The sequence below is a fragment of the Methylosinus sp. RM1 genome, from assembly GCF_011378635.1.
Lineage (GTDB): Bacteria > Pseudomonadota > Alphaproteobacteria > Rhizobiales > Beijerinckiaceae > Methylosinus > Methylosinus sporium.
On sequence record NZ_WOVC01000021.1, the window covers coordinates 1 to 57671 of the forward strand.

Below are 57671 nucleotides of genomic sequence, written 5' to 3' on the forward strand. Positions count from 1 at the left end.
TCGTGGCGAGGGCTGCAACATTTCGTCGACGTCTTCTCCGCAGTCCGCAATCTCTTCGTTCCATCCCGACCTTCGGGACGGTCCGCCATCGCCATCCGCCTGCATCGCCTCGGGGCGATGGCTGAGTGGAAGTCTGTGACGACAGCCGCTTGAAATCGACCCGCGTGGCGTCAACGCGCCAGAATCGGGTTTATGTGACATCGCCCTCTGAACGGACTGCTCGTCCTGGCCACAATCGACTCGCAAGTGGTGGGCGACGCGCCTCGTGATGAGAGGATGCGTGTCGGAGCCGATGAGTTGAGCCAGCGCTCTAACCCTGGCGCGCGCCAATTGCTCTCTCGGCAGGAGCGGCGGCTCGGGCTTCTTCGCATCGATATATTCGATGATGGCGAGCGACTGGGTGAGGACGGCGCCGTTGTCCTCGAGCGCAGGCAGCAGGCCCTGGGGGTTGACGGAGAGATAGCGCGCGTCGCGTTGTTCGTCCCGCGTCAGGTCATACGACACCGTCTCGTAGCTCAAGCCTTTCAGGTTGAGCGCAATTCGGACACGGAACGACGCCGAGGAACGGCCGTAGGCGTGAAGCTTCATCGCGTTTCCCGATCGATTTGCGTCGCGCATCCACGCAGCCGAAATCTGGCGCGCGCCCCGGGGCGCACTATCGGCTCGCCTCGAGGCGCGCCTTCAGTTGCTGTGGTTGTCGACGGAAGGGCTCGTCTCGATAGGCGTTCCGCGGCAGCTGGCCGCGCGGCCTCGTCCGAATGTCACCGCGCTGAAAGCGGCGAAAATCCAGATGCCGAGACCGCCATAGAGCATGACGAGGCCGAAGCCGTGTTCGAGCGCCCCACGGAGAGCGTCCGCCGGCGCCGCTGTCTCGGCGAGAGCGACGCCGCCAGCGGCGAGCTTCGACGCGAGCGCGCGCAATGTTTGTGGATCGCTGTCGGGAAGCAGATCGCGCAAATGCGACAGAATGCCGTCCTGCAAGACGAGACCCATCACGGCGATATTGATCGCGAGCGTGATCAGCCTGGCGCTCATGTCGATGCCGGAGGCCATGCCCGCACGGGCGCTCGGAACCGAGCCCGTGGTGGTGTTGGTTACCGGCGTGTTGGTCAGTCCCAGCCCGACTCCCGCCATTAGGCTGCCGGGCAGCATGGTCAGCCAGCTGGCCTCCACGGCGCCGCTGCCGAGCTTCATCAGGATGAAGCCGGAACCGATGACGAACAGTCCGGCCGGAATGACGATGCGGGGTTGGTAGCGAAGCGAAAGGCGCTCGCCAACAGGAGGGAGGAGAAGCGTCGGAAGCGTATAGGCGAGAAGCGCGAGGCCCGCCGCGACGGCGTCATAGCCGAGCACATTCTGAAAATATATGGGCAGGTAGATCATGAACGGCCAGAAGCTGAAGTTCATGCCGACGGAGCCGAACAAAGCGCCCGAGAAGGTCCGGATCCGGAACACGGAGAAATCGAACATCGGATGCGGATTACGAATCTCCGCGACGAAGAAAACAACGAGGCTCACCGTCGCCGCTCCGAGAATGCCGAGCGCCGCGCTGCTTCCGAAGCCGAGTTCGGAGCCCTGCGTGATGAAGAAGACCAGTCCGAGCACGGCCAAGGACAGCGTGACGACGCCGATCGAATCGAGCGCCTTCGCCTGCGGGTCCCTGGACTCCTCGACACTGCGGAAAACCAGCAGCAGCGTCACGAGCGTGAGCGGCGCATGGACCAGAAACACCCATTGCCAACCGGCAAGGGCGACGATGCCGCCGCCGATGATCGGTCCAAAGCCGAGACCGACGCCGAATATGATGCCCCAGACGCCAAAGGCTCTGCTTCTTTCTGCTCCTTCACTGAACTGATGCGAGAGAATCGCGATGAGGCAGATCAACATTGCGCCTCCGCCGATTCCCTGAAGAAACCGACCGGCGATCAGGAGCGGAACGCTCTGCGCGAGTCCGCATGCGAGAGACGTCGCGCCGAACAAGACCAGCGAAAGCACGAAGACGCGCTTGCGACCGTAACGGTCGGCCAATGTTCCTGCCGCCATCAGCACAGAGGTGCAGGCAATCGTATAGGCGTTCATGATCCACTGCATATCCCTGAAGTCGCCGCCGAGCGCCGTCTCGAGGAGCGGCAGGATCACCGGGACGCTGGAAATCTCCAGGCCGAACATCAGGGCCGCGAGACAAACGGCCGCAAGAGCTATCCCGTTCTTTCCCGGGAGGAAGAAGGCCATCACATTTTCCTTCCGCGCTTGATTCCGATGGGCGAGGCGCTCGTCGATCGGGAGTGTTCGAAAATACACAACCCAAAGTGCTAATCAGTCGGGTTTACGCCTATTGAGATTGGCATAAAGGAGGCGTATGATAAAAATGATATAATTTCGCGAACTCATGAACGATGGTAATGGATTGATGGCTGTCGACTTCGATCCTACGGTTCTGCGAGCCTTCGTCGCCGTCAGCGAGGCGGGCAGCTTCACGCGCGCCGCGCAAAGGCTCCATCTGACGCAATCGGCGGTCAGTCATCAGATTAGAAAGCTCGAGGATCAGATCGGTCGGCCGCTGCTGTTGCGGACGACGCGTAGCCTGGTCCTGACGGAGGACGGCGGCGATTTTCTGGGTCACGCCAAAGACATTCTCGAACGGCTCGATGCTTTGGCGCTGAGGTTCCGTCCGTCGCCGATCTCCGGAGTCGTCCGTTTCGGCGTGCCCGAGAACTTCATGAGCGAGCGGCTATCACCGCTTCTCGCTCAGTTCGCCCGCGCCTTTCCCGAAGTGCGGCTCGACGTGAATGTGAGCACTTATCTGGACCTGCAAGCGATGGTCAAGAGCAAGCAGCTCGACCTCGCGGTGGCGATGACCATTCCGGGTCACGAGACTCTCGGTGGCGACGGCGCCGAGGCGGTGATTTGGCGGACCGAGTTCGTGTGGGCGGCAACGGACACCTTCACAATTCGGCGCGGCGCCTCCATCCCTATCGCTTTCGCGCCGTCCCCTTGCGTCAATCGGCAGGTGGGCATCCGGGCCTTGGAGGACACGTCCATCGAGTGGCATATCGCTTATACTTCGGCGAGCCAGCAGGGGATTCGCGCCGCAGTGCTCGCTGGCCTCGCCATTACTGTGGTGACGCGCGGGGATATTCAGCCACGCATGAAAGTGGTCGATGGCTCTTACGGCCTGCCGCGCCTGCCACGAGCCGATTTCACGCTCGTCTGGAGCGTCGGCGAGAAGAGCGCGGCCGCCCGGGCGTTCGGGCGTATGATCCTGAGCCAATCTGAAATTCCGCCTGCGCCGGGCGCGGTCGAGCTGCTGGACGAGCCTATGTGACGGAGACCCGCGCCGTCGCTCCGCATTTCGCCACGGCGTCGGAAAGAAGATGGCGGTCATCTGATGGCGCACGCGCGCGAGTTCAGACCTCAATGGGAGAAATAAGCTCACGATATGAATATGTTCAAATTAGATATTACAACGGTTAGAGGATGTTTCGCATGTACCGCGAAATGATGAAGTCCAAGCTACATCGTGTCACAGTAACACACGCCGATGTCGACTATGTCGGTTCCATCACGATCGATCGTGATCTGATGGACATGGTCGATCTGTTGCCGAACGAAAAAGTCGATGTCGTAAACATCGCGAACGGCGCCCGTCTATCGACTTATGAATCCCGGGGAAGCGCGGCTCTGGAGTTATCGGCATCAATGGCGCGGCCGCGCGGATGGTCTCTCCTGGCGACCTTATTATCGTGATAGGCTATGCGCTCGTTCCCGGCAATGAATTGCCGAGCTTCAAGCCTGCCGTCGTTTTCGTCGACGGCCGAAACCCGATGCTGTCGGGCGACGATCCGCTGGCCCTGCCCGAGGACGGCTGCGCCCACGATCTTTCCCGGCCGGCGCTGGCGGAAGAATAATCGAACATCCGCTCTGGCATGGGCTGTGTCGCAAATTTTGTCTACGGAGACAACGCGGGCGTGTGGGAGTGACACGGCCCACGCCGCGAGGGCATAGAACTGCTGGGCTGGATGCAATTCGTCCCTGATCCGCAACTGGTCCTTTCGGATCATGCGCATGAGCTCGATCCCCGAGAGTGTCGCAGCAGCCGATCGGAAATGATTTGAAGCCCAACATGGGCCGCGTCACTCGCTTCACCGCTCGATGGTCCTGTTCGACGATATTATTGAGATATTTGATGCGGCGGATTTCGATATCCGCTTCATGCTCCGCATTGTCGCTTTCGATCGCTGCCGTGTTGGCGTTGCTCTTGTCGATCGTGATCTTCTCCGGCTTGCCATGCTGGCCGATCGCCTTACGCAGGAAACGCAACGCGGCTTTGCGATCCCTCTTGGCGGTCAACAAAAAATCGACTGTCGCGCCTGCCTTGTCGACGGCCAGATAGAGATATTTCCTGCAGCCTTTGACTTTCACGTAGGTCTCATCGAGACGCCAGCTGGACCCGATCGTGCGCTTGCGAGCACGGAACTGTTTCTCCAGCAAAGGCGCATACTCGACGACCCAGCGGTCGAGCGTGGAGTGGTCGACTTCGACGCCTCGCTCTTCCATCATTTCCTCGAGCTGACGATAGCTCATCGGATACGCCACATATCACCGGACGCCCCACAGGATCACGTCGCGTTCAAAATGGCTGCCCTTGAAATCGATCATCGGACTATTCCGCCTGCCCCAGCCCCGCGATCATAGCCCCAACCGACCCGCGAGAAAATTCGCGACAGAGCCCGTCAGCGCATCGTCGGGATCTACGTCGCTTCCGCCCAGGGCGCCGGACGCTTCTACTCCGAAAAGGTAACGGAGGCCCGAACCCTCACCACCAAGCTCGCCAACGAAGCCCGCGACGAGGATCGCGACGTCCCGCCGGCTTCGAGTCCAAGGCCCAGCGCGCTCGCCAGTTCGCCGCCAATCTCGCCATCCAGGCCTACGACCTCCTCGCCGCCGCCGAGGGAGCGGTCGCGGCCTATCTCCAAATCACCGGCGAAGATTGGAAGCCCTACGTCGCCCCCAGCGAGACCGAAAGCGTCGAACGCAAGTCCTCCGCTGCCATATTGGGAGCCTTCGGCTGAGCCAGACAGGCGGGGATCGAAAGATCCCCGCCTCTCGCCCTCTCGAAGTCGGACGAGCCGACGCGAAAAACGCAGACGGACCAAAGGGTCCGAGTTTCATTCGGACCTTGCTGAAGCGCTCTCCGCGCGAGGACCTCCCGGTCGCCGCGCTCAGAGCGCTCCCGCTTTTTGTTCAGCGCCGCCCTGTTCGACCCGCTCCTCTTCCAGCAATTCTAAATCGTCCGCCTTCGAAAGATTCAGCCTGCGATCTGTTTTTCGATTTCGGTGGGCGGCTTGGAGTCGATCAGGGTGGTCATGAGGGTCCGCCAGTCTGGAAAGACGGGATAGGCGGTGATTGTCCGAATGTGCTCGAAGAAGCGCTTTCGGACGCGCTTGGCCTCGCGGGCTTTCACCCACAGGTCTTCGAGGCAGTCGCAGACGGTGTGCATGGCGAAGGCCAGGAGGTTCATGGCCGCGAACAGCATGGCGAGGCGCTGCTTGCCGAGGCGCTGCTTGCCATGGCCGAAATTATGCTCGAGATGATAGCCGTTGTTCTCGAGAACATTGAAGCTCTCGTTCTCGATCTTCCACCTCGCCCGCGCGCAGGCGAATCTCGGCGACGCTCTCGCGCGTCGCCTCGAGCGAGGTGACGAAGGCGGCGTCATAGTGGTCTTGCCCTTGGCGTCGGCGATGGTGAGCCCGATCCAATCGACGAGGAGGCCTCTTTGCCGTCGCGCAGCGGCGCCTTCGAGAACCAGCGATAGCGGCAGGAGAGCTTCCTGGCGCCCTCCTTGCGGATGATCGTGACCTCCTCGCAGGCCGCGCCCTTCATGAAGTCATACAAGGCCTTGTGAGACTCCGGCCTGGCCGCGAGCAGGAAGTCCGCGCCGCTGGCGCGGCCTTCCTCGAGCGAACGCTGATAGGCGAGGAACGACTCCGACTGCATGAAGAACAAGGAGAAGGCCGACAGGCCGATATCGGCCATCGAATAGTCACCTGCGCCCTTCCGCTTGTCGGGAAAGGCGGCGGAGGCGTCATGCAGCCCGGAGAGGAGGCGGTCGAGAATCAGCACCCCACCTTGAATCAGAAAGCCGAGCCTACGAAAACCGAAAAACGCAACCAGACCAGGGCAATTTAGAATTGCCGTCAGATGTCCCAGCGCCTTGACCGACGACGGGGACCGAGCTTACAAATCAAGCATGGCGTATTGGTTATCCCGGCAGAAACTGGCAGCGAGCGCCCTTATCGGCGCTGTGATTTGCTTGGTCGCTTTGCAGGGTATTATTGCCTCCACACGTAGTGCAGCGGCAGTCCGATTTCATGCACCCGCCTCATTTGCGACTGCAAACTATGAGATTTGCCAAGGCGACTCCGAATCGGATCGAGGTGGGCCTATCCACGAACGCCACACGACCGATCAATGCTGCCTTCTCTGTGGGTCCGGGGGGCGTGACGATCCGCCTGCTTTCCTGTCGCTTCTTGCCGTAGCCTGCGATTTTCTCACTCATCCGACTTCGACCGGCATCGCCCTAGCCTTGGTCGACGACTTCGATCGCAGCCTCGAACCCTGGGCAAACTCTCACCTTGCTCGCGCTCCGCCACCTCTGTCCTGAACGCGCGTCTCCCTGATCTAGAGCTTGGGAGATCGTTCGAGGCGGGAACCGCTCGGGGCGGCTTCTCGCTTCGCTGTCATTGCGAGTTCGAGGCGCCAGCGGAAGCCCACCCATGTCCAAGTCCAAAAGCCGTTTGATCGGTGAACTCTTCGAGCGCAACAAGCGCGATCTTCTCGGCTGCCTGACGCGGCGCGTGGGCCACGAGGATGCTTTCGATCTTCTACAAGAGACCTTTGTGCGACTCCTTCGGCGTCGCGAGAGCGGGCCGATCGTCGATGAAGACGCCTATCTTCGAACAACGGCGATCAACCTCGCGCGCGACTTCTCCCGTCAGAGCAAGAGCATGGCCAAGCATGTCACACCGGGCGACATTCCGACCGAGATCGCCGAGGCCGGGCTCGATCCGTCACAGATTTTCGAGGCGAAGGAAAGTGTCCGCTTATTCTATGCGTCGTTGAAGAGCTTACCGCCCAAGTGCCGGGAGGTCTTCATCTTACGCCGCTTCCATGATCTCTCGCCGGACGAGATCGCTCATCGGTTGGGCATTTCCCGAAACATGGTTCTCAAACATCTGCGCCTGGCGCTAGAGCGGTGCCACGCGGGGCTCGACTAAAATTTTCCTCGAGACGACCTCCTTTATCAGCATCGACATACGTCCTATTACAATAAGAGGATCAATAGCGGCGGTGCCGCCCAATAAGAGGCAGATTGGCGCGACGTATGGAGGATGATGCTCCCTTTGATCGGGCGAGCCGCCGGACAGCGGCCATCGAATGGTGGACGCGCCTCGACTGTCGAGCCTCGACGCCGCAGGAGCGCGAGGCATTCGTCCTCTGGCTGACGCGTGATCCCGCCAACCGCGAGGCATTCGAGAAGGTTTGCCGTATCTGGGGCGAGCTAGAAGGCCTGCGGCCGCTCATAGGCGAGTTCGAGGTGCGCCCTCCGCGCCGGCTGCGGCACGCTCGCGTCACCGCCGGCCTCGCGGCGCTCGCCTTCGCCCTATTGTCCTATGTCTTTTTCGACGACGCTTGGATCTTGCTATGGGCGCAGGCCCGAACCGGCGTGGCGGAAACGAAGGTGCTTCAGCTCACGGACGGGTCGCGGATCGAACTCGGCCCTCGCTCGGCCATCTCGCTGGACTTCGGACAAGGCAAGCGAAACGTGACGCTCTTGAAAGGCGAGGCGTGGTTCGACGTCGCGCCGGACGGCAACAGGCCCTTCTCTGTTCTGGTCGCCCGCGGCTCGGTGACGGCTCTCGGCACCAGTTTCGACATCTCCACTGCAGGGGAGCGAACGGAGGTCACCGTCGCGGAGCATCAGGTGCGCGTCATGGCGGGTGGCCCGGCGATCATCGTCGATGAAGGCGAACAGAGCGCTTTCGGGCCCGACGTCCCCGCGGTCGGGCCATATCGCGTGCAAGTCGACCATGTGACCGCATGGCGGCGCGGAAAGCTGATTTTCGACGACAGGCCGCTCGCCGAAGTGGTCTCGATCCTCAGACATTATATGCGCGGGTACATTTTGATTCTCGATCCCTCGATCCGTGAGAGGCGAGTGAGCGGCGTGTTCGACGCGGCAGAGCCAATGGCCGCAATTTCTGCAATCGAAAAGGCTCTCAGCCTCCGAGCTCTCGATCTCGGCTACCTCGTCGTGCTCACGGGATAAAAAGAAAATTTTTTTGCTCTTAGACCTCCCCGGAGGAGGGGCTGGTTCGTCCTTGTCAAAGTGGGGAGGCGCGAATGTCTGCCGCCACGAGACAAGACAGGACCAAAATAGATGTCGGGTCGGATTCCTAACGGAAGCACGTCAGCGAGGGGTGGGATGATGAGCGCGACGGCCATCGTGACCGCGATGAGCGCTCTCGCATTCACGTCGAATGCCGATCGCGCCGAAGCGCACGCGCAGATGTCGCAGAGAGAAATCGCCGACATCGTGCGCACTTACGACCTTCCGGCTGGACCGATTTCGACGGCGCTCAACAGCGTCGCGGACGCGAGTGGCGTGCGCATCGTCTACGATTCGCGATTGACTCGCTCACATAGAACCGCGGGGCTTTCCGGACCTCATAGCCTCGCCGAGGCGCTCTCAGAAGTGCTGTCGGGAACCGGGCTGAGCTTCGAATTGTCCCCGAACGGAAAGTCTGTGCTGATCGTTCTGGCGCAGGCCACAGGAACGCGCACCGATGCGAACGAGAGCGGCGCGACGCCGCTGCCGGCGATCGACATCGGCGCCGAAACGGATCGCCCGCAAGGAACCGGACGACCAGGACTCGGCCAGGGGCCCGGCGACAGGCGCACCGGCTATAGCGCCGAAAGCGCGCCGACCACATTGAAGTTCGACGCGCCACTGATGAAGACGCCGATCTCGGTCGGCGTTGTAACGCGCCAAGCGATGGACGATCAGCAGGCGATCTCGGTCGGCGACGCGCTTTTCACCAATGTCAGCGGCGTCACGCCCTCGACCGCGCAGCTCGACGTGTTCAAGGTTCGTGGCTTCTTCAACGTGCTCGGCAATATGTACAAGAACGGCCTGATGGAATATCGGGTGCGCAATCTCGACACCAGCAATCTCCAATCGATCGAGGTGCTGAAAGGCCCTGCGGCGATGGAATTCGGCAGAGGCGAGCCGGGCGGCGTCATCGATCTCGTGGTCAAGCGGCCGCTGGCGACGCCATACTACTCCATTCAGGAGCAGGTGACGTCCTATAGCGGCACCCGGACGACGATCGACGCCACCGGGCCGCTGACCGAGGACAAATCGCTGCTGTATCGCGTCAACGGCACTTTTTTTCGCACCGATTCCTATCGAAATTTCGTGACGGACCGAAATTTCTTCGTTGCTCCGACGATCAGCTATCATCCTGTCGAGCAGTTCCGCATCAATGTCGATTTCGAATATCAGAACAGGACCTGGGTCGACGATTATTTCATCCTGCCGGCCGTCGGCGGGGCCCCGGCCAATATTCCCGTCGGCCGCTATCTGTCTTCGGCCTCGCTCATGACCAGCATGCCGGACCACCTTGAGCGCACGCGCATCGCCTATGACATGAGCTACGAATTCCTGCCGGGCTGGAGCCTGACCAATCGGCTCAGCTACACCAGCATGGCGACGAGAAACGTGAACATTGCTCCCTTGGGCTTCGATCAGGCGACCGGCCTACTCAGCCGCTACGCCTTCGTCGTTCCCGGCACGACGGATCGGACCTTCGCGACCAATCTCGATCTGAAAGGCAAATTCGAAACGGGACCGGTCTCCCATTCGATATTGCTGGGGCTCGACGCGCTCAAGAATTATATGCCGATCAATCTCCAATATCAGCCGATACTGAGCACCATCAACATCTACGCGCCGAACTCCTGGCAGATCGAAAATCCTTACAGCAATCCCGTCTACAGCAAGGCCGGCCAGAAATGGACGGGCATTTATGGCCAGGACATGCTCTCCTTCTTCGACGACACGGTTCACGTGCTGCTGGGAGGACGCTTCGATTGGGCGGAGACGAGCACCAACAAGAATCTCAAATCCGCAGTCGGCGCGGAGGCGAGCTATGTGAGCACCTACAACACCGCGTTCAGCCCGCGTGTCGGCTTGGTGTATCAGCCGCAGCCCTGGCTTTCGCTCTACGGCAATTTCACGCAATCTTTCGGCGTGGCCAATTCGACCCGCGTCGGCATTCCGCTCGCGCCACAGAAAGGCGAGATGTACGAAGGCGGGCTGAAGGCCGAGCTTCTCGACAAGCGGCTCACCTTGACCATGTCATACTTCGACATTTTCAAGACCAATGTTCCCTATACCGATCCGACCAACGCCAACAACACGCTGCTGATCGGCAAGGCGCGCAGCCAGGGATTCGAATTCGACCTCAAAGGCCGCATAGACGACAATTGGAGCGTCATCGCCAATTACACGCATGATGATGTGCGAACCGTGGAGGGCGCGACCTCCTACAATCCGCTGACGCTCATCACGACGCAGCTCGCCATCGCCGGCGCCAAGCTGCCGGGCAGTCCGCGCAACTATGGCAATCTCTGGGTGAAATATGAGGCGGATGGCGCATTGCGCGGATTGAGCCTCGGCGGGGGCCTCACGGTCGTCGAGAGCGCGCTCGGCGACAACGCCAACTCCTTCGTCCTGCCCGGATATACGCTGGTCAATGGCATGATCGCCTACAGCACGAAGATCTCCGACTACACCGTGACGGGGCAGCTGAATGTGAAGAACATAGGCAATACGACATATTATCAGACCGCTGCGGATCGCTACACGATCCTGACCGGCGCGCCGCGCACCTTCATGGGCTCGCTGCGCGTCGAGTTCTGAGCGGCACGCGAATATGAGCCGGGCGCGCCGAGAAGCTGCGATATTCGAACGACACGCACGCCCTCGCCGATGACGGGGGCGGACGACTCTTTCGCCGTCCCTGGTCGCCTATGAATTCCCCGTCGATGACGACAATCTGGACATAAAGCGACGCGGCGCCCGCCCGCTCCGCAAAAGCACAGCGTATGTATTTTTTACATGTATGAAGTTCAAATATCGTATTAATACGCATATTTTGGAATTTTATTCCGCAAGATGTTTACATCAATAGAATTATATTATATATATGACTCGCTGCATGGTAGACGTTACATGCAGATTACCATCAGCGCTATGCACAATACATGTATTCGCTGCTGGTTTATTTCAACATTGACGTCTTCAGGAGGAAGCTATGGCTATCAAGATCTCCAAGAAGGAAGTGCTCCCGGTTCTCGGCCGCCTCGGCGCGATGTGCGCTTCGTGCTCGATCTGCGGCCCGAACTGCTGAGTTCGCCGCGCGCCGCCTCCGACACTCACGTCGGGGGCGGCGCATTTTGCGTGGGATCATTCTCGGAGGCGTCTTCGATATGCAGATCGGCTTCAATTTCACGACAAACCCGACGCTCGATATGGTTCAGAGAATGATCCGGGAGCGTCAGATCGATTATTGCGAACTGCTCATCGATAATTTTCTCCATGTTCCTCCGCGCGAGCTGGAGAGCGTTTTCAAATGCCCGCTCGCCTTTCACATCATGTTCTCGCGGTTTCTCGAGAGCGACGTAGAATTTCTCTCCAAATTTGCGAAGCGATTGCGCGAGCTGATCGACGCGCTGAATCCGCTCTACGTCTCGGACCACGTCCTGCGCTTCACGCATGAGGGCCGGCGTCTCTATCATCTCGGCGAAATCGATTACGAGACGGAATACGAGCTCGTCAAGCAACGCGTCTCGCAATGGCAGGACTTGGTCGGACGGCGCCTGTATCTCGAGAACTATCCATCGCTCATGGAAGGCGGATGGGAGGCGCCGGCCTTTTTCGAGCGGCTCACGAAGGAAACCGGCGCAGGCGTTTTGTTCGACGCGTCGAACGCGGTCTGCGCGAAGCGCAATTGTGGCGCGCCGGTCGAGCGCTGGTCGAATGTGATCGAGTCGACCGAGCATTACCATGTCGCCGGCTATGGGCCGTCATTCAGCGCGCCGCATGTCACCGTCGACGCGCACGACCGCGAAATGGCTCCGGACACGATCGAATTCCTCACGTCCATGCGATCGTCCTTCGACAAGCCCGGCGCGACGATGACTTACGAGCGCGACTACAACATCGAATACGATTCGATATCCGTCGATCTGCAGCGTCTGCGCGAGATTTTTTCCAACACTCCGGAGCCCGATCATGCGTCTCTTGTCACCTGCGCCAGCTAGAATCGACGCGGATCTCTTCAAGGATTTGATGAGCCCAGATCGGCTCGCGACCTATCCGCGCGAATCGCGCGCTTTTCTCCGCGTCGACATCAGCATTCGCTCCTATTGGCACACATTGTTCGACACGGTCCCGAAATTGCTCGAGCTTTCCGGCCCCGACGGCCAGGCGATCTTTCTGCCTTTCATGGACTGGGCGCGCGAAAACAAGCTCTCCTTCGACTGGACCTTTTTCCTCTGGGTCTACAAATGGCTGACGCAGTCGCAGTTCCGCGATCAGCTGAGCGAAGAGCTCATGCTGTCGATGATGTCCGCCTCCGCCTCTCGCTGGCTCGGATATGACCGCGACGTCGATGCTCTCGGCGTCGTGCTCGGCTCGACGGCGCTCGACGGCGCGGTCGTTGGATGGAAGATGAACAGCGTTTATTGCCGCCTCGAGCAGGTGGAGCGCTTGACCTTCGAGGAGCCGCTGCCGCCGCCCGACGATTTCTTCGGCTATTTCATGACGCCGAGCTTCGAGCTCGACCATTTCCCCGGCTGGCGGCCGCTCCCGCTATGATCGAGAAAGGCTTCTGGCGCGGCTATTGGCCCTTGCTGATCACCCTCGGCGCCGTGCAGATTTCCCAGCAGCTGGACATCGTCATGTTGCGGCCGGCGGGAAGCGAGGCGCAGAACGCGTATGCGCTGCTCGCGCGTCTGGCGATGATCGATACGGCGCTGATGACGGCGGTCGGGGCAGTCGCCTCGACCACCGTCGCGCAGAAGCGGCGCACGACCGACGCATCCGCGCTCGATGGCGCGCTGCTCCTTTCGCTGCTCTCCGGAATCGCCTGCGCAGCCGGAGCCTTCGTCCTCTATCCCGGCGTCGCGACGCTGGCGGCGGGAGACGGCCCGGTCTCCACGCTGATTGCGGCGGGAATCGGCCTCTACGCGGTCACGACGCCGCTGCGCTTCCTCGTCAACAGCTCGGTCCTCATGCTCCATGCGTTGAACGACGGAGCCGCAGTCGTGCGCTGGAAAGTGATCGAGCTCGCCCTGAAATTCGTCGGCAATCTCCTCTTTATCGATTATCTCGGGGGCGGCTTCTCCGGGTGTTTCGCGAGTGGCCTTCTCGTCGCGGCGATCTCGGCCGCCTGGTGCTGGCGCGCGCTGGCCGCGCATCGCGAAACGCCGCTGCGCCTGCCGACTCTATCTTTTGCCGCCGGCTTTTTTCGCTCCGCCGCCTGGGAAGCGCAGCGGACTCTGGCCATCCATCTCGCCATCTTTGCCGGCGTCGCGCTCTTTGCGACTCCATCGCTCGGACATTACGAGCTCGCACGCTTGAGCGCCTATGCGACGGGTCAGACGCTGATGCTCGCGATCATCGCGCCGCTGTTGGCTCTGACGCGCTTCCTCTCCTTCCGATTGGCGCGTCTCGACGCCGCCGATGTCGCCCCTTTCGCACGCGATTTGTGGCTTCGCGGAGCGCCGATCGCCTGTCTCGCGGCTCTGGCTCTGCTCGCGAGCCGCGATCCACTAGGAAATCTATATGGGCAGGCGGGCCCATGGTGGTCATCGATGATCGCAGCGATCGCCGTCTCATTGCCGATTCGGCATTCCGCCAATGTGGCGAGAGCCGGGCTCTTCGCCCGTGGCGCCTTCGCCGTGGTCGCGATCACGGACAGCATCGCGCTCTGGTCCTGCGGCGTTCCCCTTCTCGCGTTGGGGCTGCTCGTCGATGCGCCAGAGGTCGCCTATTTGTCGCTCATCGTTCCCGAAGCCGCTTGCGCGCATCGCTTTTGGCGCAGTCTGCCGCTGGCGCCGCCGCATCGCGCGTCGGGGAGCTTGGCGCACTGAAAATTCTCTCGGCTACCACGCTCGGCCGTCCTTCGAAAAAGAAAGCAGAACAAGCAAGCGACGAGAGGCTAGAGGACCATGACGATTGAACATGTGCCAGTCCTGATCTCCGGCGCAGGCTATGCGGGCCTGACGGCCGCGTTGATGCTATCGCTGCGCGGCGTTCCGTGCCTTCTGGTGGAGCGTCGGGGCGCCTTGTCCGATCATCCGAGGGCGCATGGGTTCAGTCTTCGTAGCCTCGAGCTGCTCCGGCAGGCGCCGGGCCTCGAGAAGGATTTGCTGCTCGCTGCACGCGCCGAGCCCGGCGATACGACGATCATGATCGCGGAGACGGTCGGTGGTCCTCCGATCGAGATATTGGCTGCGCCGAACGGCTTCGACACGCGTACATTGTCGCCGGCTCCATTGTGCAGCGCCGGCCAGGATCGGGCCGAGCCGGTGCTGCTCCGGCATGCTCGCGCTCATGGAGCCGATATCCGCTTTTCGACCGAACTACTGAGCTTCTCGCAAGATGCGGAGAAGGTCCATGCAGTTTTGCGCGACGCAGTGAATGGAAGGCAGAAGACGGTCGTCACTGATTATCTCATTGCCGCTGATGGAAGCGGCAGCCCTGTCCGCACGTCGCTCGCCGTAGACATGAAAGGACGAAGCGGCGTCTCCCACGCCATTTCTATTCTTTTCAAGGCCGATCTCTCGGCCTCAATGGCCGGCCGCGGCTTTTTCCTCTGCTATCTCCGCAATCGCGAGCTAACGGGGGCCTTCGTCAGCTGCGACGATCCTGACCAGGGCCAGCTCAATGTCGAGTACGATCCCGCCCGTGAAGCGATATCGGATTTCGATGCGGCGCGTTGCATCGCGCTGGTTCGCGCCGCGCTCGGCCAGAGCGATCTCGAGGTCGAAATCCTGAGCGTCCTTCCTTGGCGAATGTCGGCGTTGCTCGCCGATCGAATGAAGATTGGCCGCGTGTTCCTCGCTGGCGACGCAGCGCATATCATGCCCCCCGTCGGCGGCCTTGCTGGCCAAGCCGCCATTCAAGATGCCGCCGATCTCGCTTGGAAAATCTCCATGGTGACGAAAAAGCAGGCCGATCCGACGCTGCTCGACACCTATGAAGACGAGCGGCGTCCCGTCGCACAGCTTTCGATCGCCCGCGCAATGGAGAATTACGTTCGTCGGCTACGCCAAGATCGCGACGATCTCGGCGAAGCATTTGGCCGCGTGAGCTATCTCGATGCCGCCATGAGCTACCGCTATCGATCACGGGCCATTTCCGTCGAGGAGCCAGACGACGGCCTCCCTGCGGACGACACGCTGCATCCGAGCGGAAAGCCCGGCTCCCGTCTCGCCCATGTCCCGCTCATTCGCGATGGCGTCGAAATCTCAACGCATGATCTCGTCGGCCGCGGCTTCGCGCTGTTGGCCGGACCGGCAGGCTCATCCTGGGTCGAGGCGGCAAAAACTCTCGCACAAACTCATGGTGTGGCGACGACGGCATTCGGCATCGGCGTCGATCTTAGCGACCCAACCGGAACCTTTCTGGAGCGCACCGGACTCGAGCCAGCAGGAGCGTTGCTTCTCCGCCCAGACGGATTCATCGCATGGCGGTCACTTGGAGCAAGCGGCGATACGGAGCAAGCGCTGAGGCGGGCTTACGCGCGCGCGCTCTGCCTTGACCGAAGCCAATTGCGGATCCGCTCTGTCGCAGAACCCAGTTTGCCGACGCCGTCCTGTGAGACAAGCACGACACTCATGCAGTGAGAGAGCGATGCCGACCCCATTCTCCCATATAGTGAATTGCCAAGCCCTTCATTTCCGCTGCCCAGCCCGATGGGTGCGTCCGGCGCTCGTCGCAAGTTTAGGTGTCGCAGCAATTACCGTCCCTGGAGACGGTCTGCTCGCGGCGGAGTCGATGAACCCCAGAAACGAGCAGCTTTCAGGAGAGGAAAGTAAGGGTGAAGCGAGCCTTGTCCAACTCCTGTCGAGCTGGCAAGCGTGTTTCACGCAGGAGAAGGTGACGAAAAGGAACGCCGAGACGATCGTGGCCGCATGCGATCACGCGGCAACCTTCTCGATTGTGCATCCGACGGAGCGCAAAAGGATCGCCTATCGGCGCGCAAAAGTCCTTCAAGCCGCAGACGAAGCTCGCGCACCCGATCCGGAGAAGCAATGACCGCTTCGGTGCGAGCGCGGTTCCAAAAAAATCTCACCTTCGACTTTATCATTCGGCTATAGGTCGAATGAAGCCAAATGTCGATCGACAGCTGGCCAGGAGCGGAGACGAGCGGGCCGAACGCCGGCGACGGTGCAGTCGGCCCGTTGATCATTAAGATCAATCTGACGCCGCAGGAGAAATCGGACCTTTTGGTCTTCCTGAAGACATTGAGGGATGAGAGTCTGCTCGCATCGCCGCGTTTCGCGGACCCGTGGCGCGCCACGGTCGGCGCGTATGCGCCGTCGAATTGACGTTGCGCTCATATCTATACGCTGTCGATTTATATATAGAAATCGATTTCGACACGAACGAGATTATTCGAAACATGAATTCCCGCGACGTCGATCGGACGCGGGCCGCGCGCGCCGCCGACGCTCGCCGACTGATGGACGCCCTTCTACGACTCTTGCCCCCATAGGCGCTAGGATAAGGGCTGACGGGGTATTTGAACTGCAATTTTCGTTTTCTTCGGAGTTCTGCGAGGAGGTGGTGGAATCTCGGGGAAGCGGCGAGCAAGGCGTCGAGCGTGAGGCGACCGAGGATCGCGGCGCGCAATATCGCGATGACGAGCTTTTGCGCGCGCCAGATCGACGGCGCGTAATGCGCCGCGAGCAGGTCTTCCGGGGGAAGAGTCCAGGAGGTCCTGGCTGCATTCGTCGGTGAGGATGGCGAGGATCAGATGGGCGTATGTCCAGCTGCGCCCGCCCTTTTCGGTCTTGCTGCGGCCCCGCCGGCGCGGGCAAGGCGCCTTCGCCTGCAACAGATGCGTGACGATCGCCGCGAGGAAGTCGCAGGATTGATGCAGCCGATCGTTGAGCGAGGCGTCGGTGGAATCGGCGACGCCCGAAAGCTGCGCCCAGGCGGCGGTCTGCCGCAGCGACATGCCGCCGGGACCTCGCGCCAAAGCCAAACGAAGCAAAGCCTTCGCGTCGGGAACGCCGCGACGGCGCATCAGCGCTCGCTTTTCCAGAGCCAGCGCCTCGAGGTCCAAACCCTTGCTCAATCGAGCCAGAAGGTCAGGCCAATCGCGATCGAAGAGAGATGCCGAATCATGCATCTCACCTATGAATCACAATACGATTCGGCCCGTCCAGCCCTTATCCTAGCGCCTATGCCCGTGTCCGCTTACCCGCCCGTTAACGTGACAACGCCCTCGGCTGCGGGAGAATTGGTCGAGGCGCTCATCGAAACGCCGAATGGAAAAGTCGATCTGACGAACTCGGCGCCGGCCGGCCGAACGGGGCGGCGATGGCGAAAAGGAGCGTTGAACGGCCTTGCCGCGGCGAAGCGATCCGACGCGGGTCGGCCTCGTCGCGGCGCGAAAGCGCCTCGCGCGTCCCGAGCGAAGCCGGCCGCATCGGCCGAAGACGGGGCGAGGCGCCGCCCCGGAGGTTCGAAAGCGCCGACCGACAAATTGATCGCCTATGCGCAAAATCTCGCGCGCGCGAACAAAGCGAAATTACCCGAAGGCTATCAGCGAGACTTCGACGCCTGCCGTCGAACATGCGAGATGACGCGACTTCCGCTCGTCTCCCCGTCGTCACATGGACGAAGGGCTCGTCAAATCACGCCGCGGCGCCGCAGCACTTCTTGTATTTCTTCCCCGATCCACAGGAACAAGGATCATTGCGTCCCGGTCGAGCTTCCCGGATGACAGGCGCGCTCTTGCGGCCCTCGCCTTCGACGAAATACCAGCGCTGATCGGCCTCGTCGAAGCGAAACTCCGCGCGCTCCCGATGCGTCATGCGCAGCCCTTCGGAGATATAATGAGCGGTGAATTCGACATAGCCCTTCGCATCGCCGGGCCGGCCGTCCTCCGTCGCTTCGATCTCGAGTCCGAGCCACTGCGATTTTTTCGACCAATCCGTCGCCGCCTCACGATGAAAACCGGCCCGACGTTCCGGCGCCAGCGTATCCTGCAGATAGTCGATGCGCCCGAGCGCATAGGCGGAATAGCGCGAGCGCATCAGAGCTTCAGCGCTGGGCGCGGGCCTCGCCCCATCGATATAAGGTCCACAGCAAGCGGACAGGGGCGCCGGCTCGGCGTCTTTGGCGCGGCACGGGCAGGGCTGATCGGTCATTTTCGGAACGCGGCTCATTTCGACGTGAAGCGGAGCCCCGAGAAGTAAACAGCGCGCGTCACGGCGTCCACCGATTTTTTTGTCCGTCGCAAGGGGCGTCGAGCGGTGGAGAATCGAGACCAAAGCGGAGGACAGGCCGCACCCTTTCGGCGTTGCGCCCGGATCGGGCCGACGGCAAGATACGTGATGAGCTCTCTACGCGATGAACTCTCGCGTCGAAATTTCAGAAGCGATACGGGGACCAGGAGCGGCGATGTTCGCGTGTCGCGCCGATCGCCGCATCGGAGAAGGAAAAAGCGCAGCGGGGAGGCCGACATGCAAAATCGACAAATATTCGGTTTGATTCTGCTCGCCGGCATGATCGCGCTGGGCGTCGTCGTCATCAGTCCCTTCTGGGCGCCGCTCGCCTGGGCCGCCATTCTCGTTCACGCGACCGACGGCGCCTTTCGCCGCTGCCTGCGCCTCTGCGGCCAGCGGCGCAATCTCGCCGCCGCAGTCACGACGATTCTTTTGATCGTTCTCATCGTCGTTCCGGTGTCGCTGCTGCTGGTCGATCTGCAGAGCGAGATCGTCGGCGCCTATCGCGATCTATCGACGAAATTCGCGGATGAGCCGCTGGTCTTGCCCGAGGCGATCGCGCGACTGCCCGTCATCGGCCCTGCGTTGACCGACGCGCTGAACAATGTCGTGAACGATCCGGAGTTTCGCAAGCAGCAGCTCAACGAATGGATGGAGCCCTGGATCCGTCAGTTCGCCGGGGTCGTCGGCGCGGTCGGCCGCAGCATCGCGCAATTCGGCGTCACCACGATCGCGGTGTTTTTCTTTTATCGCGACGGCGACCTCATACTCGAGCAGATCCGCATCGGACTTCGACGAGTGGTGGGAGAAACGGCGGATCGATATGTCCGAGCCGTAGAGACCACATCGAATGCGGTCGTGTCGGGCCTGATCGTCAGCGCGCTGGCGCAGGGCTTCATCGCCGGCGTCGGCTATGCGTTCATCGGCGCCGGCCCACCCGTTCTGCTCGGCGCGGCGACCGCTCTGACGGCGCTGATTCCCTTGGTCGGAACGGTGGCGATCTGGGGACCGCTCGGCGTCTGGCTTCTTCTCACCGACCAGATCGGCGCAGGCCTCGGGCTGCTGGCCTGGGGCGCGCTCATCGTCAATCCGACCGACAATATTCTCAAGCCTCTGCTCATCAGCACCGCCTCCGACATTCCGCTCGTCGTCGTCTTTCTCGGGGTGATGGGCGGCCTGCTCACCTTCGGCTTCGTCGGATTGTTCCTCGGCCCGCTGATTCTGGCCGTGCTGCTCGCCATATGGCGGCGATGGCTGGAAGCCGAAGCTCCCGAAGCGGAGCGCTGAATTTGCGCACGGCCATTGAAGCCGCTCTGGTCGACGGCTATGTTTCAGCGGGATGTTCGCGTCACGTCGACGGATCGCTCGCCTTTTCGAGCCGTCCCCGCCGTCCAGAGCCTCCACTCGCGAAAGAGCGTCGAGGCCAGCCTACCAGCCGGAGAGCCGACCGATGACGAAGGGTCACGAATCTGGACGAGACGCCGGCGCCGCAACCAAGGGCGCCGGAACTCCCGAAAGCGGCTGGCTGCATACGGTCGAGCATGAGGTCGAAGAAATCGCTCACGGGGTCGAGGAGATCGCTCACGAAGTCGAAGAAATTGTCCAGGAACCGCCGCCGGCGCTGTTCCTGCATGTGCTGAGGATCGACCTTCCCTATATCGTGATGCTGCTGGCCGCCGTCCTCGGGATCGGAATGGCGACCTTCACCGGCGAGATGACGCCGATCTATTGGGAAATTTTGACGCCCCTCTACGCCATCATCTGCATTCACACCGGCTGGCGCAAGACCGAGGATCGCGAGGCGCGGCTGAAGCTCGTATGGACCCAATCCGCGCATTGGCTGTCCGTTCTCGTCGCCATGTATGTGATCTATCTGCCGCGCGTGCAGGATGTGATGAACAACAACGCCGCCGGCATCACATTGATGACCATTCTGGCGCTCGCCACCGTGCTCGCCGGCATACATGCCGCGGCCTGGCAGATCTCCGCGGTCGGCCTCGTGCTGGCGATCTCGATCCCGATCATCGCCTGGATTCAGCAATCGGCGCTGATTCTGACGATCGTCGTCATCGTTCTCGTCTTCGCGCTTCTCGTCGGCGCCTCGCTCTGGTGGACGACGCACAAGGAGAAGCGCAAATTATCCGACGCGGCGGGCTGAGGGGGACGATGCGCCGCATCGGATTTCGCCCTATTCCGAAGGATCGATCGCGATTTCGACCGTAGCTGTCATCCCCGGCTCGAGGGCGATGTCCGGATTGGCCACATCCACGACGATCTCGCTGGCCTCGCGTCCGGCGCTCCCTTCCGGCGCGCGCCGCACGAGGCGCACGACGCCGGAAAAGCGGCGATCGGGAATCGCATCGGCCGCAACGGTCGCGGCAGTCCCTTCCCGAATGAGAGCGGCGTTCGTCTCGGCGGTTCGGGCGTCGATGCGCAAAGTGGAGAGATTCGATCCTACGACGAAAGGCGGAGGATCGCCCCCCGGCGCGACTTTTCGACCGACCTCGACATTGCGAGCGACGACGACGCCGTCGACCGGCGCGCGAATATCGCCGTCGTTCAGCGCCGTTTCCGCCGCGGTCAGCGCCGTGCGACGCTCGGCGAGCGCGGCTCGCGCATGGCGCGCCGCGGCCTGCGCCCGCTCGAGCACGGCGCGTGACGCCGCCAGCGTTCTTCGCGACACGCGCCATGCTGTCTTGCGATCGAGATCGTCGCGCGCTGCGGCGAGGCGCGCCTCGCTTTGTCGAAGCGCCTTTTCCGCCGCTGCGACGGCGGTCCGCTTCGCGTCGAGAGCCGCCTCGAGCGGACGCGCGTCGAGCTTCGCGCAGATCTGCCCGGCCACGACCTTCGTTCCTCGCTCGCAAAGGATCGCTTCGACGACGCCGGCCGCGCGCGCAGGCGCCGGGACGACGACGACCGGTTCGATCACGCCCGAGGCCGTCACGACAGGGGCCGCGGGCGGCGCGTGACGCAGAGCGCGATAGGCCAGTCCGCCGCCCGCCGCGAGAAGCGCGAGCAGCCCGACCGCGGCCGTCCGACGCCAGCCGCTTCGGACAGCGCCGCCGGCAGGAGAGAAAACAGCACGCGCCCAACGAGCTAAATTCCGCGAGCCGAAGAGCGCCTTCTCGCTCTCGACGACGAGGAACAGCGCAACGCTCGCCGCGAGGACATATCCCCAATTCGCGAGGTCGAGCGCCTCTGTGGCGAACCACTCCTGCATGAAGGGCGCGTAGGTGAACAGCGCCTGGAGCGCGATCGTGAGGCCGACGGCGATGAGCGCGGCCCGGCTGCCGAAAAAGCCGCGCCAGGATATCGAGGACTCGTTCAGATAGCGAGCGTTGAAGAGATAGGTCGCCTCGCAGGCGACGAGCGTGTTGACCGCGATCGTCCGCGCGCGGTCGAGCCCCAGACCCGCCGCTTTGGCGTATTCGTAGAGACCCAGCGTGGCGATGAGCATCAGGATCGAGACGAACACGATCCTCCAGACATAGTAGCTCGAAAGGAGCGGCTCCGTCGCGGCGCGTGGCGGACGCGCCATGATGCCGCGCGACGGCGGCTCGAAGGCGACCGCTATGCCGAGAGTCACGGCGGTGACGAGATTGACCCAGAGAATCTGCACCGGCGAGATCGGCGGCATGTCGCCGATCGCGATCGCGAAAATGACAGTCAGAGCCTGGCCGCCATTGGTGGGGAGGAGATAGAGGATCGTCTTCCGCAAATTCTCATAGACGAGGCGCCCTTCGCCGACGGCGTCGACGATGGAGACGAAATTATCGTCCGCCAGCACCATTTCGGCCGCCTCCTTCGCGGCTTCTGTCCCCTTCACGCCCATGGCGATGCCGATGTCGGCGCGCTTGAGCGCCGGCGCGTCGTTGACGCCGTCTCCCGTCATGGCGACGATCTGGCCCTTGCTCTGCAGCGCCTTCACCAAACGCAGCTTGTGCTCTGGACTGGTGCGGGCGAAAATCGTCGTGCTCGCGACGGCGTCGCACAGCCGTTCGTCCGACAGCGCGTCGATGTCATGTCCGGTCAGCGCCGCTTCGACGCGCTCGAGCCCGAGCTCCCGTCCGATGGCGACGGCCGTCGCTGCGTGGTCGCCGGTGATCATCTTCACGCCGACGCCGGCCAGCGCGCATCGCCTCACCGCCTCCAGAGACTCTTCGCGCGGCGGATCGATCAGGCCGATGAGTCCGAGAAAGACGAGGCCCGTGTCCACATCGTCGAATGCGAGCTGCTGGCGGCCCTCCTCCGCGCTCTTTTGGGCGACGCCCAGCACACGCTGGCCTTTCGCCGCGATCTCGTCGATGCGCGCGGTCCAGAACGCCGCGTCGAGCCGCTGCTGGCCGCCCTCGGCGTCGCGCTGCCAGAAGCACATTTCGAGCAGGCGCTCCGGCGCGCCTTTCACGAAGATCGAGCCCGCGCCTCTATGGTCGTGATGCAGCGTCGCCATGAAGCGGTGCTGCGATTCGAAGGGAATCTCGTCGGTCCGCGGCGACTCGAGCGCCTGCGCGCGCAGATCGATTCCCGCCTTGGCCGCCGCCGTCAGCAGAGCGCCTTCCGTCGGATCGCCTTCGACGCTCCAGACCTCTCGCGCCTCGCGCAGGACCGCATCATTGCAGAGCGAAGCGGCGCGTAAAATCGCCAGCAGATCGGCGGCGTCCTCGCAAGAGACGTCCTGCTGTCCGGCGTCTCGCTCCAGTCGCGTGAAGCCGCCGTGCGGATCATAGCCGGAGCCGGAGGCCTCATAAATCGCGCCCGCAGTCGCGACGGCGCGGACGGTGAGCTCGTTGCGCGTCAGCGTGCCGGTCTTGTCGGAACAGATCGTCGTCACCGCCCCGAGCGTCTCCACCGCGGGAAGCCGCCGGATGATGGCGCGGCGGCGCGCCATGCGCTCGACTCCGATCGCCAGCGTGATGGTGATGATCGCCGGCAATCCTTCCGGAATGGCCGCCACGGCGATGCTGACCGCCGCCATGAACATTTCGGAGGCGGCAAATCCCCAGGCCAGCGTCCCGATCAAATAGACGGCGAAGGCGACGATGAGAATGAGAATGGTGAGCCATCGCGCGAACTCGGCCATGCGCTGCAGCAGCGGCGTCGTCAGCTCCTCCACCTCCGAGAGCATCGCGCTGATGCGGCCGATCTCCGTCGCCGCGCCGGTCGCCACGACGAGCCCGGCCCCCTGGCCATAAGTCACCACCGTGCCCGAATAAGCCATGGACGGCCTGTCGCCGAGCAGCGCGTCCGGCGCGACCGGCGCGATGTCCTTGTCGACCGGCAGCGACTCTCCCGTCAGCGCCGCCTCTTGAACTTGCAATGATTTGACGCGGATCAGGCGCAGATCGGCAGGAATCTTGTCGCCCGACTGGACGAACACGACGTCGCCGGGAACCAAAGTCTCGGCGTCGACGACATGCCGATGACCGTCGCGAATGACCGTCGCATGAAACGACAGCATACCGCGCACCGCCTCCATCGCCTGCTCCGCCTTGCCTTCCTGGATGAAGCCGATCAGCGCATTGATGACCACCACGGCGACGATCACCGCCATATCCACCCAATGACCGAGCAGAGCGGCAATGACCCCGGCGCTGATGAGCACATAGATGAGAACATTGTGGAATTGCAGGGCGAAACGGACGAGCGCGCTGCGCCGCCGTCCGGACGGCAGGCGATTCGGCCCGTAGTGCGCGCGCCGTCGCGCCGCCTCCGCATCGCTCAGCCCCGCGCTGGACGATTCGAGCCGCTCCAAAGCCGTCTCGATCGAAATGGCCGGCCAGTCGATATCGCGATGGACATGTGCGCTCATCGGGCTCAACCACGAGAATGAGGAAGAATATCCCGAGCCGTCTCGAAGGCTTTCGAGCATGAACGGAAGCGGCGACCTTCGATATCGGCGGTCCTGACTTTTCCTGATTGCGAATATTTCGCCTCGACGAGGGTGAAATGGGACCGGCGCCCTCGAGCGTCAACGCCGCCGCGCCTCGCCCGCTCTGAAATTCGAGCTCGGCCGCGGCGGCCGAGCGAAGCGGCAAGCGCCGGGCATTCGCTTCGACCATCGTCCAATGCCCCGTTCACGCCATTGGTCGAGTCACCCATTCTCGCTCGCGACGCCGCCACGCCGAGAAGTATAGACTTCTTGTAGACGTCTATAAAATGTATAAATTAGCACAAACTGCTGAAGTAGAAAAATTTTCTACTTAAATTACTATTGCTCGACGCGCTCGGCGAGGGTAGCTTTCGGTTGCGGCGGGCCTCGCCTGCGCCGCTCCTTTCGATGACGGCCGACGTTCTTCGGCGATGCGCGCGATTCCGTCGCGCCGGCGCCGGGCGCTTCGTTCTATCGCCCCGAGGAATACCTTAAATGACCACCGAACCCGAAGTCCGGCGGACGCTGAGCGAATCTGCGGCCCGCCAGCTCGCCAATGCGACCAAGACGAGAGCGCAGTGGTCGGGCATTACGCCGCGCTGGCTCGTGTCCTTTCTGCCCTGGACGCCCGTCGAGGCCGGCATCTACCGGCTGAACCGCGTCAAGGAGGAGGGAGCCCTCACCGACGCCGACGTGACCTGCAGCCCGGCCCGCGACCGCGACGCCGACCTGCCGGAGACCTTCGTCGATTACGAGGATCATCCGCGCGAATATTCGATGAATGCGGTCACGACCGTGCTCGATGTGCAGACCCGCGTCTCCGATCTCTACAGCCATCCTTACGATCAGATCCAGGAGCAGGTCCGCCTGCTGACCGAGAAGGTCAAGGAGAAGCAGGAGAGCGAGCTCATCAACAATGCCGAATACGGCCTGCTCGCCAACGCCCATCCGTCCATGAAGATCAGGACGCGGACGGGCGCGCCGACCCCGGACGATCTCGACGAACTGATCTCCAAAGTCTGGAAAGAGCCGGCCTTCTTTCTCGCGCATCCGCGCGCCATTGCGGCCTTCGGTCGCGAATGCACGCGCCGCGGCGTGCCGCCGCCGACGGTCACCCTGTTCGGCTCGCCCTTCATCACCTGGCGCGGCCTGCCGCTGGTGCCGAGCGACAAGCTCTTCATCGACGAGGCCGGCAAGACCAATATTCTGCTGCTGCGCACGGGCGAGAAGAAGCAGGGCGTGATCGGCCTGTTCCAGCCGGGCATTCCGGGCGAGGTGGCGCCGAGCCTTTCGGTCCGCTTCATGGGCATCAACCGCAAGGCGATCGCCTCCTATCTCATCTCGCTCTATTGCTCGGCCGCCGTGCTGACGCATGACGCGCTCGGCGTGCTCGAGGGCGTCGAGGTGGGCAAGTTCCACGATTACGGCGACAAATACATCTGATCTTTCGGCTCTCGAGCCGCTCGCGCCGGCGGAGCTCCGCCGGCGCGCATTTCCGCAATGTCCGAGAGAGAGCGATCATGTCTTCTGCGCCGTCCAATTCCGCTGCATTCGGCGCGACAGCGCCCGATGCGCCCTCCGAGGAGACGCTGACGCGCCATGGAGCGCCGGCCTTTCCCGATCCGGCCATGATCGCGCGCATCGCCAATGCTTTTTTCCAGGCTTCGCCGAATGAGCCTCCGACGACGCCTTCTCCCGGCGCTCCCATCGTGCCGCCGACCCAGCCCGAGGCGCCCGCGCCTTCGGTCGTCACCAGCGTTGCTCCCTATGCGCCCGCGCGCGCGCCTTTCGGGCCGCCCGACATTCCGCCGACGACCATTCCCTCCATCGCGCCGACGCCCAATCTTTCCGCCCCCTCGGCGCCGGTCGGCCTGCAGCCTGCGGTTCCACCCTATGGCCTCTCCGATGTTCCGCAGCCGGGCGCTTCGGTCGGCGCCTTCGAGCCCGGAAGCCCCGCCGATGCGGCGATCGACTATTCCGCCATCCACAATTCGCCGCCGCAATATCCCGGCGCTTCGCTTGTGCAGGCGCCGGCGCCCTATGGCTCCCATGATCCCGCCGCCACGCCCGGCGGCGTGAAGGCGGCGCCGAGCGACAATCTCTATTTCCTGCGCGAGCGCGCGACGCCGGCTGCTTCCGATCCCTCGCTTTCGCTCGTCGACCGCTATAAGGCGGCGGATGTCGCGCCGTCCCCGGCCGCCCCCGAAGCTCCACCGCAGAATTTCGCCTACTCCGGCCCTTCCGAGGCGGACCCGCATCGTCTCTCGGACGCTTTCGCGCTGGGGACGCCAAATGTCGCCCTGCCGGAAATCTCCGGCCAGGAGCGCAGCTTCGCGCCCGGCGCCGCCGGCCCCGCGGCGACCGATTCGCTCTATTTCCTCGATCGCGCCGGCGCCGTTCCCGCCGCGCCGAAGGCGGCTCCGCAAGAGCCGCAGGGCTATGCGCCGCAACTCGCCGCCAGCGCGCCGGCGAGCCGGGCCGCCTTCGACCCCTATGCGGTGAAGCGCGACTTCCCCATTCTGCAGCAGCAGGTGCACGGCAAGCAGCTGGTCTGGCTCGACAATGCCGCGACGACGCAAAAGCCGCAGGCCGTCATCGACCGGCTCGCGCATTTCTACGAATATGAGAATTCCAACATTCATCGCGCCGCCCATGCGCTGGCGGCGCGCTCGACCGACGCCTATGAGGCCGCGCGCGAGAAGGTGCGCCGCTTCCTGAAGGCGCCTTCGGTCAAGGACATCATCTTCGTGCGCGGCGCGACCGAGGCGATCAATCTGGTCGCCCAGGCCTGGGGCCGGCGCAATGTGCAGGCGGGCGACGAGATCGTCGTCTCCTGGCTCGAGCATCACGCCAATATCGTGCCCTGGCAGCAGCTCTGCGCCGAGAAGGGCGCGCGGCTGCGCGTCGCGCCGGTGGACGATCGCGGCCAGATCATCCTAGAGGAATACGAAAAGCTGCTCGGTCCCAAGACGCGAATCGTCTCGGTGACGCAGGTCTCCAACGCGCTCGGCACGGTGACGCCGGTGCATGAGATCACGGCCATGGCCCATCGCCATGGCGCGCGCGTGCTCATCGACGGCGCGCAGTCCGTCTCGCATATGCCGGTGGACGTGCAGTCGATCGGCTGCGACTTTTTCGTCTTCTCCGGCCATAAAGTGTTCGGCCCGACCGGCATAGGCGTCGTCTATGGCACGGATGAGGTTCTCGCCGACATGCCGCCCTGGCAGGGCGGCGGCAATATGATCGCCGACGTGACCTTCGAGAAGACCATCTATCAGGGTCCGCCGGAGCGTTTCGAGGCCGGCACCGGCAATATCGCCGACGCCGTCGGGCTCGGCGCCGCGCTCGACTATATCGAATCGATCGGCATGGAGGTGATCGCCCGCTACGAGCATGATCTCCTCCTCTACGCGACCGAGAAGATGCGCCTCGTGCCCGGCCTCACCTTCATCGGCACGGCGGCGGAGAAGGCCAGCGTGCTCTCCTTCGTGCTCGACGGCCCTCGCACCGAGGATGTCGGCAAGGCGCTGGACCGCGAGGGCATAGCGGTGCGCGCCGGCCATCATTGCGCGCAGCCGATTCTGCGCCGCTTCGGCCTCGAGGCGACCGTGCGGCCGTCGCTGGCCTTCTACAACACCTGCGCCGACGTCGATGCGCTGGTCGCCGCGCTCTTGCGCCTGCAGAGCGGTCGCGCTCCCGCTATGCCTCGGTGATCGAAACCGCTCGAATTCGTTGACTTCGGGACGCCACGCTTTTAGTCTATCGACTTTATAGACGGAGCGGGGCGCTTGCTGACCAAAAAGGGGAAATATGGCCTGAAGGCCATGGCGTATCTCGCGAAATTCGCGCCGGGGCGCCCGGTGCCGGTGGCCGAGATCGCCACGACGCAGAATATCCCGAAGAAATTTCTCGATTCTATCCTCTGCGAGCTGCGCAATAGCGGCTATGTCAGCTCCAAAATGGGCAAGGGTGGAGGATACACGCTCGCCCGCCAGCCGGAACAGATCATCATCGGCGACATTATTCGCGCGCTCGACGGTCCTTTGGCGCCGCTCCCTTGCGCCAGCAAAACCCGCTACCAGCCTTGCGACGATTGCGGAGATGTCGAGCGCTGCGCCATTCGGCTCATCATGCAGGAGGCGCAAAGGGCGCTTTCCGAAGTGCTCGACAGTTGCACGCTCGCGCAAGCCCGCTCGCTGAGCGATCGCGTCGCGCTCTGCTATGATATTTGAGGCGCCGCACTGTGATCCTTCGGGCCGTCGCCGCGCGCGACGATGCCGCCGGCGCAGAACATCGGCAAAGCCTACGATTGAAGACAGCCGTCTCCAACCGACGTGAGGCTGGACGCCGCCGAGAAGCCGAATCTCGCGCCGCCGCGCCGCTCCCGAAATAGCGCGGCTATTCGCGGTGGCGCAACGCGGCCACCAGAGCGGAAAAAGCCGGCGAGGACTGCCGCCGGCTCGGATAATAGAGGTAGAAGCCGTCCCAATAGGGGCACCAGCCCTCCAGCACCTGCACGAGCCGTCCTTTGGCGATATGCGGAAGCGCGATCTCCTCGGGCACATAGGCGAGGCCGAGACCCGCCAGAGCGGCGTCGAGCACATGGTGGATATTGTTGAAGACCAGCTGCCCGTCGACGCGGATCTTGATCTCGCGGCCGTTCTTCTCGAACTCCCAGACATAGAGGCCGCCGGACGTCGTGAAGCGATAATTTATGCACATATGCCGCATCAGATCCTGCGGCTTGGTCGGCTCGGGATTCTTCGCGAAATAGGATTTCGCGCCGACGACGGCGAAGCGAATGTCGGGGCCGATGCGCGCCGATATCATGTCTTTCGCGACCAGCTCTCCCATGCGAACGCCGGCGTCATAGCGCTCGGTGATGATGTCGGTGAGGCCGTTTTCCATCAGGACCTCGACCTTTATGTCCGGATATTTCGGCATGAAGCATTTCAGCTTCGGCCATAGGACATTGCTGATCGCAAAATCGGAGGCGGTGATCTTGATCGTTCCGGCGGGCTTGTCGCGCAGCTCGCTGAGCGAATCGACCTGCGCCTCGATCTCGTCGAAATGCGGGCCAATGCCTTCGAGCAGGCGCTCGCCGGCCGTCGTCGGCGACACGGCGCGCGTGGTGCGCGTCAGCAGCCGGACGCCGAGCCGCGCCTCGAGCTGTCGAATCCTATGGCTCAAGGCCGATTGTGAAACGCCCATTTTGGCGGCCGCCCGGGTGAAGCTGCGCTCCCGCGCCACGGCGAGGAAGGCGAGCAGGTCGTCGACATTGTCTCGCGCCATTCATGAGCCCCATTCATATCGCCATGCGGATTATAGCGAAGGGCCGACGGTCGAGATAGGCGGCGCTCTGCTCGCCGAGCTCACGGATTGGTCTGCATCGCCGAATTTCGGCTCTCGCTCGAACGTCCTCCGCGTCGAACCAGCCGATCGAGATAGAGATAGACCACCGGCGTCGTGTAGAGCGTCAGCGCCTGGCTGACGACGAGCCCTCCGATGACGGCGATCCCGAGCGGCTGCCGAAACTCGGCGCCGTCGCCCCCGCCGAGGGCGAGCGGCGCCGCTCCGAAAATCGTGGCGACTGTCGTCATCGTGATCGGCCTGAAGCGCAGCACACATGCGTGGCGAATGGCGTCATGCGCCGACAGGCCGAGTTGGCGTTGCGCTCGGATCGCCACGTCGATCATCATGATCGCGTTCTTTTTGACGATGCCGGTCAGCAAGATCACGCCGATGAAGGCGATCACCGTAAATTCGATGCGCAACGCCGTCAGCGTCAGAATCGCGCCGAGGCCGGCCGACGGCAAAGTCGACAGAACCGTCATCGGATGGATGAAGCTCTCATAGAGGATGCCGAGAATTATGTAGATCACGGCGATCGCCACAATGGCCAGAATCCCCTCCTGGACGATCACCTTCTGGAATGCCGCGGCGGCTCCGGAGAAGCCGGATTGGATCGAGGCCGGCATATGAATCTCGGCCGCCGTTCGCTCGATCGCCGCGACGGCGTCGCCGAGCGCGACATTCGGCGGCAGATTGAACGAAACGGACACGGCGGCGGAGCCGCCGACATGGGTGACGACGAGAGGCGCCGCTTTCTGCTCGAAACGCGCGATCGAGGAAAGCGGAATCATGCTGGCGACCTGCGTGCTGACCGCGGCGCCCGTCGACACCGCGCCGCCCGCTCGATGGGCGATGGCGTTGGCGCGCTGATTGCGCGCGACGTCGGCCGCCGCGGAAGAGCCTCCCGGATCGGCGGCCCCATTCGTCTCGGCCACGATGGTTCCGATCGGCGCATTGGTGAATTGCACGCCGCCGACGAGCCCCCGCGCGGGGCTGACATAGATTCTATTCAGAACGTCCGGACTTTCCCGAAAGCGCGGCGCCGCCTCCATCACGATGTGATATTGGTTCAGCTGCCCGTACATGGTCGAGACCTGCCGCTGGCCGAAAGCGTCGTAGAGCACATTGTCGACCTGTCTCATGTCGACCCCCAGACGTTCGGCTTTGTCCCGGTCGACCGTCACGACGGTCTCGAGCGCGTGCGGCCGGGGATCGACATCGGCGTCGCGGATCTGCGGCGCGCGGGTGAGGGCCGCGGTCAGACGAAGCGCCCAAGCCTGAACCTCTGCGAGGTCGTCGCCACGCAAATCGTAATGATATTGTCCGCTTCTGTTGGCCGGCGCGGAAAAGGCGGCGATATCCTGTGGAGCGACGAGGCGCAATGTCGCGCCGGCGATATTGCTGATTGCCTTGGTCAGTCTGGCGTTGACGTCCTGACAGCTCTCCACGCGCCCCGGCCGCGGCTTCAGCTCGACATAGAGCTCGGCGCTGTTGCGTCTCGCGCCGTCCTCGATCACGGCGGCGAAACTCGCCACGGACGGATCGGCGGAAATCAGCTCCGCTGCGCGTTCCAACATCCGTCGCATCGCGGCGGCGGAAACATTCTGATCCGCCAGCAAGACGCCGTAGAGCCGGCCCGGATCCTGCTGGGGCAGCAGCCCTTTGGGGACCGCGGCGTAGAGATAGACGCTCAGGCCGAGCGCAGCGAAAAACGCCGCGAGCGTCCACTGCGAATGACGAAGGGCGAAATCCAGCGTCCGATCGTATTGCGCCAGCACGCGCTGAAAAATCGCTTCGAGCGCCGCGCCGGCCCGCCGGGGCTGCTTTCGCGACAGCACGATCGAGCAGAGCATCGGCGTCGTCGTGAGAGAGACGACGAGCGAAATCATGACTGCGGTCGAGAGCGTGACGGCGAATTCGGCGAGCACCCGCCCCATGAGGTCGCCCATGAGCAGGAACGGAATAAAGATCGCGACGAGAGAAAGGCTGATTGCGACGACGGTGAATCCAACCTCGTCGACGCCTCGTAGGACAGCGCGCAGCAGCGGCTCTCCTCGCTCGACATGCCGCGATATGTTTTCGAGGACGATCACGGAATCGTCGATGACCAGTCCGACGGCGATGATGAGCGCCATGAGCGAGACGCTGTCCAGACTGTAGCGCATCACATGCATGACGGCGCCGGTCCCGAGCAGCGAGACGATCGCCGCGATCGCCGGCGGAAATGTCGCGCGAAGGCTACGAAGAAAGGCGAGCACCACGAGAATGACGAGAACGGCGCCGATGACGAGGCTGTGTCCGAGATCGCGCAGCGAGGCGCGAATGGTGGCGGTGCGATCCGACGCCATCTCGACGGCGATCGCCGGCGGCAACGCAGCGCGTATCTGCTCGAGCCTCGCCTTGATGCGATCGACCGTCTCCACCACATTGGCGCCCGATGTCCGGTAGACGCGAACCAGGATGGAAGCTTGTCGGCCCGTGATCGCGAACGGACGGAAATCCTCGACCGAATCGATCACTTCGGCGACGTCGGACAATCTGATCGCCTGATCTTCGTGATAGGCGATGATGAGATCCCGCAGCGCGACGGCGTTGCTCACGCGGTCGTTCGCGTAGATCTGAAATCTTCGGCCGTCGCTCTCGATGACGCCCTTCGGACTATTGGCGTTGGCGGCGGCCAGCGCGGCGCGAACGCTCTCCAATTCGACGCCGTATTTCGACAAGGCGTCGGGGTCGATTTCGACGCGCACGGCGAGAGGCGAGGAGCCGAGAACGACGACCTCCCCTACTCCCTGGATCGAAGCGAGCAGCGGCTGCAGCACTGTCGACGCGACGTCATAGACCCGATCGACGCTCATCGTCGTCGAGCTCAAAGACAGATAAGTGATCGGCCAGAAGGCCGAGTTCGATTTGAAAATGAGCGGATTCGATCGCAGCGAGATCGGCAGATCGGCCCGTGCGGCGGCGACCGCCGCCTGCACGTCGCGCGCTGCGCCGTCTATGTTGCGGCCGACGCCGAATGTGAGAGCGACGACAGTCGAGCCGGAGCTGTTGAACGAACGTATTTCCGAGACATCGGCGATCATGCCGAGCCGCCGCTCGAGCGGCGCGGCCACGGTCGTCGCCATGACTTCCGGGCTGGCGCCCGGCATTTGCGCCCTCACGCTGATCGCAGGATAATCGAATTCCGGCATGGGCGCCGCCGGCAGATGGAGAACCGCCAAAGCGCCCACGAGCGCGATGGCGATGGTGAGCAGCGTCGTGGCGACCGGTCGCTCGACGAAGGGGGCCGAGATATTCATTCGCCCGCCTCATAGGCGGCCGATTTCATCCGAGCGGAGGCGCCGCCTCCCCAGCGGCTCGCCAATCGCTCGAAGGTCAGATAGACGACCGGGGTAGTGAATAGCGTGAGGATCTGGCTCACGGCGAGCCCGCCGATAATGGCGATCCCGAGCGGTTGTCGCAGCTCCGCCCCGGCCCCCGAAGCGAACATCAGAGGCAGAGCGCCGAACATCGCCACGAGCGTCGTCATCAGGATCGGCCGCAAGCGCAGAAGGCAGGCCTGGCGGATCGCTGCGTGCGGATCGAGGCCCTGATCGCGCTGGGCGACGAGCGCGAAATCGATCATCATGATCGCGTTTTTCTTGACGATGCCGATCAGCAGCACGATGCCGATGACGCCGACGACGTCGAGATCGTGACCTGTGAGCATCAAGGCGAGCAGCGCTCCGACGCCGGCCGAGGGCAAGGTCGAAATGATCGTTATCGGATGGATGAAGCTCTCGTAGAGAACGCCGAGCACGATGTAGACGCACACCAGCGCTGCGAGAATGAGCAAGGGCTCATTGTCGAGCGAGGCTTCGAAAGCGAGCGCCGCGCCTTGAAAATGCGTGCGGACGTCAAAGGTCGACGCGATCTCCTTTTCGGCTCGGCGGACGGCTCGCACCGCTTCGCCGAGCGCGACCCCCGGACGCAGATCGAAGGAAATCGAAGCCGCCGGAAACGGTCCGAAATGCTCGATCTGCAACGGCGCCGGTCCAATCTCGACATGCGCGATCGCGGACAGGGGCACCTGACCGCCGCGCGCGATGGACGAAGGGAGATAGAGCCGCGCGAGCGCATCCGGCGCGCGCCCGAACGAAGGGGCGGCCGTCAAAATGACGCGCCGCTGATTGGACTGGGTGAAGATGGTCGATACGATCCGCTGCCCGAACGCGTCATAGAGCGCATTGTCGATCGTCGCCGATGTGACGCCGAAACGCGCAGCGGTGTCGCGGTCGATGTCGAGATAGGCGCCGATTCCCGCGACCTGCGACGCGCTGCTCACATTTTCGAGCTCGGGCTGGCGCTGCAAACGCTCGATCAACGCGGGCGCGTAGCGATCCAACGAGCGAGAATCGGCAGACTCGGAGACGAAGCGGTATTGCGCGCGACCCATGGCGGCGTCGATGGAAAGGTCCTGAACCGGCTGCAGGTAGATCGCCGCTCCGGCGACGGCCTCGCATCGGGCGGCGATCCGCCGCGCGATCTCGGCGGCGCTCGCGGCGCGGCGCTCATGCGGCGTCAAATTGATGAGGAAACGTCCGGAATTCAATGTCATATTCACGCCGTCGACCCCGACGAAGGACGACAGGCCGGCGACGTCCGGATCCGCGAGAATGAGCCGCGCGAGCGCCTGCTGGCGCTCGGTCATCGCCGCGAAGGAGACGTCTCCCGGCGCGACCGAGACGCCGTAAACGACTCCCGTGTCTTGGACCGGGAAGAAGCCTTTCGGAATGGCGACATAGAGAAGAACAGCGATGACGAGCGTCGCCCCCGTCGCCAGGAGCGCCGCGCCTCGACGTTCGAGCACACGATCGAGGAGCGTGGCGTAAAGTCGAACGACGGCGTCGAACTTTCGATCGCTCCCGTGTTCGAACGAATTGGCCTCGTCGCCGGCGTTCCGCCGCAAGAGACGCGCGCAGAGCATCGGCGCGAGGCTGAGCGACACGCCGGCGGAGACGATAATCGTCAGACCGAGGGTGACGGCGAATTCTCGGAACAATCGACCGATCACGTCGCCCATGAAGAGGAGCGGGATCAGCACTGCGATCAATGAAATGGTCAAGGAGAGAATGGTGAAGCCGATCTGTCGTGAGCCGATGAGAGCCGCAGCGAACGGCGATCGCCCCTCTTCGACATGGCGGGCGATATTCTCGATCATGACGATCGAATCGTCGACCACGAATCCGGTCGCGACGGTCAAGGCGAGCAGCGTCAGATTATTGACGCTGAAGCCGAGCAGATACATGCCGGCGAAAGCGCCGACCAAGGAGAGCGGCGCCGAGAGGCTCGGGATCAAGGTGGCGCGGCCGTCCCGGAGGAAGACGAAGATCGCCAGAACGACGAGCGCCATCGCCAGAAGGAGATCGTACTCGACGCCACGTACCGACGCGCGGATCGATGTGGTTCGATCGGTCAGCACGGCGACGTCGACTCCGGGCGGCAGGCCGGCCTTCAAGCTCGACAATCGGGACTGTATGGCGTCCACCACGGAGATGACATTGGCGCCCGGCTGTCGACGGATATCGAGAATGATGGCGGGCGTCGTATCCGACCAAGCGGCGACATATTCGTTTTCCGCGCCCTCGACGATCGTCGCGACATCCGAGAGGCGCACGGGCGCTCCGTTGCGAAACGCGACGATGATGCGCTCATAGTCCTCCGCGCGCTTCAGCTGATCATTGGCGTTGATCGCATAGGCGCGCTTTTGTCCCTCGAAGCTTCCTTTCGGCATGTCGACATTGGCGCCGCCGATCGTCGCGCGCAGGTCGTCGATGTCGACGCCGTAAGCAGAAGCGGCGTCGGGATTGACCTCGATCCTGATGGCTGGGCGCTTGCCGCCGCCGATCTCGACGAATCCGACGCCGGGCACTTGCGAGATCTTCCGAGCGAGACGCGCGTCGGCGAGTTCCTGGACGCGCTCGAGAGGCAAAGTTCTCGAGGTTACGGCGAGCGTCAGAATCGGCGCATCGCCCGGATTGATCTTCGCATACGCCGGCGGCGCCGGCAGATCGCTCGGCAGCAGGCTCTGAGCGGCATTGATCGCCGCTTGCGCCTCCTGCTCGGCGACGTCGAGCGCAATGTCGAGCGAAAAGCGAAGAGTGATGACCGACGCGCCGCCGGAGCTCGTCGAGCTCATCTGCTCGAGGCCGGGCATCTGACCGAGCTGCCGCTCGAGCGGCGCAGTGACTGCGCTCGCCATCACCTCGGGACTGGCTCCGGGGTAGAAGGTCCTGATTTCGATGACCGGATGGTCGAACGCGGGCAGCGCCGAGACGGGGAGAAATACGAAACCGATCGTCCCGCACAGCAGGAGGGCGACCATCGTCAATGTGGTCGCAACCGGCCGCCGGATGAACAGCGCCGAAGGATTCACTTTTCGATCGCCTTCACCTTGGCGCCGTCGCGCAGCCGATCGGCGCCGGCGATCACGATCCGCTCGCCGGGCTCGAGGCCGGAAAGAACCGCGGTCGTCCCCTTTTCCGCCGGCCCGAGTTCGATCGGTCGCGCGATCGCCCTGTCGTCCTCGGAGAGGACGAAGGCAAAGGCGCCATTCGGGCCATATTGGACGCCTTCGCTCGGAATGATCGTGACATCACGAAGCGTATCGACGAGCAGACGCACATTGACGAATTGATTGGGAAAGAGCGAGGAATCGCGGTTGTCGAGCTGCGCCTTGAACTTCACCGTGCCCGTCGCAGGATCGACTTGGGAATCGACGCTCGCGAGCGTCCCTTCTGCGATCAGCTTCCTGCCGGATCGATCATACACTGCGACCGCGAGCTTGCCGCCCGCCTCGACCCGCTTCAAAACCTCGGGCAGATGATCTTCGGCCAAGGGGAAAACCACGGTGATCGGCTGCAGCTTTGTGAGGACGACGATGCTCTCGCCGCCCGCCTGCACATAATTTCCCAAGTCGACTTGGCGCAGCCCGACGCGGCCGGACACCGGAGCCGCGATGCGGCAATATTCCAGATTGAGCGCGGCGTTCGCGACATTTCCTTCGTCGATCTCCACCACGCCTTCATATTGACGCACGAGCGATTCTTGCGTGTCGAGCTGTTGACGGGAGATCGAGCTCTGCTTGACCAGCCGCTGATAGCGCTCACGGTCGAGACGCGCGTTTTCGAGCAACGCGCGATCTCGCATGAGCTGCCCTTGCGCCTGACGCAACGCATGTCGATAGGGCCGAGGATCGATCTCCGCGAGGAAATCGCCTTCCTTCACCATCTGCCCCTCTTCGAAGCCGATTTGCGTCAGCCGACCGGAAATCTGCGTTTTTACCGATACAGTGGCGAGGGGCTTGACCGTCCCGAGCGCCGCGAGAGTGACCCGGACATCGCCCTTCGTCGCGCTCGCCGCGCCGACTGGAACCGGCGCCGGCGCCGCCTCGCGAGCGGGCTGGACGCCGTCCGACGACATCGACGCGACCCAGGCGAAGCCTATGGCGATCGGCAGCATGATCGCGAGCTTCCGTGCGAGGCGGCGGCGTCTCGAGAAGCCGTCGACATCCGTGGAGCTGGCTTCGTCTTCGGTGCGCAGCGACGCGCCGGCGGCCGGATCCACGCTCATTTTCCGGCTCGACAAAGAGATGAAAATCGCGCGGCGCGCGTTGGGGTCGGCGCGTCGCCATTCCATCCGATTTGATGACCTCTTTCGCGCATGTCGTTTTCCTCGGCGAGAGCCCTAGTTCGAGCGACGGCTCTCAGAGCCTAAGACGCCGCCAGGAACGAGCTCGGTCGGGCCATTTCGATCGCAGGCAAGGTCTCCTGGGCGCGCGCCGAAACCATTCATGAATGGGAACATGAAAGCGCCAGTGGAACGCCGCGCAGCAAAGTCGAACGCAGCATGAATTCCCCTGACGCGGCTCCACTGGCCGACGTGACCTGGAATAGAAACAGCGGCTCAGGACCGCATTCGGTCAGTCGGGACTAAAAGCGGGAGGCGCGCGAGAAGACCAGGGATTCTCCGGTCCCGTCGGCGGCGCGGCGACTTCATCGAGAAAGCGCCGCCCGGAAGTGACATGATCGAAGATCGGAAAGACGAGGAGGTCGAAAAGCGCCGCGGTGAAACGGATCAACCCGCCGTCCACGCTCGACGAACAAACTATGCAGCACTGAGAATGATCATGGCGCGGAACCGGCGCGCCATTGTCGCCCGTCGCATCCGCTCCGCACGATCGGGCTTCGACGGAGGCCTCTGTTTGGGAGTCGAACCCGACAAACCAGCCTCTTTCGTGCGAGACCACGGAGGCGACGCCCTGCAGGATCAGCACGCACGCAAGGAAATGCGCGATGAAAGCGCGCCTCGAAAACCCTCGCCTGGATTGCACATCCTTCATGCAACGCCGCTGCTTTGCGTGATTTACTCGAATGTAATTGTGCGTTCGCCGGCCTATGGAGTCAATAGTGTGTTCGAAATCGAGCCAAAAATCCCGCTCTTCGGGCAGCGCCCGCCGACGCATGATCCTGACGACATCGCATCATATCCTTCTTCGCCGCGGCCGATAAGGGCTTGCTGGGTAGACGTGATCGGAATCTCATTCTCGATCCCTAGACGTTCGGGATCGTTGGAACATGCCAAATAAATTGCGCTCGGCGACGAAACTGCCAGCGAGGCGAGAATCGCAATTCGGCCCCGTTGCGGTGGAATGGAAGGCGCGAGGTCTGAGGGCGATCGGGTGAAGGACAACAATCCTCCCCCTCATGCTGAGGAGGCTCCGCAGGAGCCGTCTCGAAGCACGAGGGGGAGCTCCAGCTGGCCGCGAATGAAGGTTTCCTCGTCCTTCGAGACGCCGCTTCGCGGCTCCTCAGGATGAGGAAACCTTCACCTGATCGCCCTGCGCGAGGTCTGGCATTGCCTTGACGTGGTTGCGCAAAGTTTCTGTCGTCGGGTAAGTTCTTCGTTCGGCCCCGATCCGAACTTCGATGAGATTTGCTTCTGCGGCGCGCCCGGCTTCATCGACCGATATGCGTTGACGCCTCGACTCCCACGCTATTTGCTCGTCGCGCTGCCGGCGGAGTTCCGATCGCGGGAAGCTCGAAGGCCGCGCCTTCGAGCTTCGCCAATCGAACGAGCCTGGAAATGTCCCCGCCGGCTCCGCGATCGACGCCGCGGGAAGCTCTGACGCGACAATCGACAAAGCTCCGGCGAATTTGCTGTTGCGCAAAGCTCAGAAGGTGAATCCGACCTGCAACAGCCCCTTCGTATGCCGGTCATAAGCCGTCGCGCCGCTATTCGTTCCGTAAGTGTGCGCGGCTTGCGCTTTCAGCACCAGCAGGCTGCCGCCGCCGATGTCATAGGTCGCGTAATAGCCGACGCCGACATCGTTCACTCCCGTATAGCTGCGCTGCGTCGTCGTGTAGGAGCCATTCTCCAGCCACACCGCGCCGATATCGGTGAAGACGCCCAGCGCATGGCGGTAATTCTCGATCTGCGGCAGCGCATATTTCAGCTCCGGCGTGACGAAATAGCCGCTGTCGCCTGCGAGGCCTTCGTCGAAGGAGCGCACACCCCAAAAGCCGCCGAGACTGAATTGCTCGCTGGTGTCGAGATTGCCGTCGAGCGCCTTTTGCGCGCGCAGATAGGTCGACAGCGAGAATTTTTCGTCGAACGCCACGGTCGCACTCACGGCGAGATTGATGCGATGGAAATTGCCCACCGTATCGACGCTGGCGCTGTTTTGCGTTCTCTGCGTCACATCGGGATAATCGACGTAGCCGGAGGTGAAAGACAGCATCGCGCTCGTCGCCAGCGGCAGGCCGAGCAGCTCCTGCGCGGTCTCGCGCGTCACGCCAATAGTGCCGAGCGCGATCTTGCGCTCCGATGTCGAGGTTCCTGCGATCCTGTCGTCCAGCCATTTATGGGTGAAATTCGCCCATAGCGAGATGCTCTCCTCGCGCTGGCGCACCAGCGCATAGTTCAGCGTGCCGGTGATGGCGTAGGCGCTGCCGGTGGCGTCCAAATCCTTATAGGCGCCGCCGAGCGCGTAAGTGGTGCGATAGGCGCCGACTTCCGCACGCAATCCGTCATAGCCGAGCGGAAACGAATATGCGACGCGGCCATTGGCGAGCGCGGCGCGCTCGGAGACGATCGCCGAGCCGGAGAGACGATCGCCGAAGCCGAGCGGCGAGTTGATGACGAAGCCGCCATTCAAACGATCGCGGCCCGTATAGGGCGAACCGAAATTATCGCCCAAGAGATAGCCTGCGACGCGCTTTCCTTCCGGCACGGCGAATTGAAAATCGGATGTCTCTTGGCTCTTGCCGGGCGAGACCACGATGCGCGGCGCGCCGGCGCCGGGCAGATCGGAGACGAGCAGCAGCGCGCGCTCCAACGCGTCTTTATGAATGAGCGCTTCATCCGCGAGCGCCGTGTCGACGACGCCTTGCAGAAAGCCCGCGTCGACGGCCGAGGAGTTCTCGACGAGCACGCTGCCATATTTGCCGACGACGAGCTTGATCTTCAACGATCCGCTGCGCGCATCCTGTGCCGGCACATAGGCCTTGGCGACCAGAAAGCCCTTGGCGCGATAGAGCAGAGTGACCTTGTCCGCGGCGCCGTAGATGTCGCCGAGCGTGAGCTTGCGGCCTTCATAGGGCGCGAGAATTTCACGCAGCTCGGATTCTTGGACGAGCAGCGGCCCTTCGACGACAAAATGTTTGACGAAGAGCGTCTCCTTGCTGGCGAGGGTGAAGCGCGGCTCGGCGATTTGCGGCAACGCGGGCGCGCTCTGCCGCGGCGGCGCAGGCCGCGCTTCCTCGGCCTGACGCACGGCGTCGCCGATATTGTAAGGCAGGATCGGCGTCGGCGCGCTCTGCGCGAAGGCCTGCGGCGCAGCGAGGAGAAGCGCCGGCGCAGCGACGCAGGAGAGGAGCAGACAGCGGAAATTCATCTGAGGATAAACCTTTCTGGTCCCGTGCGTCTTATTGGGCCTTCGGGGCGGGCGCGGAGTTCTTGCCGTCTGTTCCGAGATCGAAATGCTGGCCGTCGATCTCTATGCTGCGAATGCGGGCGCGATAATGGGCGCCGGGCAATGGGGCCTGGGCCCTGCGCGCGCCGCCTGCGTTCGCCGAGGATGCAATACGCGCAGGCGCGCGCGCGGCTGGAAGCTGCGTCTGCGTCGACTCCTGGCCCGTCAGATTATCATCGATATTCGCCGAGGCGTTGGCCGAGGCGACGGCGGATTTGCCGGCGGCGGTCGATGCCGCCGCATTCTGTGGCTTCGTCGCGGCGACCTCCGCGGCGTTGGAGATCACATTGCCGGCCGCAGCGGCCGTCCGCTGCGTCGCGGCGAGCTGCGCGGCGGCGCGCGCCTCCGCCTTCACGTCACGATAGGAATTATTCGTGATCGCGCCTAGCTTGCCGGTATTGTTTCCGATCAAGCCGCCTGCGTTCGCGCCGCCCGATACGCTGCCGATCGCCGAAGAATTCGTAACGGAGCCGATCAGCGTTCCCGTGTTCTGAACTGTGTCCACGTTTACCCCGACCAGGGCTCCCGCATAGCGGCCGCCGGAGACATCGCCACTTGCAAAAGCTCTGTCGATCGCGCCGCTATTGCGGCCGACGAGGCCGCCGACCTCTCCGCGCGGGCTCGTCGCTGTCACATTGCCTGTGGCGGAAACATCGGAGATGCTGCCGCTATTACTGCCGACCAATCCTCCGACCTGGGTGAGACCGGTCACATTGCCGCTGGCGGAGGAATTGGAGATGCTGCTTAGGCTGGCGGTTCCGACGAGGCCTCCGACATTCACGCTATTGACGCCGGCGCTCACATTTCCAGACGCGTGCGAGCCCGTGATGGTGCCGGGGGTTGTGGAGACGACGACCCATTTGCCGTCGACGAGGCCGAGGTTGGTGACGCCCGACAGGCCGCCGACAAGGCCACCGACATTGTTCACCCCATAGGTGCTGTTGGGCGCATGGATGGTCACGTTTCCAGAGGCCCAGCTATTCGTGATCGCTCCGCCCCGTTCGCCGCCGACCAGCCCTCCGACTCCGCCGCCATTCGTCTCCGTGGCGTTCGTCCAATTCACCGTCACATTGCCGGTGGCGTAGGAGTTGGTGATCGTGTTGATATTGGAGCCATTATTGGTGGCCTGACCGATCAGGCCGCCGATGGCGCTCGTGTCATTGGCGTTCAAATCTCCGGTGGCGTAGGAGTCGGAAATTTTGCCGCCATAGCTCTGCCCGACGAGGCCGCCGACATTGGAGGCTCTACCCAATATATTGATCGCCACATTGGTATGGGAGTTGGTGACGACGCCGAGATCCCATCCGACCAGCCCGCCGATTTCATTCGCGGGGATCGTGGTGACGGGCGTCGTCAAAGTTCCCGTGACATAGGAATTGTCGATCACCCCCGTGCTCCAATTCACCGCTACAAGTCCGCCCACGGTGTGGAGGCCGTTGATCGTCAAGTTCGACGCATAGGCGTTTGTGATCTTGCCCCCATTTTCCGCGACGAGCGAACCAAGTTTGAAACTCGCGGTCGAGCCCGTGATGCTGGCGCCGACGAGCCCAATATCGCGAACTGCGCCAGCGGAGCTCGTCCGTGAGCCGAGCGATCCGATCAGCCCGATATTTTCAATTCCGGCGCTAGCGTTGATCGTCAGATTGGAGACCGTATGGCCGAGACCGGCGAGCGTGCCGGCCAATGTCGGAACGACCGCGCTCGCATAGGTCGTTCCGGACGCATCCAAATTCTGCGCCAGCGCATAATAGCCGGAACCGCCGTCGATAGCGGCGAGATCGCTCATGCTGTGGATCAATCTATAGGCGTCGCCGTTGATTTTCAGGCTCGCGCTGGCGCCGCTCAACGTCACCGAAGCGCCATTGGCGGTGTTGATGCTGTAATTCGTCCCAGAGGCGGCGCTGCCGGTCGAAGCGTAATTGCCATAGTTGAGGACGAGCCCGGCGTTCGCGCCGGTCGCTGTGATCGAGGAATTGATATTGATGTTGTTGGTCGCATTCAGCGTCAGTATCGTGTTGCCCGACCAGCTCACCGCGCTGTTGACATTGAGATTGCCGTCGGTTCCGCCGCCGCTCGTCGACCAGAGGGTGATATTATTGCTGGCGAGCAGGCTGCCGAGCAGCGTTCCCGTGATGTCGCCGTTCGTTCCGATGGTGAAGCCGTCCGGATCGATGGTCCAAGTCCCGGTCTCTCCGAAGGCGGCCGCCGTGGTGACGAGCGTCCCATCGGCGATCGTCACCTTGTCGCCCGAGGTCTCGATCGTTCCGCCCTTGCCGCAATCGGGCGCGGAAGCGTCGAGCGTGCCGGACACCTTGGTCCTCCCGCCCTGGGCCAGCAGCTTGATCTTGCCGATCTTCACGCTTCCCGTGGATGAGGAGCCGCCGGTCAGATCGGCGAGCGTGCGCGCCTGGATGATTCCGCTATTGTTCACCTGCGCCGATAGAACCGCATCGGCCGCCTTGGCGGTCATCACCACATTGCCGCCGTCGGCCTTGATCAGCCCTTTGTTCTCGACCAGAGCGTCGTAGGTTCCCTTGTCGATCGTCACATCGAGCAGCGAATCGCCGCTGAAATTGAGCGTGATCGCATCGCCGGAGGCGAGCGCGATGGTCCCTAATTTGGCGTTGATCGTCCCTTCGTTGGAAACCGCCTTGCCGAGCAGCGCCACATAGCCGCCATCGGCGGCGTTGATCGTCCCCTTATTGACGACAGCGGCGGAAGAGGAGCCGGAGAAAGTGTAATTCCCGGCCATGAAATTGGAATTGGAGATGTCGAGCGTGGAGGCGACGAGGCCACCGACATTCACCTGCGCATCCTTGGTGAACATGATGCCATTGGAGTTGATGATGAACACCTTGCCATTGGCGTTGAGCGCGCCGGCGATGATGCTCTGCTCATTGCCGACGACGCGGTTGAGCGTCACCGACATTGCGGTGGGCTGGAGGAAATTGACGGTCTCACCCACGCCGATCGAAAAGCCCTGCCAATTGATAATGGCGCGATTGGTCGATTGCGTGACATTGGTGACGTTGGGCGTCGAGGAGATGGTCGCCGCGCCATCGACGACGACGCCCCCCGTCGGATTGGCGAGCGCGAAGCTCGGCAGGGCAAGAATTGCCGCGATCGCCGTCATTGTCATACGGGACGACTGCGACATGGATGGACGATCTAGTCTCGAGGGGCGACCAGCGGCCGCGCGATATAAGATTCTATAATCTTTGTGGCTCATCGAGCATGCCCCTTTTTGCCCATGACGATTTTGTTTATGTATTATGACTACATTAGCTAATGGCGCAGGTTCCGGTCAATGCGGGGGATGGCGTCGAAATGGACAAGTTATTGTGAATTTAAATATAAATTTGATGCATAACGATTAATCTCGATGCAGTACGCCTTCGCGCTCGCTTTTGGTGCCGGCCTGGCGACGCATCGAGGACTCCGGCTGGCGCGGAGCGGCATTGGGGACGGATATGAAAAATGCCGCCGCGGGAAAACCGCGGCGGCATTCTCTTTGTCTTCGGCTCGTTTCAGCACGGATCAGCGAAGCTGCCCGCTCTGCTCACGGAACGCCGTAGCAATAGTTCAGCAGGGTCGTGATCATCTGCGACTGCGGCGAGAGCGTGTGATCCGTCAAATAGGCGACGAAGGCGTTGAGCGCCGTGTCTTCCGCGCTGGTCCGGGCGCTGCGAGCGATGCGAAGGCCCGACTGGTTGATCGGGTCGTAGTTATAGATCACCGGCGACACGCTGGTGTCCGTCGGCGGATAGGCGAGCGCGGAACCTGAAGTGGGATAGACCTTGTTGTAACAGATTTGCGAAAGCGCGACGAAGCCGACCGTCTCAGTCCCATTTTGGACGGCTTGGAAAGTCGTATCGATGTTCGAGTAGATGTTGACGAGGCTATTGCTGGAGAGCGGGGCCGTGAGACCGTAGCGTCCCGTGAGCAATTGGGAGGCGGCCGTGCCATAGGGCGCGGTGGTGGTATTGGCGACCGCGACCTTGGAATAGGTGCTGGAGTTGTAGCCAGAGCTGACGTTCACGCCTGTCGTATTGGACCAGAGGGCGAGCGTGCCCACCGCATAGACGAAGGGGCTGCCGACGCCATAGCCGCTGGCGAGGCTGGCGGGAGTCGCGCTGTTGGCGGCGAGAAAGAGATCGACGTTCAGGCTATTGCCGCCGGTGATCTGACTCGCGAGCGTGCCAGTGGCGCCGCATTGGACCAGAGTGACGGTATAGCCAGTGGCGCCCTGGAATGCCGTTATCAGATCTCCCAAAGGCGTCGGATCACCCGGAGTTCGCGGAGCGCAGAAATTGGCTGCGGCCGAGACATTGATATTCGTAGCCAGCGCTGGCGACGCCCCACCGGAGAAAAGCGACGCGACAACCGCAACAGCAGACAGAACCGTCTTCATTTTGTATTTTTGCATACCCCATACCCCTTCGTAAAAAGGCGCGATGCAAGCCAGCCACCCCGGCTCGCCGCCATTGTGTGAAGTATTATATTTGCTCACACGCATTTAAAACGTGTATATACATGCGTTATGAGTCGTAGATATATTACCTGCGATTTTTTGCCTGTCAAGCTCGCCGGGTGTTCGCAATGTGAAGATGATACAAGGCGGCAGGCCTCCGTCATAAGCAAATCGCCTTATTTACGCGCGTCGTGTGACGTTTAGATAGGCTGTCGCCAATTTATCTGGCAGGAGTTATCCTTGCCGGAATCCAGATCTGCAATATATTATTCATACAATTGTAGCCTTCTGATCCGCTGTTGCGAGCCGACGCCTCAATCGCCCTCGGAAGCCGAGGCATCGGGTAAAGGAGATGTGATCGCCGGGCGAGCCGGCGACGCGAACAATGCGACGACATGACGACGCGCGTCCCGTCCGAAAACCACGCGCCGGGGCGCAATTTCGACCACACGCCATCCTTCGATCTCGTCGTCTCTCCGCAAGCTGCGCATCCGAATCGGCGGCCCGGTCTTCACCAGCGCTCGCGCGCCGCTCCAATCGGTCACGACGCCCATCAGAGTGAGTCGCGGAGGCTCCGGCGGCGGAGGCGGCGCCTCGTCTCGGAGTGCCGCGGTGGGCGGAGGGGGAGGACGCCGACTCGACGAAAACAAAGGCCGTCGCAGCGTCTCCGCCAGCTGCCCCGGCTCGAAGCGCGCCAAAGGGTTGAGACGAGCGCGCTCTCCTGTTTCTTGGGCGGAGGCGGCGACGCAAGCGGCGGCGAGCAAGGCGCCAAGGAGGTAAAGCCCCCTCATATTCGAATCCTCCGCCAGAGAGCGCGCAGATCCAACGTGACGCGCAACGCCGATGGCTCGGGGCCCCGCTGGCCGCCGCGCAGCGGCGAAACGGAGAGCGTATCGACGAACACATAAGGCACGCCGGTCTCGAGCTCGTAGAGCAGCGTCTGCAAGGGTGCGAGACCCATGTCGAATGTCGCTCGCAGCCGCACGACATCGGACGTGTCCTCGCGCGTCGTCGGTTGCGCGGCCGATGTCGTGACGCTCACATGCCGCGCGACGACGAGCCTCGTGAGATGGGCCTGCAGCAGAGCGCTCGCCTGGCCTTGCGTCGGCGCGGCGAAAAAGGCCGCCTCGGGCGCGATCGCGGCTTTGCCATGGACGCCGCTGCGGCCTTGCGCCGCCTCCACCTGCGCGAGAATGGCGCGCCGCTGCGCCGCCTCCTCGGCGGCGTCGCTCCAGGAACCGAGGGCGAAGACCGCGGCGGCGGCGCAGCACGCCATGAGAAGGGCGAGCGCGCCGAGCGCGAGACTCTGTTCGCGATCGAGATCGAGGTCGAAGTCGATTCGCATGGATCATTTTCCCTTTTTCGTGGCTGCGGCGAGCTGCGCTTCGACGCCGAAGCGAAACAGCCGGCCGTCGGAAGCGCGCGTCGTCGGCGCAGAAAAATGCGCGTCGAAGAATTGTCCGGTCTTTTCCAGAGCGTCGATGAGCGGCGGCGCGTCGTCGGCGAGCCCGGATATGCGCAGCCTGCCGCCCTCCAGACCGAGGCTCTCGAGAAAAGCGCCGTCCGGAATGGCGCGCGTGAGCGCGTCGATGAGAACGACGGCCGGCGTCGATGCCTCTTTCCATATCCAGGCGCGCTCGGAGGGCTGCAGGGCGGCGATCACGGCCGGGTTTTTGGCGGCGTCGGCGCGCTTTTGCAGCGCATGGGCGCGCGCCGCCAGTGCCGCCGCCTCTTCCTGGAGCGCGCTGGCGGAAAGCGACGCTCCCAGCACGATGAACGCGCAGAGCGCGACATAGGCGCCGATCCCGCCGCCGACGCAGAGCCGGATGCGCCGACGCTGCGCCGCATCGCTCTGCGTCGCCCCCTTCGTCCAGAAAACGATGGGCTCGTGGGTCGCGTCCGCGGCGCCGACGACGCGATCGACCGAGAGCCCCATTTCGGCGAGCGCGGCGCGCGCGGCGTCTATGTCGGCTTTCCGCGCGATCAGCACGCGCGCGGTCACGCGTCCGGCCTCCTCCGGCGTCGCTCTATGGCCGTGCAATATCTGGCTGACCGGCCAGGGCGAGAGCCGATCGAGCTGATTGGCGACGATGCCGGCCAAAAACTCGCGCGCCTGCGCCGGCGCGACCAATGTGCGCGTGACGGTCGTCTCGCGCGGCCATTCGAGCAGGACGAAGCCGCCGCGCGCATGTCGCAGGATCTCTTCCGGCAAAGTCGCGCCGATCGAGGCGGCGGCGAGGGGCGGCGCATCGGGATCGGCGCCCGAGCGAAACAGAAATCGATCGCCCGAGCATGTGACGCGCAACATGTTCCGAATGCGCCGCCTGTCCGCGATGAGCGTGAGGAGACCCCCGAGCACGTCCAGCCAGCGGAAGAGAAGGGCGAAATTCGGCACCTCAGCGTGTCTCCGAAAAGCCGCCGGCATAGGCCGAAGCCCGGGGCGATTGGCGAAAGGCGAGAATTCGGTACGGCTCGCTGTCCTTCGGCAGCGTGACGATGATCGCCTCGGCCGCGGAGGCGAAACCATCGGCGAGCGCGACCGCGATCTCGAGCCGCGCGACGCTGTGATCGGCGGGTTTCGCGTAGCGCGCAGCGGGACCGAGAATGCGTTCGTAATCGGGCGCCTGGAGCGCCCCCTCCGCGCGCGCGCTCAGCAGGCGCTCGATGCGCGCCTCCGTCATTTGCGGCAGCAGCCGGAGCGTTTCCGCCGGCGCTGTCGCGGCGTTCACCGTCGTCTCCCCGAAGACGGTGACATAAGGCGCGACGAGACGCGCATATTCGGTCGGAACGCCGGGAATCCGCGCCAATTGTCCGACATTGGTGAAAATCTGGTCGAACCGGCGTCTTTCCGAGGATTCCGGCTTTTGCGCCTTTGCAGCCGTCGCTTGTGTCGATTCGCGCCGCCGCGAGATCGCCAGCGCCGCAACCTGCGCATCCGGCGCGCCGAGACCGGCGAGCAGGGAAGCGAGCGTCTCGACCGGCGCCTTGTTGATGTCGATGCGGCCGAGCTCGTCGCTGATCTGTACGCGCCCCTCGCCACTCCGAAGCGAAAAGCGCGCCTCGGCCGGAAGCAGCGGCCGGCCGCGATATTTGATCAGCAGATCGGCGCCGGCCTCTATGCCCGCGGCGATCAGCGCCTCGGCCTGGACGCGGTCGCGGTCGACCGCCAGCAGTCCCGCAAAGCTGCGCAGGCCGGCCGAGGCCGCCATGGCGAGCGCCGAGAGCAGCGCGATCGTCCACAAGACGGCGACGAGGACGACGCCCCGCCGCGGGCGGATGCTCCGCACGGGCTTCATGTCGGCGCCCGTCCCAGCGGTGGCGGCGGCGGCTCCGGCGCTTTCTTTGCCCCCGGGAGACATTGCGCTTCGGCGCTCGCGCAGTCGGCCGGCGCGTCGGCGCGCAGCAGGAACTCCGCTCCCGGAGCGAGGCGCTGGCCCGTCTCCTCGTCGCGCAGATCGAGGCGAAAGAGGCGCGGCTGCTCGCTCTCGCCTCGCCAGACGTCCTTCCAGCTCGCAACGCCCTTCTCGACGCGCGCATAAGCGAAGGAGATGTCGAAACGCCCCTCGAGCAGCACGACGTCATCTTTCGCCTGTCCCCGGTCGAGCCCCACGTCCGGGCCGAGCCAAGGCGCGCGCCGACGAACGAGGCGCGTACTCTCGCCGGCGGGCTCGACGGAGAGGGTGACGACCTCCTCCAGCGCCGCCTGCGCGCCGATGGCGCTCGCCGTCACGAAGACGACGCTTTTGCTATCGCCATCGAAAGCGACCAGAGGAGGCGGCGTCTCCGGCTTTTTGCCATTCGCGCCGGGCAATGCGGGCGCCGGCGGCGCTATGGCGCCGGACGGCTTCAGCGCCACATGGCGCGCCGCGCCGAAATCCCGCGACAGACGCTCCATAGCGAGAGCGAAGCGCTCGGCGTCGTTCACGCCGCGCGCGCCATGATCGAAATGAGCGGCGACATGATGGGTGAGCGCCGCCGCCCCGACGATGATCGACGAAGCCACGGCGAGGGCCGCGAGCGTCTCGACGAGCGTGAAGCCGGCGCGGCGTCCTGTCTCTGGCCTGCCTCGCATGTTCCTTCCCCTGCTACGGATCGAGCGCGAGACGGATCGTCTCCGCCGCGACGGATTGACCGCCAGAGCCCCAGGCGACACGCGCCTCCACGCGATAGGCCGACCATTTGCGCCCATCGGCGCCCTCTTTCACCGGCGTCGCGTCCCGGAAGCTCGGCGTCTCGAGAAAGATCGGCTCGACGGCGATGCGCCAGCGATAACCGCCGCTCTCTCCTTCCCGGCTCTCGGGAGGGCCGGCGCGGTCCGAGGGCGCCGCGATGAGCGACCGCAGCAGCTGCTCGGCCACGACGCGCCCTTTGCCCTTGGCGAGCGCCCCACGCGCTTGAAAGAGCTGCGGGCCGAGCGCGGCGGCGAAAGCAGTCAGCAGGGCGAGCGCGACCAGCGCCTCGATGAGCGTGAAGCCGGCGCGACGGCGGGCGTGGTCACGGCGCATCGACGGATACTCTTCCGCTGAACCAATCGACCCGCACCTCATAGCGCGCGCGCTCTTTGGCGAAGGCGAGGACCGCGCCTGTCGAGGCGCCGTCCGGCTCGAAACGCGCGACCCCCCGCAGATCGCCGTTCGACTGCTCTGCAGCGAGGAGATCGAGCGACACATCCCGAGGCACGGCGACTATTCCGCCGCTGTCGCCGATCAGCGACCGCGTCGAGACATCGAGCGCGACCTGACGGGGATGGCCGCTCAGCATGGCGCCGAGCCGTTCTCGCCGCAGCAGCGCCGCCGCCTCGAGCGCGACCGCTTTCAGCGTCGGCCGTCCCGAGCCGAAGGTCCATGTGACGACGAGAGCGGAGATCAGCGCGACGATCATCATCACCGCCATCATTTCGACCAGCGTGAAGCCGGCGCGCCGCTCAATGTTCGACATTGGAGATATCCGCCGCCGCGCCGAGGCCTCCCTCCTGCCCGTCCGAGCCGAGCGAGACGATTTCGTAAGGCGGAACGTGATCGACGGGGAAACGATACAGATAGGGCTTGCCCCAGGGATCATTGGGCAGGCGACCGCCTTTCACATAGGGACCGTTCCAAATGTCCACGCCGCTCGGCCGTTGCACGAGCGCGGCGAGCCCCTCGGAAGAGGCGGGATAACGTCCGACGTCGATGTAGAAGAGATCGAGCGCCGAGGCGAAGCTCTCGATCTGCAGGCGCGCCGTCTTCACGCGGGATTCGCCGAGATAATTGAGCACGCGCGGACCGACGAGGCCGAGGATGAGGCTGATGATCGTGAGAACCACCAGCATTTCGACGAGCGTGTAGCCGGCGCGCGCGCTATTGGGGACGCGACCGAGATCGTGATGCGGCGTGCGGGAGAGTGTCATTGGGCGAGTTCCGTTATGCTGAGAAGAGCGCTCATGATCGAGGTGACGAGAGCGCCGACGAGGACGCTGACGACGACGATGGCCGCTGGGCCGATCGCGCCCATGAGCCGATCGAGCCCGACCCCGAGCCGATGCTCGTAGAATTGCGTCGCATGGGCCGCGATCGCGGGCAGATCGCCGGTCTCCTCGCCGATCCGCAACATGCGGACGGCAAGCGGAGGCAGCAGCCGCGTTTCGGCGAGCGCGTCGGCGAAGCGGCGGCCGCTGCGAACCTGCTCGTGAATCCTGTCGATCGCCGCGGCCGATTGTGGCTCGACCACGACATCGCGCAGGATTTTCAATGTCGTCGGCAAGGGCACGCCATTGCCCAGAAGAAGGCCGAGCGCTCCGATGACGCGCGTCGTGCGCCAATCCTGCATAGGGCCGGCGACGCCGGGAACGCGCCCGAGCGCCGAGATCGCCGCGGCGTGCGCGCCCGGCTGCGAGAAGGCGTAGAGCAGCGAGAGCGCGAAGGCCGCACATAGGGCGAGAAAAGAATAGAGATTGGCGTGCAGCCAGGCGGAGGCCGCGAGCACGAAGGCGACGCCCCCATTCAATCGATCGCCGAGATCGTGAAACACGGGCTCGAACTGCGGAACGACATAGAGCATGAAGAAAAACAACACGAGCAGCGCCGCGCCGATGAGAAAAAGAGGATAGCGAATGGCCGAGCCGACTCGCTCGGAGAGCAGCTCGCGCCGCACACGATCCTCGACGATCGCCGCGAGCACGGCTTGCAGCTTTCCGGAGGCTTCGCCTGCGCGCGCCATGGCGACATAGGCGGGATCGATGATATGCGGATGTCGCTCCAACGCCTCCGCGAAGCTGTCGCCCGAGGAGATCATCGAGCGCAGCGCTGTCGCAAAGCCCTGAATAGGCTTGCTCGCATCTTCCGCCAGCGTCTGCAGGGCCGCGTCCAGCGTGAGGCCTGCGCCGACGAGCAGCGCCAGTTGACGTAGAAAAATGGTGACGTCGCGCGCCGGCGCACGGCCTCCGGCGGAGGCGACGTCGCGCCTCTTTCCCGACGCGACCTCCGCCTCTATGGGCAGATGCCCGAGATATTCGATGCGTCGCAACACGTCCTCGCGGGTCGCCGCTTCGACCTCGCCGGCCACCATTTCTCCCGTTCGCGTCACTGCGCGATAACGAAACTGCGGCATTCAAAGACTCATGGTGACGCGGAAAATTTCGTCGATCGTCGTTAGGCCGGCACGGCATTTGGCGACGCCGTCCTGCGTCATGGACGTCATCCCCTCGCTTTTCGCGATAGTCTCCAATTCATGACCGTCGACTTTCGGCCCGATGGCGGCCCGCAGCGCGGCCGAAGCCTCGATGACCTCGAAGACGCCTTTGCGCCCGCGAAAACCGGTGAAATTGCACCATTCGCACCCTTTCGGCCGATGCAGAATCTCGCCGGCGCCGAAGCCGAGCGCCGAATAGCGCGCGTCGGCTTCGAGGACAGGCTCGGTGAGCTCGTGCGGCTCTTTGCAATCCGGGCAGAGGATGCGCACGAGGCGCTGGCCGACGACGGCGCGGACGCAGGAAGCGAGCAGAAAGCTCTCGACGCCCATATCGATGAGGCGCGTGATCGCGCCCGCCGCCGTATTCGTGTGCAAGGTCGTCAGCACAAGATGGCCGGTGAGCGCCGCGTGAACGCCGATATGAGCCGTTTCCCCGTCGCGCATCTCGCCGACCATGATCACATCGGGATCCTGGCGCAGAAAGGAGCGCAGCGCAGTCGCAAAGGTCAGCCCTATCCCCGGATGGACCTGCATCTGATTGACCCCGGGGATTTGATATTCGACAGGGTCCTCGACGGTGAGAATCTTGCGAGTCGGCTCGTTGATCTCGGAAAGCGACGCGGCGAGCGTCGTCGTCTTGCCGGAGCCGGTCGGCCCGGTGACGACGATCATGCCGAAAGGCGCCTGCAGCATTCGCCGCAGTATGTCGCCGTCGCGTCGCGAAAGGCCGAGCTCATTCAGCGCGACGACGCCGGCGCCTTTGCGCAGAAGGCGCACGACCGCCCCCTCGCCGTAGAGATTGGGCGATGTCGCGACGCGCAGATCGATCTCCGCGCCGCCGACCACGATGCGCGCGCGCCCGTCCTGCGGCAGGCGCCGCTCGGTGATGTTCAGGCCCGCCATGATTTTGAGGCGCGACAGCAGGCCTTTGGCCATGCTCGCCGGCGGCCCGGGCGCGGGCTTCAACAGGCCGTCGACGCGTATGCGCGCCTGCAACGCCCCGGCGAATGGCTCGATATGCAGATCGGTGGCGCGCTGCTCGACTGCGAGGCGCAGCAGATCATCGAGCGCGCGCACCACGGGCGCGCCGCGCGCGAGATCGCGAAGATCGTCGAGATCGTCGGAGGCGGCTTCGGCGCTCGCCGTCTCTACGGCCTCCGTCGCCGGCGGCTTTTGCGCCGAGCCGAGCGCGGCCTCGATCTCCTCCGGCGTCGCGACCGCGACGCGCACGCTCCGTCCGAGGGCGGTCTCTATAGCCGAGCGCATCTCGTCCTCGAGCGGCGCGGCGATAGCGAGAACCAGCTCGTCGTCATGCACGAAGGGAAAGAGGCGTCCATCCCGGAGAAAGCGCGGCGACAAGAGCGCGCCGCCGAATGTCACGCCGGCGAGTTCGCCGCGCGTCACACGCTCGCACGAATAGAACTTCGCGAGCTCGTCGGCGAAGGCCGAAGCCGATAGCTTCGTCGCGCTCGCCCAATCGAATTCGGCGAACGCCTCGCTCTCATTGGCGCGCCGGACGGGCTCGAACGCATCGGCCTCGCGAAGCCCGCCCTCATGAGCGAGATATTTCAAGAACGCGTCGCGGGACATCGAATTCACGTCGCCAGCCAATGCAAGATTCTTGCGTAAGCGTCATGTGGACTCTATACATAACGAGAAAGAGGCGCAAGAAAATTATTGGCGCGGATCTTGCCAGACGAGGCTTGTCGCGCCTTTCGTGAGTCCGCGTCGGTATATAAACGATCTATAGCTTGTGGTGTCGGAGTGTGTAGAGTGGCTCGTGTTTTCCGGTTTCGGACAGCGCATCCGAGAAAGTTTCTGTTCCTGATCGCGCTCTTGCTGCAAGGCTGCTCGTCCTCCGAGCAATTGATGGGGATCGGTCCCGGCGACAGCGTCGATGTCGCCCGCATGAAAGACTTCACCGCCTATTTTCCGACGACCGCCTCCGTCGGCTCCCGCCTCGACAAGAGCGCCGCCCGGCCGGTTCTCTATCCCGGCGCGGAGGACGCTTCGCCAAAGCGCTCGCCGGGCGAGGCGCCGACGGAGCCCGGCGTGACCTCGCGCGGCGACGAAATAGAGATGAATTTCGAACAGGCCGAAATTCAGACGGTCGCCAAAGCGCTGCTCGGCGACGCGCTCGGCCTCGACTTCACCATCGATCCGCGCGTCCATGGCGCGGTCACCATCGTCTCCGCGGGACCCATCCCGAAAAAAGACATTCTGCCGACATTCGAAAATGTGATCCGCATGTCCAACGCCGCTCTGCTCCGCGAGGGCCGGCTCGTTCGCATCGTTCCGCTCCCGGAAGCCAATGGCGCGGGGCCGACCACGATCGGTTCCGTGCAACCGGGCTATGGCGTCACAATCATCCCTTTGCATAACACTTCGGCTGTTGCGCTCGCCAAAACGGCGGAGAATTTTATTGCGCGCGCCGGCGCCATCCGCGCGGATGCGACGCGCAATCTTCTTCTCGTTCACGGAACGTCGAGCGAGCGCCGAGCCGTCGTCGACATGGTCTCCAGCTTCGACGTCGAATGGCTGCGCAATCGCTCCGTCGCCATATATCCGCTGAAATCCACCTCTCCCGACAACATCATTCGTGAGCTCGAGCGAATATTCGACACTGGCGAAAACGGCCAGGGCGCCGGAACGGTCGCCTTTCAGCCCATGCCCCGGATGAACGCCGTCCTCATCGTGACCCGCAATCGCCAGCTTCTCGAACGCGCGACCCTATGGCTGCGGAGGCTCGATCGATCCGACGTGAGCGGATCGACTGTGCGCGTCTATCAGCTCGTCAATGGCAATGCGGCGCGCATCGCAAAGATCCTGAACGAGATATTCGTCGGCAAGGGGGCCGGTCAGGCGACCGATTCCGCTGCGAGCCAGCTCGCGCCCGGAACCAGCGGGGCGCAAGCCAAGCTCGACCAGCTTTCGACCGGCAGCAGCTTCTCGGGAAACGCGAGCGCATCGGCGGCCGGCTCGCAGAATAGCGCGAGCCAGCAGTCCGCCGCCGGCTCCGGCCGAGGCAATCAGATCGCGGCGGCCTTCGGCAATTTCGCCGAACAGAAAAACGCCGAGAGCGAAGAAAAGAGCAATGGCCTCGGCGCCTCCGGATCGTTGCCCAAGGGCGTGTTCCAAAATGTGCGCATCACGGCCGACAGCGCCAATAATTCCATTGTCGTCTATTCGAGCCAAGACGATTATCTCGTCATCGAGCGGTCGCTGCGCGCGCTCGACAAGCCGCAGCTGCAGGTTTCGATCGAAGCGACGGTCGCCGAAGTGACGTTGACCGACGATCTGCAATATGGCGTGCAATATTATCTCGGCGGTTCTTCGAGAGCCAATGGGTCATTGACGAACGCGACGACCGCCGCCGCCGCGACTTCGTCGTCGACCTCCTCCTCCTCCTCTACGACGGACGTCGTGTCGAATCTCGTCCTTCAACGCGTGTTGCCGGGCTTCAATTTGCTGCTGGGACCGGAGGCGCAGCCTCATGTGGTGCTGAACGCGTTGACGACGCTGACCAGCGTCAAAGTGCTGTCCTCGCCCTCGCTCGTCGTATCGGATAATCAGCCCGCGCTCCTGCAAGTAGGCCAGGAAGTCCCGATCTCGACAGGCTCTGCGACGGTTCTGTCGACCTCCAACACCATCGTCAACTCGATCCAAATGCGCGACACCGGCGTCATTCTAAAGGTGTGGCCGCATGTGCACGCCGATGGCGTCGTCCAGCTCGAAGTCGAGCAGGAAATCTCCAATCCGGTGAATACGAGCCTGACCCCGACCATCTCGCAGAGGCGCGTCCATTCGACGGTCTCGGTCCGAAGCGGGCAGACAGTTCTGCTCGGCGGCCTGATCAGCGAGCAGGAGAACCACACCAAGGATGGCATTCCGGGCCTTCGGCATCTCACCTATCTCGGCGATCTCTTCGGCAGCACGACCAAGAACAAGGATCGCTCGGAAATCATCATCTTCATCAAGCCGCGCATTATTCGCGACTCGCTCGACGCGCAAGGAGTCGCCGAGGAATTCCGCTCACGCCTCGACATGATGCGCAACGCGCCTTTGGTCGTCAACGGTAACGATACGACGCGAATTCGCAAGTGAGGTCCGACGCCGCGACATGCCTGCCGGATACGGAGTTCGCCCTATTCCCGCCCCACGCCGAATGGTTGTCGAGTATGCGCCAAAGCGGAGCCAGCTCTGAACGCCGTCGGTGGATGCGCCGGAAATTTCCTCGGGCGCTTCGCATGAATCTCACGGAGCACCTCCAGCGCGTCGAGCAGGGCGTCGCCGAATAGCAGCGAAGTCGCCTCTCGGCCGAAAGTCTCGACGTGTTTCACTCCCTGGCGCCGGCCGACGGGATCGTTATGCGCTGTCAACGACACGGGTTTGCGCGCAGCGGCGACGATAATCGGCGACGGCGCGCGCGATCGGACGCCGTCCGAAAGCGAGAAGCGATCGCGGAAGCGATCGAGCTGCTTGGGATCGATGGCGTGAACGCGGAAACCTCGCTCCATCAAGCTTTCCACGATGGGGCCATGCGGAACTTCGATGGCGACCATCACGGCCTCGGGCGGCGTGCCGGTGGTGTCGAACATTTCGGAATTGCTTCAGGTACGTAATCTGTGCTACGTAATTTCGTTAATGAAATCCGTATTGTTTTTGGAATAGTTATAGGTTTCGCCGATCTACTTTGTAATAATTCTTCTTCTAGACAGAGCGGAACAGAGCTGTCCTTCGCCGCCGCCGCACAAGAAGAGCGCGGCACAGCCCGCCCGACGCCATGCTCCGACAAAGCGCGTGGGACTCGACCCTGCCCGAGGTCATCTCTCAGACCTACGGAGGCAAGCGATGGCTGAGACGAGGTAGGCTTCGGTTTGTCGTTCGAACCGAAAGGAGCCCCGAAGATGCGCCCGATTGTGGATCAAGCGCCCGTGGCCGCCGCTCTGGATTACGATAGCACGCTGATCGGAGCATTGGAGTCGAGTTCGAAGAAATGGATTGTCGCGGTCCAAGTCCCGGGCTCGCGCAAGCACACGAAATATGTCGTCGAGCCGAACGCGCCGGCTCTGGCGACGCTGCTCGAGACGTTGAAAGCGCGCAGCGTTGCGGCCGGCAAGGCGCGCTCGACATTCGCGAGCACTAAACCGACACCGCCGGCGCCATATGATCTTTCATCCGCTTCCCTTCCTCATATTTAAACTGCAATACTTCTAAACTGCTTTCTATAATGCTTCCAATCACGCCATTGATGCATTGACGGGCTTCGGCGCGTGATCGATGCTCGGGCAAGATCGATGATACTCAACAACTGCAAGCGCCCGGCTCGCCAAAATTCGCCTGCTAACCAATTTTGGCTCAGAATATTGAAACCTCATGGCTCGCTAAAAGCTCACTGAGTTAGTGTTCCGGCGACTCAGCCGAATTTAACACTGCTATTTTACCCGTTAGACGGAGCACCAAAATGATTCCGAATCTCTATTCTTTCGTCGGCGATACGCCTCTCGTGGAGTTGGAGGTCCCTTTCGGTGGCGCGGAAATCAGGCTGTTCGCCAAGCTGGAAATGTTCAACCCCGGTGGCAGCATCAAGGATCGGCCGGCGTCGTTCATGATTCAGCAAGGGATCGCTGACGGAAGAATCACCAACAGCACTCATTTGGTCGAGAGTTCCTCTGGGAATCTTGCCATCGCGATCGCAATGATCG

Annotated in this window: 44 protein-coding genes and 2 pseudogenes (1 of these 46 running past the window's edge); 20 read left to right on the forward strand and 26 right to left on the reverse strand. The window is 63.2% G+C overall.

What is annotated here, in order from left to right; genetic code table 11:
- Together FMZ75_RS21595 and FMZ75_RS14270 are read right to left on the reverse strand one after the other, a co-directional pair.
- The coding region (locus tag FMZ75_RS21595) for a glutathione S-transferase N-terminal domain-containing protein (RefSeq protein WP_246728977.1) at positions 1-588 on the reverse strand (588 nt) is incomplete at its 3' end.
- Positions 589-681: 93 nt separating this feature from the next.
- Complete coding sequence (locus FMZ75_RS14270) at positions 682-2232, reverse strand: MFS transporter (RefSeq protein WP_166143714.1); 1551 nt, start codon at positions 2230-2232, stop codon at positions 682-684.
- A 178-nt stretch (positions 2233-2410) separates the two neighbouring features.
- Here FMZ75_RS14270 and FMZ75_RS14275 point away from each other — a divergent pair, with 178 nt between their 5' ends.
- Positions 2411-3325 (forward strand): LysR family transcriptional regulator, encoded by a 915-nt coding sequence (locus FMZ75_RS14275; protein WP_142862852.1) that lies wholly within the window; start codon positions 2411-2413, stop codon positions 3323-3325.
- 176 nt (positions 3326-3501) lie between these two features.
- A pseudogene (panD, locus tag FMZ75_RS22050) lies at positions 3502-3908 on the forward strand (aspartate 1-decarboxylase).
- An 81-nt stretch (positions 3909-3989) separates the two neighbouring features.
- Here the strand turns inward: panD and FMZ75_RS14285 are convergent.
- From FMZ75_RS14285 to FMZ75_RS14295, 3 genes and pseudogenes are all read right to left on the reverse strand, one after another.
- Positions 3990-4596 (reverse strand): annotated as a pseudogene (locus FMZ75_RS14285) (IS6 family transposase); the annotation flags it as partial.
- A 712-nt stretch (positions 4597-5308) separates the two neighbouring features.
- Positions 5309-5716, reverse strand: a complete 408-nt coding sequence (locus FMZ75_RS14290; RefSeq protein ID WP_166143716.1) for a hypothetical protein — start codon at positions 5714-5716, stop codon at positions 5309-5311.
- Complete coding sequence (locus tag FMZ75_RS14295; protein ID WP_166143712.1) at positions 5713-6036, reverse strand: hypothetical protein; 324 nt, start codon at positions 6034-6036, stop codon at positions 5713-5715. Before FMZ75_RS14295 ends, FMZ75_RS14290 begins: the two co-directional genes overlap by 4 nt.
- A gap of 740 nt (positions 6037-6776) precedes the next feature.
- Here FMZ75_RS14295 and FMZ75_RS14300 point away from each other — a divergent pair.
- The 10 genes from FMZ75_RS14300 (at position 6777) to FMZ75_RS14345 (ending at position 16683) form a co-directional block, all read left to right on the forward strand.
- Positions 6777-7277, forward strand: a complete 501-nt coding sequence (locus FMZ75_RS14300; RefSeq protein ID WP_142864356.1) for an RNA polymerase sigma factor — start codon at positions 6777-6779, stop codon at positions 7275-7277.
- Between the two features lie 107 nt (positions 7278-7384).
- Complete coding sequence (locus FMZ75_RS14305) at positions 7385-8329, forward strand: FecR domain-containing protein (RefSeq protein ID WP_166143718.1); 945 nt, start codon at positions 7385-7387, stop codon at positions 8327-8329.
- A 159-nt stretch (positions 8330-8488) separates the two neighbouring features.
- A complete protein-coding gene (locus tag FMZ75_RS14310; protein ID WP_166143784.1) occupies positions 8489-10984 on the forward strand; it encodes a TonB-dependent receptor in 2496 nt (831 codons plus the stop codon).
- 394 nt (positions 10985-11378) lie between these two features.
- A complete protein-coding gene (gene mbnA, locus FMZ75_RS14315) occupies positions 11379-11474 on the forward strand; it encodes a methanobactin (protein WP_142864354.1) in 96 nt (31 codons plus the stop codon).
- Between the two features lie 79 nt (positions 11475-11553).
- Positions 11554-12387, forward strand: a complete 834-nt coding sequence (mbnB, locus tag FMZ75_RS14320; RefSeq protein WP_142864359.1) for a methanobactin biosynthesis protein MbnB — start codon at positions 11554-11556, stop codon at positions 12385-12387.
- Positions 12359-12943 carry a methanobactin biosynthesis protein MbnC gene (gene mbnC / locus FMZ75_RS14325; RefSeq protein ID WP_166143720.1) on the forward strand — a complete coding sequence of 195 codons (585 nt, stop codon included), beginning with the start codon at positions 12359-12361 and terminating at the stop codon, positions 12941-12943. Before mbnB ends, mbnC begins: the two co-directional genes overlap by 29 nt.
- Positions 12940-14220 (forward strand): multi antimicrobial extrusion protein MatE, encoded by a 1281-nt coding sequence (mbnM, locus tag FMZ75_RS14330; protein ID WP_166143722.1) that lies wholly within the window; start codon positions 12940-12942, stop codon positions 14218-14220. The genes mbnC and mbnM overlap by 4 nt, the downstream gene beginning before the upstream one ends.
- A gap of 78 nt (positions 14221-14298) precedes the next feature.
- Positions 14299-15978, forward strand: coding sequence for a methanobactin biosynthesis FAD monooxygenase MbnF (gene mbnF, locus FMZ75_RS14335; RefSeq protein ID WP_166143725.1), 1680 nt, complete (start codon positions 14299-14301; stop codon positions 15976-15978).
- 151 nt (positions 15979-16129) lie between these two features.
- Positions 16130-16390: a hypothetical protein gene (locus FMZ75_RS14340; RefSeq protein ID WP_166143727.1), complete on the forward strand. Its 261-nt coding sequence runs from the start codon at positions 16130-16132 to the stop codon at positions 16388-16390.
- 77 nt (positions 16391-16467) lie between these two features.
- Positions 16468-16683, forward strand: a complete 216-nt coding sequence (locus FMZ75_RS14345) for a hypothetical protein (RefSeq protein WP_246728978.1) — start codon at positions 16468-16470, stop codon at positions 16681-16683.
- A gap of 170 nt (positions 16684-16853) precedes the next feature.
- Here the strand turns inward: FMZ75_RS14345 and FMZ75_RS14350 are convergent, their stop codons facing one another.
- On the reverse strand, positions 16854-17423 hold the full coding sequence (locus FMZ75_RS14350; protein ID WP_166143729.1) for a hypothetical protein: 570 nt from the start codon (positions 17421-17423) through the stop codon (positions 16854-16856).
- A 574-nt stretch (positions 17424-17997) separates the two neighbouring features.
- Entirely contained in the window at positions 17998-18531 is a 534-nt protein-coding gene (locus FMZ75_RS14355; RefSeq protein WP_370464721.1) for a YchJ family protein, read from the reverse strand.
- Positions 18532-18828: 297 nt separating this feature from the next.
- Between FMZ75_RS14355 and FMZ75_RS14360 the strand changes: the two genes are divergently transcribed.
- Both FMZ75_RS14360 and FMZ75_RS14365 read left to right on the forward strand, forming a co-directional pair.
- Entirely contained in the window at positions 18829-19878 is a 1050-nt protein-coding gene (locus FMZ75_RS14360; RefSeq protein ID WP_166143733.1) for an AI-2E family transporter, read from the forward strand.
- Between the two features lie 163 nt (positions 19879-20041).
- Positions 20042-20749, forward strand: coding sequence for a hypothetical protein (locus FMZ75_RS14365; RefSeq protein ID WP_166143735.1), 708 nt, complete (start codon positions 20042-20044; stop codon positions 20747-20749).
- Positions 20750-20779: 30 nt separating this feature from the next.
- Here the strand turns inward: FMZ75_RS14365 and FMZ75_RS14370 are convergent, their stop codons facing one another.
- Positions 20780-24400, reverse strand: coding sequence for an HAD-IC family P-type ATPase (locus tag FMZ75_RS14370; protein ID WP_166143737.1), 3621 nt, complete (start codon positions 24398-24400; stop codon positions 20780-20782).
- 555 nt (positions 24401-24955) lie between these two features.
- On the opposite strand from FMZ75_RS14370, the gene FMZ75_RS14375 reads away from it, so the two are divergent.
- From FMZ75_RS14375 to FMZ75_RS14385, 3 genes are all read left to right on the forward strand, one after another.
- Positions 24956-25903: a family 2A encapsulin nanocompartment shell protein gene (locus tag FMZ75_RS14375; protein ID WP_166143739.1), complete on the forward strand. Its 948-nt coding sequence runs from the start codon at positions 24956-24958 to the stop codon at positions 25901-25903.
- A gap of 77 nt (positions 25904-25980) precedes the next feature.
- Positions 25981-28173 (forward strand): family 2A encapsulin nanocompartment cargo protein cysteine desulfurase, encoded by a 2193-nt coding sequence (locus FMZ75_RS14380; RefSeq protein ID WP_207783445.1) that lies wholly within the window; start codon positions 25981-25983, stop codon positions 28171-28173.
- Positions 28174-28248: 75 nt separating this feature from the next.
- Positions 28249-28692 carry an Rrf2 family transcriptional regulator gene (locus FMZ75_RS14385; protein ID WP_109027202.1) on the forward strand — a complete coding sequence of 148 codons (444 nt, stop codon included), beginning with the start codon at positions 28249-28251 and terminating at the stop codon, positions 28690-28692.
- A 166-nt stretch (positions 28693-28858) separates the two neighbouring features.
- Here FMZ75_RS14385 and FMZ75_RS14390 read toward each other — a convergent pair whose 3' ends face one another.
- From FMZ75_RS14390 to FMZ75_RS14470, 17 genes are all read right to left on the reverse strand, one after another.
- Positions 28859-29752: a LysR family transcriptional regulator gene (locus FMZ75_RS14390; protein WP_109027203.1), complete on the reverse strand. Its 894-nt coding sequence runs from the start codon at positions 29750-29752 to the stop codon at positions 28859-28861.
- A gap of 80 nt (positions 29753-29832) precedes the next feature.
- Positions 29833-33114, reverse strand: a complete 3282-nt coding sequence (locus FMZ75_RS14395) for an efflux RND transporter permease subunit (protein ID WP_142862655.1) — start codon at positions 33112-33114, stop codon at positions 29833-29835.
- Entirely contained in the window at positions 33111-36230 is a 3120-nt protein-coding gene (locus FMZ75_RS14400; protein WP_166143741.1) for an efflux RND transporter permease subunit, read from the reverse strand. Before FMZ75_RS14400 ends, FMZ75_RS14395 begins: the two co-directional genes overlap by 4 nt.
- On the reverse strand, positions 36227-37426 hold the full coding sequence (locus FMZ75_RS14405) for an MdtA/MuxA family multidrug efflux RND transporter periplasmic adaptor subunit (RefSeq protein WP_166143743.1): 1200 nt from the start codon (positions 37424-37426) through the stop codon (positions 36227-36229). The genes FMZ75_RS14400 and FMZ75_RS14405 overlap by 4 nt, the downstream gene beginning before the upstream one ends.
- A gap of 349 nt (positions 37427-37775) precedes the next feature.
- The gene (locus FMZ75_RS21355) at positions 37776-38318 is read right to left on the reverse strand and encodes a hypothetical protein (RefSeq protein WP_207783446.1); all 543 of its coding nucleotides are present in this window, start codon (positions 38316-38318) and stop codon (positions 37776-37778) included.
- Between the two features lie 708 nt (positions 38319-39026).
- The gene (locus FMZ75_RS14415) at positions 39027-40748 is read right to left on the reverse strand and encodes a ShlB/FhaC/HecB family hemolysin secretion/activation protein (protein ID WP_166143745.1); all 1722 of its coding nucleotides are present in this window, start codon (positions 40746-40748) and stop codon (positions 39027-39029) included.
- A gap of 31 nt (positions 40749-40779) precedes the next feature.
- A complete protein-coding gene (locus tag FMZ75_RS14420; protein ID WP_246728979.1) occupies positions 40780-43983 on the reverse strand; it encodes an S-layer family protein in 3204 nt (1067 codons plus the stop codon).
- Positions 43984-44385: 402 nt separating this feature from the next.
- Entirely contained in the window at positions 44386-45099 is a 714-nt protein-coding gene (gene modA / locus FMZ75_RS14425; RefSeq protein ID WP_166143749.1) for a molybdate ABC transporter substrate-binding protein, read from the reverse strand.
- Between the two features lie 985 nt (positions 45100-46084).
- Positions 46085-46642 (reverse strand): type II secretion system protein GspM, encoded by a 558-nt coding sequence (gspM, locus tag FMZ75_RS14430; RefSeq protein WP_109027213.1) that lies wholly within the window; start codon positions 46640-46642, stop codon positions 46085-46087.
- A 3-nt stretch (positions 46643-46645) separates the two neighbouring features.
- On the reverse strand, positions 46646-47692 hold the full coding sequence (locus FMZ75_RS22175; RefSeq protein ID WP_166143751.1) for a PilN domain-containing protein: 1047 nt from the start codon (positions 47690-47692) through the stop codon (positions 46646-46648).
- A gap of 1 nt (position 47693) precedes the next feature.
- Complete coding sequence (locus tag FMZ75_RS14440) at positions 47694-48593, reverse strand: type II secretion system protein GspK (protein WP_166143753.1); 900 nt, start codon at positions 48591-48593, stop codon at positions 47694-47696.
- Positions 48590-49369: a type II secretion system protein J gene (locus tag FMZ75_RS14445; RefSeq protein ID WP_166143755.1), complete on the reverse strand. Its 780-nt coding sequence runs from the start codon at positions 49367-49369 to the stop codon at positions 48590-48592. The genes FMZ75_RS14440 and FMZ75_RS14445 overlap by 4 nt, the downstream gene beginning before the upstream one ends.
- Positions 49370-49382: 13 nt before the next feature.
- Complete coding sequence (locus tag FMZ75_RS14450; protein ID WP_166143757.1) at positions 49383-49802, reverse strand: prepilin-type N-terminal cleavage/methylation domain-containing protein; 420 nt, start codon at positions 49800-49802, stop codon at positions 49383-49385.
- Positions 49792-50235, reverse strand: coding sequence for a prepilin-type N-terminal cleavage/methylation domain-containing protein (locus tag FMZ75_RS14455; protein ID WP_166143759.1), 444 nt, complete (start codon positions 50233-50235; stop codon positions 49792-49794). Before FMZ75_RS14455 ends, FMZ75_RS14450 begins: the two co-directional genes overlap by 11 nt.
- Positions 50222-50686 carry a type II secretion system major pseudopilin GspG gene (gene gspG / locus FMZ75_RS14460; protein ID WP_166143762.1) on the reverse strand — a complete coding sequence of 155 codons (465 nt, stop codon included), beginning with the start codon at positions 50684-50686 and terminating at the stop codon, positions 50222-50224. Before gspG ends, FMZ75_RS14455 begins: the two co-directional genes overlap by 14 nt.
- Positions 50683-51885 (reverse strand): type II secretion system F family protein, encoded by a 1203-nt coding sequence (locus tag FMZ75_RS14465; protein ID WP_246728980.1) that lies wholly within the window; start codon positions 51883-51885, stop codon positions 50683-50685. The genes gspG and FMZ75_RS14465 overlap by 4 nt, the downstream gene beginning before the upstream one ends.
- The gene (locus FMZ75_RS14470) at positions 51886-53556 is read right to left on the reverse strand and encodes a GspE/PulE family protein (protein WP_166143764.1); all 1671 of its coding nucleotides are present in this window, start codon (positions 53554-53556) and stop codon (positions 51886-51888) included.
- 183 nt (positions 53557-53739) lie between these two features.
- On the opposite strand from FMZ75_RS14470, the gene gspD reads away from it, so the two are divergent.
- On the forward strand, positions 53740-56070 hold the full coding sequence (gene gspD / locus FMZ75_RS14475; protein WP_370464722.1) for a type II secretion system secretin GspD: 2331 nt from the start codon (positions 53740-53742) through the stop codon (positions 56068-56070).
- A gap of 41 nt (positions 56071-56111) precedes the next feature.
- Here the strand turns inward: gspD and FMZ75_RS21610 are convergent, their stop codons facing one another.
- Complete coding sequence (locus tag FMZ75_RS21610; protein ID WP_246728981.1) at positions 56112-56564, reverse strand: hypothetical protein; 453 nt, start codon at positions 56562-56564, stop codon at positions 56112-56114.
- Between the two features lie 309 nt (positions 56565-56873).
- Between FMZ75_RS21610 and FMZ75_RS14485 the strand changes: the two genes are divergently transcribed.
- Complete coding sequence (locus FMZ75_RS14485; protein ID WP_166143767.1) at positions 56874-57167, forward strand: hypothetical protein; 294 nt, start codon at positions 56874-56876, stop codon at positions 57165-57167.
- A gap of 263 nt (positions 57168-57430) precedes the next feature.
- Positions 57431-57671: the start of a 2,3-diaminopropionate biosynthesis protein SbnA gene (sbnA, locus tag FMZ75_RS14490; RefSeq protein ID WP_142862088.1), read on the forward strand. It continues 776 nt past the right edge of the window; the window shows 241 of its 1017 coding nt (coding positions 1-241); the start codon lies at positions 57431-57433; its stop codon lies off the right edge, out of view.

Bases quoted from the DNA above. Each gene is read 5' to 3' on its own strand.
- FMZ75_RS14270 (WP_166143714.1), bottom strand. From the start codon at position 2,232: ATGGCCTTCTTCCTCCCGGGAAAGAACGGGATAGCTCTTGCGGCCGTT.
- FMZ75_RS14275 (WP_142862852.1), top strand. From the start codon at position 2,411: ATGGCTGTCGACTTCGATCCTACGGTTCTGCGAGCCTTCGTCGCCGTC.
- FMZ75_RS14290 (WP_166143716.1), bottom strand. From the start codon at position 5,716: ATGACGCCGCCTTCGTCACCTCGCTCGAGGCGACGCGCGAGAGCGTCG.
- FMZ75_RS14295 (WP_166143712.1), bottom strand. From the start codon at position 6,036: ATGGCCGATATCGGCCTGTCGGCCTTCTCCTTGTTCTTCATGCAGTCG.
- FMZ75_RS14300 (WP_142864356.1), top strand. From the start codon at position 6,777: ATGTCCAAGTCCAAAAGCCGTTTGATCGGTGAACTCTTCGAGCGCAAC.
- FMZ75_RS14305 (WP_166143718.1), top strand. From the start codon at position 7,385: ATGGAGGATGATGCTCCCTTTGATCGGGCGAGCCGCCGGACAGCGGCC.
- FMZ75_RS14310 (WP_166143784.1), top strand. From the start codon at position 8,489: ATGAGCGCGACGGCCATCGTGACCGCGATGAGCGCTCTCGCATTCACG.
- mbnA (WP_142864354.1), top strand. From the start codon at position 11,379: ATGGCTATCAAGATCTCCAAGAAGGAAGTGCTCCCGGTTCTCGGCCGC.
- mbnB (WP_142864359.1), top strand. From the start codon at position 11,554: ATGCAGATCGGCTTCAATTTCACGACAAACCCGACGCTCGATATGGTT.
- mbnC (WP_166143720.1), top strand. From the start codon at position 12,359: ATGCGTCTCTTGTCACCTGCGCCAGCTAGAATCGACGCGGATCTCTTC.
- mbnM (WP_166143722.1), top strand. From the start codon at position 12,940: ATGATCGAGAAAGGCTTCTGGCGCGGCTATTGGCCCTTGCTGATCACC.
- mbnF (WP_166143725.1), top strand. From the start codon at position 14,299: ATGACGATTGAACATGTGCCAGTCCTGATCTCCGGCGCAGGCTATGCG.
- FMZ75_RS14340 (WP_166143727.1), top strand. From the start codon at position 16,130: ATGAACCCCAGAAACGAGCAGCTTTCAGGAGAGGAAAGTAAGGGTGAA.
- FMZ75_RS14345 (WP_246728978.1), top strand. From the start codon at position 16,468: ATGTCGATCGACAGCTGGCCAGGAGCGGAGACGAGCGGGCCGAACGCC.
- FMZ75_RS14355 (WP_370464721.1), bottom strand. From the start codon at position 18,531: ATGAGCCGCGTTCCGAAAATGACCGATCAGCCCTGCCCGTGCCGCGCC.
- FMZ75_RS14360 (WP_166143733.1), top strand. From the start codon at position 18,829: ATGCAAAATCGACAAATATTCGGTTTGATTCTGCTCGCCGGCATGATC.
- FMZ75_RS14365 (WP_166143735.1), top strand. From the start codon at position 20,042: ATGACGAAGGGTCACGAATCTGGACGAGACGCCGGCGCCGCAACCAAG.
- FMZ75_RS14370 (WP_166143737.1), bottom strand. From the start codon at position 24,400: ATGAGCGCACATGTCCATCGCGATATCGACTGGCCGGCCATTTCGATC.
- FMZ75_RS14375 (WP_166143739.1), top strand. From the start codon at position 24,956: ATGACCACCGAACCCGAAGTCCGGCGGACGCTGAGCGAATCTGCGGCC.
- FMZ75_RS14380 (WP_207783445.1), top strand. From the start codon at position 25,981: ATGTCTTCTGCGCCGTCCAATTCCGCTGCATTCGGCGCGACAGCGCCC.
- FMZ75_RS14390 (WP_109027203.1), bottom strand. From the start codon at position 29,752: ATGGCGCGAGACAATGTCGACGACCTGCTCGCCTTCCTCGCCGTGGCG.
- FMZ75_RS14395 (WP_142862655.1), bottom strand. From the start codon at position 33,114: ATGAATATCTCGGCCCCCTTCGTCGAGCGACCGGTCGCCACGACGCTG.
- FMZ75_RS14405 (WP_166143743.1), bottom strand. From the start codon at position 37,426: ATGAGCGTGGATCCGGCCGCCGGCGCGTCGCTGCGCACCGAAGACGAA.
- FMZ75_RS21355 (WP_207783446.1), bottom strand. From the start codon at position 38,318: ATGCGTCGGCGGGCGCTGCCCGAAGAGCGGGATTTTTGGCTCGATTTC.
- FMZ75_RS14415 (WP_166143745.1), bottom strand. From the start codon at position 40,748: ATGAATTTCCGCTGTCTGCTCCTCTCCTGCGTCGCTGCGCCGGCGCTT.
- FMZ75_RS14420 (WP_246728979.1), bottom strand. From the start codon at position 43,983: ATGTCGCAGTCGTCCCGTATGACAATGACGGCGATCGCGGCAATTCTT.
- gspM (WP_109027213.1), bottom strand. From the start codon at position 46,642: ATGCGAATCGACTTCGACCTCGATCTCGATCGCGAACAGAGTCTCGCG.
- FMZ75_RS14440 (WP_166143753.1), bottom strand. From the start codon at position 48,593: ATGAAGCCCGTGCGGAGCATCCGCCCGCGGCGGGGCGTCGTCCTCGTC.
- FMZ75_RS14445 (WP_166143755.1), bottom strand. From the start codon at position 49,369: ATGCGAGGCAGGCCAGAGACAGGACGCCGCGCCGGCTTCACGCTCGTC.
- FMZ75_RS14450 (WP_166143757.1), bottom strand. From the start codon at position 49,802: ATGCGCCGTGACCACGCCCGCCGTCGCGCCGGCTTCACGCTCATCGAG.
- FMZ75_RS14455 (WP_166143759.1), bottom strand. From the start codon at position 50,235: ATGTCGAACATTGAGCGGCGCGCCGGCTTCACGCTGGTCGAAATGATG.
- gspG (WP_166143762.1), bottom strand. From the start codon at position 50,686: ATGACACTCTCCCGCACGCCGCATCACGATCTCGGTCGCGTCCCCAAT.
- FMZ75_RS14465 (WP_246728980.1), bottom strand. From the start codon at position 51,885: ATGCCGCAGTTTCGTTATCGCGCAGTGACGCGAACGGGAGAAATGGTG.
- FMZ75_RS14470 (WP_166143764.1), bottom strand. From the start codon at position 53,556: ATGTCCCGCGACGCGTTCTTGAAATATCTCGCTCATGAGGGCGGGCTT.
- FMZ75_RS21610 (WP_246728981.1), bottom strand. From the start codon at position 56,564: ATGTTCGACACCACCGGCACGCCGCCCGAGGCCGTGATGGTCGCCATC.
- FMZ75_RS14485 (WP_166143767.1), top strand. From the start codon at position 56,874: ATGCGCCCGATTGTGGATCAAGCGCCCGTGGCCGCCGCTCTGGATTAC.